Origin of the sequence: Sphingobium fuliginis (assembly GCF_015074805.1) — a bacterium.
Taxonomy (GTDB): domain Bacteria; phylum Pseudomonadota; class Alphaproteobacteria; order Sphingomonadales; family Sphingomonadaceae; genus Sphingobium; species Sphingobium fuliginis.
Map to the genome: position 1 here is coordinate 57672 of NZ_CP060037.1, position 56886 is coordinate 114557.

The following is a 56886-nucleotide window of genomic DNA, read 5'->3' on the forward strand; positions in this document are numbered from 1 at the left end:
ACAATCAATTATACAGAAAAAGAAATCAAGTGAGAATGCGCATGGGCAGTGGCCGCCGTCGCAGGCGCAGCGTCCCATCGGTCATGTGTTTGACACCTGACTAAATTAGGACCGGCTCCGATATGCATAAGCCAAGCTGGATCCCATGGATATTCGACCTTGTATTTATCCAACAGACGAATTAATGTTGCCACAGCAGCAAAGGAGAGGGCAATTGAGGGCCTACCGTATAGGGCAGATCGTGCCGAGTTCGAATGTTACGATGGAGACTGAAATACCGGCGCTCCTCCGTGCCCGCGAGACGATCTCGCCCGAGCGCTTTACCTTCCATTCGGCCCGCATGCGCATGAAGCACGTGACCAAGGAAGAGCTGTCCAAAATGGACGGCGCCAGCGACACGTGCGCCATCGAGTTATCTGACGCGGCCGTCGACGTGATGGGTTATGCATGTCTGGTGGCTATCATGTCGATGGGCAAGGGTTACCATCGTGAGTCCCAGGCCCGCCTGCATCAGGCAACAATCGATAATGGCCATCCGGCCCCCGTCGTATCGTCAGCTGGCGCGCTCGTGGATGGGATCAAGGCGATTGGCGCGAAGCGAGTGGCGATTGTGGCGCCATATATGAAGCCGCTAACCGAGCTTGTTGTCGACTATATTCGTGCCGAAGGCATCGATGTCGTCGAATGGCGCGCTCTTGAGATTTCGGATAATTTGGCAGTCGCCGCTCACGACCCCGCCCGGCTTCCGGGCATCGTCGCGTCGATGGAGCATTTGGCCGAGGTCGATGCTGTAATTTTGTCTGCATGCGTGCAGATGCCGTCGCTGCCCGCCGTCTCGATCGTTGAGGCGCAGGTCGGCAAGCCGGTGTTGACGGCGGCCATCTCCACAACCTGGGCGATGTTGCGAGCCCTTGACCTCGACACGCGCGTGCCCGGTGGCGGGACGCTTTTATCAGGGGCATTCTAACAATGGACGGCAGTCCTTTCGGATACAACGTTCATGCGAACGGCATCCGGCACCATCTTGTGCGCCATGGCGCGCCTGGGCGGCGTCAGATGCTTCTCGTGCCTGGCATCACGTCGCCAGCGGTCACGTGGGATTTCGTTGCCGCTCGCCTGGCCGAGACGTACGAGGTTCATGTGCTCGACGTTCGGGGCCGCGGATTAAGTCAAGCTGGCGACCTTGATTATTCCCTGGATGCAATGGCGGATGATGTCGTCGCGCTGACGGGTGTTCTTGATCTCGATCGTCCGGTGATTCTTGGTCATTCCATGGGCGCCCGCACCGCGATCCGCGCCGCCAGGAAAGCGCACGGGATTTTTGCCGGGCTGATCTTGGCCGATCCGCCCGTAAGCGGGCCGGGCCGTCGCCCCTATCCCTCGGCATGGCCATGGTATGAGGATTCGATCTTGCTGGCGCAGCGCGGCTGCTCGGCGGAAGAAATGAAGGCATTCTGCCCGACCTGGACTCAGGATCAGCGCGCGCTGCGTGCTGAATGGCTCCACACGTGCGAACTGCGTGCGATCGACGCGGCCTATAAAGGCTTTCATACGGATGACGTTCATGCCGACCTGCTGCACCTTGACCTGCCGATACGGCTCGTCGTGGCCGGTGGCTCGCCGGTCATCGAAACGGCAGATATTGAAGAAATTCGGACACTGGCGCCCGGCATCGAGGTCGTGACCGTCGAAGGCGCAGGGCACATGATACCGTGGGATGATCTGGACGGTTTCCTCGGCGCGGTCGCAGGTTTTCAAGCCGACATCAAGGAGGCCACCGCAAATGGATCGCGCTAGTTTCGCGGAGATATGCCTCCACCAGCTGAAAATGTCCGGTGTTCGCGCCGACGAGCGGCTGGTCGTGCTGACTCAGGGTGACGAGCGACTAGATTATGCCGACGCGTTTCTCGCTGCGGGCCGGGCGCTCAAGGCGAATATCTACCACATGCGGCTGCCGGCGCCTGCACCGATGGGCAATTGGGCGGTAGGGCAGACGCCGCTTTCGCGGATGCCTGAAGCCGTGGAGGCATTGAAGAATGCCGATATGGTGATCGACTGCATCTTCCTGCTGTTCTCGCCAGAGCAGATGGCGATCCAGGCGGCGGGTGCTCGCGTCCTTACGGTTGTGGAGCCGCCGGAGCTGCTCGCGCGGATGCTGCCGTCCAGGGAGCTGCGTGAGAAAGTGGAGGTCGCAGGCGAGTTGCTGGGTCGCGCGAAATCGATGCACATCACGTCGCCTTATGGGACGGACGTCACGTATAAGCTTGGCACCTATCCCACTGTCACCGAATATGCCTGCACCGACACGCCGGGCCGATGGGATCACTGGCCATCCGGCTTCGTCTTTACAGGCGGCGACGACGACGGCGTGGACGGGCAGATCGTCATCGCGCCGGGCGACATATTGCTGCCGCAGAATATCTATGTGCGCGAGCCTATAACATACACGATCGAGAAGGGCGTCGTCACCTCGATCCGGGGCGGCTTGGAAGCTGATCTGGTCAAGTCGTACATGGCGGACTTTAATGATCCGCGCGGCTTTGCGCTGAGCCACATCGGCTGGGGAATGAATCCTGACGCCAAGTGGCACCGGATGACGCCCGGCGAATTCCCCGGCGGAATGGGCATGGAGGTGCGTAGCTTTCTTGGCAACGTGCTGTTCTCAACCGGTCCAAATAATGAGCTTGGCGGCATGAACGACACGGACTGCCATCTCGATATACCGCTGCGCGGTTGCTCGCTGTTTCTGGATGGAGAACCGGTGTTGCTGGACGGAGCAGTCGTAGCGAAGGACCTGACGGCTTGCGAAGGGGGTAAGGTGTTCGATGTCGCAGGATGAAGTCTATGAAAAGGCGGGGTTCGGAGGCAGCGTGCCCCGCGGCACTCGGCCGGCGGTCGTGGTGGTCGATTTTACCTATGGCTTCACCGATACTGTTTACCCGACGGCGGCGGATATGCATGCGCAAATCGCGCGAACCCGTGCCATCACCGATCTGGCCCGAAGCCGTGGTTTTCCCGTTATCTACACGACTATCGCCTACCAGCCCTGGGAGGTCGAGACGTTGGCCTGGCTGCGTAAGGCCACCGGAATGAGAGCGCTTCTCGCGGGGAGTAGGCTCGTTGAGATCGATGCGGCGACCGGGATCTCCGATGGCGATCCGATCGTGGTGAAGCATGGCGCATCAGCATTCCATGGCACGAACCTGGCGGCCATGCTCACCGGGGCGGGTGTCGATACCGTAGTGGTAACGGGCGCGACTACGTCCGGTTGTGTCCGGGCGACCGTCGTGGATGCAGTGCAGTCCGGCTTCAACGTTCTGGTGCCGCGCGACTGCTGTGCTGATCGCGCGAACGCGCCACATGAAGCCAGCCTTTATGACATCGATCAGAAATATGGCGACGTCACCGACGCCGCGGACGTGACCGATTGGATCGCGAAGCTTTGAATAACGCAGGTGCATGCGCACCAGAAAACAACTGGAGGGAACCGCAATGGCTCAACATGTAATCGTCGTTGGAGCCGGGCCCATTGGCCTGCTAACCGCTTTCGGACTTGCGAAGGAAGGCACGCGTGTCACGATTATCGAGGCGGAGGAGCAGTTCAACGATAAGCCGCGTGCGCTGGTCTATCACTATCCCGTTCTGCCCCATCTCGACCGGCTTGGACTGTTGCAGGACTGTGAAGCGGAGGGTTTCCTGCGCCAGACCTTCGGCTGGCGTATCCACAGCACGGGCGAACTTATCGAGTGGAAATGGACGCCTGAGGGGATGGGGGGGAATGCGCTTCATCTGCACCAAGGGTTGTTGTCCAAGATCATTGCACGGCATGTCTCGGCGCAGCCGAATGTGGAGATATTGCTGCGAACGAAGCTGACCGGGTGTTGCCAGACTGCGGGCGGCGTGATCGCGGAGGTCGAGGGACCCAATGGATCGGCAGTGCTGGAAGGCGACTATCTCATAGGGGCGGATGGCGCGAACAGCACGGTACGCCAGAATGTACTGGGGCTCCAGTTTCTGGGGACAACCTGGCCCGAGCGCTATGTGGCGACGAACACGAGAATCAACCTGTCGGCGCTGAACTATCCTGAGTCCGTCATGCAGCTCGATCAGAAGCACGGCTCCATTATCTGCAAGATCGAGCAGCCCGACGTCTGGCGGGTAACCTTTGTCGAAGACCCCGAGCTACCTTTCGAGGGGCTGGAAGAGCGCATCCACACGATGTTCGCTGATCACCTGCCCGACCTGCCCTATGAGGTGCTCGCCTACTCGCCCTACCGCATGCACCAGCGCATAGCCGATCGGATGCGTGTGGGGCGGATCCTGCTTGTCGGTGATGCTGGCCATATCACCAACCCCACAGGCGGGCTTGGCCTGACTGGCGGCATGTTCGATGCTTTCGCCCTGATCGGCGCTTTGAACCGGGTCATCCATGACGGGGCAGGGGAGGAAATACTCGAATTTTACGAGCGCGATCGTCGTCGGGTGTTTGCCGAGGTTACGTCGCCCCGCGCGTCGTTCAATCTGCGCAACCTCTATCACCTGAAGGAAGGACAGGAGAAGGAGGACCGCATCGCTTTCCTCCGCGCCGTGGCCGCAGATCCGCGGCTAGTTGAGCGGGAAATGAGCTTCACGACGCAGATGGAAACGCATTTCTGAGCAACATGCGCACCTTTGAAATGGCAGACTTTGGCGGTGTCTTCCTGACATCGCCACCTGTTGATGCCGGGGACGCGGTGTGGCCCGGCATCAACGCCTATGTGCAGTGGTTCATTCCTGTAAATCCCCGTCCGGTTTCTATCCTTTTCGTCCATGGTGGCGGCGGACAGGGCGCTGACTTCGTCAGGACACCGGACGGTCGGCGCGGATGGGTGCATCGGTTCCTGCAGGCGGGCTATGCAACATATGTCCTAGATCGGCCGGGGCATGGAAGGTCAGCCTGGAACGAAAACGTGCTTGGCCCGGCAACGCCCACGGCAGACTACGGAACGCTATACCCCCGGTTCGTGGAGCCGGGGAAGCACGACTTATGGCAAGGTGCCTCCAAGCATAACCGCTGGCCCTCCGATCCGTTGGCCGGTGACCGGTTCATGGCAAGCCAAGGACCGATGGCCACTTCGCTAGGTGCGAGCCAGCGTCACGTTGAGGCTATCGCCGAACAACTGCTCGATCTGACCGGCCCGACCGTGGTAGTGAGCCACTCGATGGGGGGACCATGCGGATGGGCTCTGAGTGCCGTTGGCGGGCTGCGGGTCGCGGCCGTACTGGCGGCGGAACCTCTGGGGTACTCGGGCATGGTGCATCCGCTTGGAACCTTCAATAACGGTCTCGCGCCGGAGGCATATCAAGGACTTCACGACCCGTTCGCGAAGCCGGTCGCCATTGTTACAGGCGAAGCCACGTGGATGAGAGAAGCCAATAGGCGCGCAGCGGAGTACGTACGAGCACGGGCTCCAGTGTTTGAACACATCGCCTTGGAAGAACATGGCATAACTGGAAATGGTCATATGCTAATGGCCGAGTCCAATAGCGACGAAATCGCCGATCTGATGATTCGATGGTTGGATGCGAATGTTTCGTGTGGGCTGGCTCAAGCTAGAGCCTGATCCGATCAGACTGGATCGGATCAAGCTGTATTTGTTTTTTGTTTTCCGCATTTTCCCAGCCAACAGATGATGCTATCTACTTCGAAAATGCTCCGTAAGCGCCGACGGAAGGTGACGTTGACGCGGCCTGTCAGGCTTTGCGGCGTGTCCGCGGCACCCATTTTTTCGCGAGCGCTTCCAGCCTTGCCTCGATCAGGGGGATATCGGGCTGGGCGTTGGGATCATGGTCGTTGCCGAGGGTTTCGAGCGCTTCTTCATGATATTCATGCTGGGGGTCGCCGAGCGCTTCGAGCTTTTCGGCGTAGCCCCATGGCCCGCCACTGTCCTCCGGCGGCCGCATGCCTACTGCATCGAGGATGAGCGGATATGTCAGGTGCGGGCTGGCCGCGCTGACGCGCTCGATCTTGACGCTATGCTCCCAGGCGTCGCCGAAGTCGTAGAGATATCGGAAGGTCTTGCGCTTCGTATCCGCCAGGACCTGGGCGAGAGTGGCCTTACGGGCGTCGAGCGGCCCGTCGAAGCCATATTCAGGATCAGGGATGCCGAAGCCGGTCTGCCCGAAGCTCATTTCCCACAGGTGAGAGTCCGTCCACGAGAAGGCGGTCTGGATGACGGTGTGCAAGCGGTCGAGCCGGATATTGAGGGGGACCTCCAGCGTCCGACTGACGGCTGGCGTGACATCGTCCAGCGTAATCTTCATCCGCACGACAGTGCCGTTGCTCACGCAGCCTTCTCCAGATCGTTGGTCAGCCTTGCTGCCTGCCATCTCCAGGGCAAAAAGTCATCGATCCGATTGATTGGGTGGCTGCCGATGCGCTCGATGACGTCAGTGAACCACGCCTCGGGTTCGACGCCGTTGAGGCGGCATGTGCCGGCCAGGGCGTAGAAGAGCGCCGCCGCTTCTCCACCTTTCATAGAGCCGACGAACATCCAGTTCCGACGTCCAAGAGCCACGCCACGCAGGGCATTTTCCACCAGATTGTTGCTGATCTCGAGCCGACCATCATCGCAGTAGCGGATCATGGCCTGCCAGCGGTTGAGCGGATAACGACACGCACGCGCCAGATTGCTGTCGGAAGACAGGCCACGGTTCTGTGTTTCGAGCCAGACGCGCAGAGCCTCCAGCTTCGGCACCGCCTTGATCTGGCGGATGCGTCTCCGTTCATCGGGTGGCGTGCCCTTGATATCGCGCTCGATGGCGAAGATTTCGGCGATCCGCACGACCGCCTCCGCCGCGATCGGCGACGGGCTCTTTTCCAGTATGTCGGTAAATTTCCTGCGACTGTGAGCCCAACATCCCACTTCGACGATATCCCTGGGCGCCTTGGTTTTAGGGTCGCGGTAAAGCGCGTTATAGCCCGCAAAACCGTCCGCCTGGAGATACCCCTGATAGCCGGCGAGATGTTCTGCCGGATGCGCTCCGCCACGATCGGCGCTGAAGCGGAAGGCCACCGCAGGCGGACTCATGTCACCGCTTGAACGGTCATCGCGCAGATATACCCAGAAGTGCCCGGTCCGACTGCCGTCGCCATTGCCCAGCAGCGCGACCGGCGTGTCGTCACCGTGGATCTTGGCGGCTTCCCGGATATAGGCGAACAGCCGCTCGCCCAGTGGCGCCAACAACCATGCCAGTTTCCGTGCCCAGCGGCTCATCACATCCCGATCGATATGCAGCCCCACGCGGCGGAAGATCACCGACTGCCGGTGCCAGGGCTGATGATCGACAAAGCGGCTGACGACGAGGTGGGCCAGCAAAGCGCTGCTTGCCATCACCTTGGGCAGCGGCAGATCGACAGCGGGCGCCTGACGGATTTGTTCGCAGGATCGGCACGCCAGCCTGGGCCGGAAATGGCGGATAACCCGGAAGCGTGCCGGGACATAGTCGAGAACCTCAGTTACGGCCTCGTCGATCTGCACGGTCTGGCCGTTACAGCCAGCGCCGCACGGACCGGGCTGATGATCGACCGTCTGACGCGGGAAGTGCGCAGGAAGCGGAACGCGGCTGCCGGGTTTGCGAGCCGATTTCGTTACAGGCGCCGCCGGCACCTCATCGTTGGCGGGTTCCGGTGCCTCGACCTCCTCGAACATCAGCCGCAACTGGACGATATCCATTTTCTCGGAACTGCGGCCGAACTGGACGCGCAGCAGCCGCGCAACGCGATGCTCGAGTTTTTCGATCCGCAAGGTCTGAGCTTTTACGGTGGCTTCCGCAGCCCTCAGTTCGGCCCGTTCCTGCTCCATGACATCGGCCATCTCCAGCAGCATTTTCTGCAGGAGGACCGGGTCTGTGGGAAGGCGATCAAGGGCGAACCGCATGCCGCTGATGATAGCGCAAGCCCACGGTAAAACCTACATAAAATGGCGGTTTTCCTAATCTTTTTGACTATGCGAGGCTGGGCGTGACGACCTCGTCATGGATAATCGCCTGCTTCCAGTTCAGCCCTTCGACGAGCATCGCAAGCTGGGCTGCGGACAGCCGGAGCGCGCCCTCATGGGCACGGGGCCACACGAACTTTCCACGCTCGAGACGCTTCGCGTACATGCATAGCCCGGAGCCGTCCCAGACCAGGGCCTTCAGCCTGTCGCCCCTTTTTCCGCGGAACAGGAAGACCGCCCCAGAAAATGGATCAAGCTGAAGGATATTGCGCACCTGCGCCGACAACCCGTCAAATCCCTTGCGCATGTCGCACGGCGCCAGCGACAGATAGATTTTCGTCGAAGGCGGGAAAGCCAGGCTCAATGATCCAGCTCCCGCAAGACATCAAGCACCTGTTTCAGGGCGGCCCGGTCCACCTCGCCATCCACCGACACCGTCAGGCCGCACCGCCCGCGGACCTCGATCCGCCCTGGTTCCCCAGTTTTAGCCGACGGCGAAGACGATGCCAGTTCGACCGGCACGAAGCCTGCCATCGCTCCGCGGAGCAGCTGCTTGCGCCAGGTATAGAGCTGGCCTGTTCCAATGCTGTGCCGTCGAGCTACGGCCGATATGATCGCGCCAGGCGCCGTCGTCTCCTTCAGGATCGCCAGCTTCTCCTCGTCGCTCCAGTTCCGACGCCGCTCCACCCGTACAAGTGCTCCGCCATCACCGCGACCGCTCATACGAGGCTCGTTTGACTGCTCGATGTTCATGCTCACGCCTCCTCAAAAGCCGCGAGCTTTCCTATTCCGGTGCCGGCAGCAAGGCCGCCTTCCGTCGGCGCTTACAATGCTCCAGATGTTGATCAGTATCTCTGCGCTGACATAAATCGGGGCGTAGTCGCTGCGAGGGCGTGATCTGCATCCGTGCGACGTTCGCGATGCGCCCCCGCGGCGGTTTGATCGGAAGAAGCATCGTAACCGACTATTCGCTGCCATTGACGGTTGAATAGGGATAATGCCATCACTGCATGTCGCGCTTTTGGATAAGCAAAAGCGGGGGTTGTCTGGCAGTGAGGAGGCTGCCCCGAACCGGCGCTATTGATGGCCGATCCTATCTAAGGGTTGCCTGATGGTTTGCCAGGCAACGCGTCTGAGCCGTCCTGTTTTCTAAATGACAACACATGATCGCTGAGCGGAAGCGAGCGAATCCTCGGCCCACCAGCATCATAAATTGCGTTCAGCATCGCAGTCATCACAATAGGGACGGCATCCTCTCCAACGCCGGCAGGATGATCGTCGCTCTCGACAAGTTCGACCACGATGTTTCTACAGGCAGTGGCAAGCCGAGCGACGTTGTGATCCTGGAAATTGCGCTGGACGACACGGCCGTCCTTGAGTGTGATTTTACCGTAAAGGGCCGTGGTGATTGCCCAGAAGATGCTTCCTTCCACTTGGCCGCGGACTACCTCCGGATTGAGGATGCGTCCGCAGTTCAGCACCGCAAATACGCGATCGACCCTAAGGCCGCCTTTGCCGTCGAGTGTCACCTCCACAACCGACGAGGCGGTGCCGGTCCGGTAGCTGTCCCAATAGCTGAAGTCGCTGACCGAAATGCCTCTGCCGCGCCCCTTCGGAAGAGGCGTTCCCCATTTTGCCATCTGGCAGACCCGCTTTAGCACGGCACGCATGTGCCGGATGCGTCGAACGGCGACGTCGCGGCCCTTCAGGTCGGATGGCACCGATCCCTCGTCCAACAGGTCCATGTAAAGGTCGACCGGATCACGTCCAGCGGCGACCGCCAGTTCGTCCTGAAATCCCTGGTTCATCCAGACATGCTGTGTGAACGCCACGCCGCGCATCCAGCCGAACGGCTGAGGCGTCTTGACGCGAGCATACTCGATCCTAAGGTTCGGCACATAGTGCGGTAGGCGAGCCGGTCCATAGCTTTGATCGGGCGCCGTGCCACTAATCACGCGATTGAACCACGCGATCACATTCCCCTTCTCATCAAGCCCCGCCTTGAAGCGTGAGATGGTAATCGGTGGCGGATAACCGCGCGCCATCATCTCTTCGCGGGTCCATATCATCTTGATGGGCTTGCCAGGAATGGCCTTCGCGATCTGGACCGCCTGCGATACATATTCGTTCTGGCAACGCCGTCCGAAGCCCCCCCCGACATATGGCAGATTGAACTGTACCCGTTCAGGCGGCAGCCCGGCGGTAACTGCGGCGAGTCGATGCGCTTCCTGGGCGAACTGCGTGGACGCCCAAACCTGGAGTCCGTCCGAATTCAGCCATGCGGTGCAGTTGATCGGCTCAAGCGGCATCGCGTCCATGAAGGGGTAGGAATAATCCGCCTCGATAACGCGGTGAGCACGGCCGATCGACCCTGCGAAATCTCCGGCTTCCCGGACTACCGGCTGCGGCCGCCCAGCCCGGCTGACCAGGTCCGCCATGATGGACTCACTGCTGGTGTAAGCAAATTCCCCATCATCCCACTCGATCGGAAGCGCCAGAAGCGCCTTCCTTGCCCTCCAGAAGCTGTCCGCGACGACGGCAACGGCATCGTCCATCCCGTAATCTTCTCCGCCGTCGGCAAGCGGACCGTTGAGGCCGCAAGGTCCTGCCGCGATCCGGACGACCCCGACAACGCCCGGCATCTTGGCAATCGCTTGTTCGTCGAACGAGACAAGCTTGCCGCCATAGACAGGGGATTGTTGCACGACCGCATACAACATGCCCGGCAAATCGACATCGATGCCATATTCCAGCTTCCCGGTCGTCTTGGGAACCAGATCGAGGCGCTTGATCGGCTTTCCGATCAGCCGGTAGTCAGCAGGGTCCTTAAGTTTGACCCGCGAAGGGTGCGGCGGCGCAATATGGGAGGCGGCGGACGCGACCTCCGCGTAGCTTTGCCGTCCCCCGCCGGGCAATATGATGCTGCTCTCCTCGGTTCTCAAATCCGCTACGTCGAAGCCCGAGCGCCTGGCGGCAGCGGTCAAAAGCATTTGTCTGATCTGAGCGCCTGCCATTCTCATGGGATTGAAGAGACGGTCAGCTGACCAACTGCTCTCCGTGCATGTATATACATACACATTGTTGCGCTTGAGGTTCGTCAATGGATCGAAGAATTCGGGCCGGATCGATGACCATTTCAGATCGAGCTCTTCCGCAAGAACCTGCGAGAGGGTTGTGACCACACCCTGTCCAATGTCGCTCTGTGGAATGCGGATGCGAACCGTGTTGTCGGGCATCATTACAACCCAAGAGAATAGCTCGACCGAATCGGAAGGCTTAGGATCGGCGACCCGGCAACCCGTCATGGTGACGGGAAAAACCACACCTGCCGAAACGGCGGCGATCGACTTCAGCAAGGAACGGCGGTCAGTATTCATGGCTTCTTCACGTGCGCCCGTTCGCGGCCGCGTGGATCGCGGCGCGTATGCGATCATAGGTCCCGCACCGGCAGATGTTCGTGATCTCGCGATCGATGTCTTCATCCGTAGGGAAAAGTTTCTTCCCCAGAAGCGCGGTGGCTGCCATTATCATACCGGACTGGCAATATCCGCACTGTGGAACACGAATATCCTGCCAAGCTTTCTGTACAAACTGGTCGCCATTGGCCGAAAGCCCCTCAATCGTGGTTACTTCGAGCCCGACCGCGGCCGTCGCAGCCAAGGAGCAAGATCGGGCGGTCTGGCCGTCCACTATGACCGTGCAGGCGCCGCACTGGCCGATGCCACAGCCATATTTCGTACCTTTGAGCTTCAACGTGTCACGGAGCACCCAGAGTAGTGGCGTATCATCGTCGACCTCGGCGGGCATGGTCGACCCATTAATCTTCAGCTCAATCCTCATCATTATACTGCCCATCTGGCATACACTGCCGACCGCGGTAAATTGGCAATCCTTTTGAGCACGCGGAAGCCGGGGCGTCAATATAATTATCCACACGCTGAATTGGTGCAGCCCGCCTGACGCAAGCAGCGCCTGCACCATTCAGGAGATCCGCACCGCAACGCCGTAGGAGTGCTATGGGTCGGTTGTCCGCGCGCCTCGCCCGCCGGAATTTTCTTGTGAAATGGAGGGCTCCATCTGCCTTGTCGCACGTTGATGATATGTCTAGCGACAGGAGGTCAGGCGCATGATGATTCGAGCTTTAAAGCGCTGTTCATTCCTCGTCGGCGCGCTTCTCCTTCCGATTTCGGCCCCAACTGCGTTTGCCAACGGTCCCCCATCTTCGTCCCCTATCGAGGCCCGGAAGCTTTTAGCCAAGGTGGACGCAGATCAGGACAGGCGAATATCGTTGGCGGAATGGCGAATGCAGAGCCTGCCGAAAGCCAATTTCGAAAAGCTGGACCGTAACCGGAACGGCTTCATCACTTTCCGGGAACTGGCTGATTTCCCGCCGTCGACCCTTGATGCAACGCGCGACGGAAAGCTTTCCGCCCTTGAGTTGAAGTTTGGCAAAGCCGAGGCCCGAATAGGAGCTGCACCAGCTTCCAAGTAATAGTATGGTCGCGTTCGAAAATGGATTCTTCTGACCGGCTTTGGTGAAGGATGAAAATATCCATTGAGAAGCGATCATTGGAAGAGTGATCATCCATCTTTGTAGCATTGCCGCTTTTTTTGGCGGGCGCTTCGACAAAGTCGAAAATTGATCGTTCAGCGTCGTAGAACACAAAATTGCTACCGACCGCGATGCTCGGCAAACACGCGAAAAAATGGGGCGATGCTTGCCCCCTGCATGGCGAGGAGTTGCAGATATCGTGAATTTGGTTTAATAATATCGCCTACAATACCGATCCACTCGCAACTGTCGGCAATGGGGGCGGCAATGATTGTGTTGTGCGCGACGAGTCTTATCTCGTATTGTTCGCGGTCTTGTCCGGAAAGTCGGCCTGGGAAACGTCTGTTTCGCAATCTTCGGCCGTTATTGCTTGTCCCCTTGTGAAGCTGATGGCGCCTGCGCAGCGCAGACCCGAGCCCGATTTAGTCGAATTTTTCATCGTCGAGGATAAGATGAGCGGCTGCGCTTCGTCGCCGCAGAAATTTTGCTCCCATGGCCGCTAATTTATTCGGCTGTTGATTTTCGAAAGGACTATGAAATCGGTGTTGTGAGTGTTTCATTATAACCTTGGATCATATGCTATCTATTTGAATATATAAAGATAATCGTCGGGAAAGGGTCGGCTGATCCATTTGCTGCGAGGCGCGTGCCCTGCCCAGCTCTAATGGGCGTTGACAATGCCATTAATTATGCGACAACGTAATTACTGCATGTTGCTCGGTCGACCCCGCTTAGGCGGAATTCCGTTCGGCGCGAGGAGAAGCAGTGGCGGTTCGCAGGTGCTGAGGGGGCACCTTGGCCGACGCGAACGGGAAGTGCCTTCGGCGAAATGCACTCTCGCTCTGCAGAGGACGTATAATGAAAGGGAGAAGTATATGATTGCTCGCATCACCCGCGGTTCTGCTCATACCGCACTGGCGATTTCGCTTGCTTCGCTGCCGCTGGCAGTCTCTGCTACTGCTTATGCCCAGGATCAGGTCCAGCCTGAACCGAGCGCCGCTTCTGCAAGGGGCAATGGCGATATCGTTGTTACGGCGATGCGGCGCGAACAGCGCCTTCAAGACGTTCCAGTCGCCATTTCTGCCTTTGGCGGGGAGGCGCTTGAGAAGCGTCAGGCGGTGCAGATCTCCGATCTTATTCAGCTGTCTCCCAATTCGCAGGTCAACTATCCATTCGGTGAAGGTGGCCCGCCCAACTTCGTCATCCGCGGCATTTCCTCGACCGACTATTCCGCTAACCAGAGCAAGCCGATCGCGATCTACATCGACGAAGGCATCCGCGGCCTGTCGACATTCGAAACCATGCCTCTTTTCGATGTCGAGCGCGTCGAGGTGTTGCGCGGCCCGCAGGGCACGCTCTACGGCAAGAATGCGACCGGCGGTGCTGTCAATATCGTCACGAAAAAACCGGGCTTTTCCACCGAAGGATATGTGACGGGCAGCTACGGCAACTTCAATCGTGTTCGACTGCAAGGGGCTTTGCAGGTCCCCTTGATTGACAATGTGCTGGCGATGCGCATTGCAGCGCTTTATGTCCACGATACGGGCGTTCTCAAGAATGTCACGCCGGGCCTTGGCGACCTCGATCAGACCGACGTCTTTGCCTTCCGCGGCGCGCTACAATTCGAACCTGCGGATAACTTTGAGGCCACATTGCGCTTCAACCACGTCAAAAGCGGCGGTCGCAATTACACGGCATATGCGGGAAACATCGATTTCAACGATCCCCAAATTATCTTCCCTGGCAATAATTTGTCCAACCTGCCGGGATCTAACCGCGATGGTCTGAGCTTCTTTGAAAGTGCCGTTAATCGCGCGCCGAAGCGGCTTATCCGCAGCGACGGCTTCAACCTGATCATGAACTGGGAAGCAACCGATACCCTCAAGCTAACCTCCGTGACGACCTATGACTGGGGCAAATGGGTTGACACCGGGGATGATGACGGTCTCGCTATCCAAGTGGATGATCCGATTGTCACCTTCGGCAAAAATATGAAGCAGTTCGTCCAAGACTTTCGGTTGGCGACATCGTTTGATGGGCCGCTCAACGTCCAGGCGGGCCTCCTGTACACGTATGATGCGGTAAATGCGGGCTTCAACTATTCGCTCCTGACGGATCCGGGTTGCGGTGCCGTATGTAGCTTCGGCTTCACGCCCACTGGAACCGGCTTTATCCAGTCGAACAGCTTCAACCAGAAGCGCAACAGCTATGCCGCTTATTTTCGTGCTGACTATGAGGTAACCGACACGCTTTCCGCATATGGGGGTGTCCGCTTCAGCCGGGACAAGGTTGCTGTCTCTAATTTCAACGCATTCCTCGGTGACAATGTAGATCCCGTAGCCATTCAATCGATCAGCAATTATTCTGATCGCCGCACCTTCAACAATACGAGTTTCGAGGTTGGCGTAAATTGGAAGCCTACGCAAAATATCCTGCTCTACGCTTCAATGCGCGAAGGGTATCGCAGCGGCGCCGTGAACGCGCAGGCCTTCAGCGATCCCTCCGAAATCACGTTCGCGCCGCCTGAAACTGCGCGGACTTATGAAGCAGGGTTCAAGTCCACGCTTCTCGACCGTGCGCTGACCATCAACGGTACTGTGTTCCAGACCGATTATGCAAATCAGCAAGTTGTCGTGACCGAGGCGGGCGGGCTATTTCCGCTCCGTTCGATCAGCGCCGCGCGCGTTCGCGGGTTCGAAGCTGATATCACCGCGCGGCCGATCGATCGGGTGACGCTTGGCGTCGGCGTCGGCGTGTTGGATCCAAAATACCGGAACAATGCGACAGTTACGGGTACGAGCGGCATCGACGTCTCAGGAAATCAGATATCCAATGCCGCAAAGTTCAGCCTCAACCTCAGCGGCGATTTCGTGCTCGCCGAAATCAACGACGCTACCGTCGACCTCAGTCTCGACGGTGCATATACTTCGCGTGTCTATTATGACATCGCTCAGACCCGAACGCTGTCTCAACCAGGCTACTGGGTAGCCAACGGTCGCATTGCATATAACGCCAAGCGTTTTGCGGTGGGTGCAGGCGTAAAGAACATCTTCAACGAGAAGTATTTTACCTACGGTTTGGGCCTGCGGTTTGTAGGATTGGATTACCTGATCCGTGGTACACCGCGTACCTACAGTGCAGATGTCACTTTCCGCTTCTGATCTTCAAAAGATGCGAGTTTAAATTTTTTGTACTTCTTTCTCGCTGACGAACAATCAGCGAGAAAGAAGTCTTTTATTTAGTATAATCAAACTCCATTTCGCTGACGTTGGTACGAATTTCTCAAGGTTTAGATATAACTTTGGGATTATCATAAAAGATTTATACGGCCGCTTTGCAAAATAACCTAAAACAGGAGTTGGGAATGCGCGATGTTTTGGTTACCAAAGCGACAGGAACGACCGGGCGTTATGTGGTCGAACGCCTCGCGGAGCGCGGGGCGTCGGTCAAGGCCGCATCAAGAAACCCTTCATCGGTCACGCAGGGCAACGTCGTGCCAATATTGTTCGATTGGGAGAACCGATCGACTTGGGATGCTGCACTGGACGGCACTGATGCCGTCTATCTCGTCAAACCAGAGTCGCCCGAGGTAACGCAAATCATCTTCGATTTCATCGAGTTGGCTAAGAGTTTCGGCGTCATCAAAATCGTACTTCTCTCGGAAATAGCGGCGGAAACACGCACGGCCGATGCCGATGAATTAAAAGTTGAGAGAGTGGTCGAACAGAGCGGTTTAACCTACACCATATTGCGTCCAAATTGGTTCATGCAAGACCTCGTCGACGAGCGCTTTTTCGGAGATCTGATCCGTCGAGACGGGGTCATCGTGATGACGACCGGGGGCGCGGCAACGGCTTGGATCGACGCGAGGGATATAGCTGCCGTGGCCGTCGAGATTCTACTTGGTGCGGATTATGACAAGCAAGCGCTCACGCTTACCGGCCCTGATGCATTCACCCTTGTGCAACTCACGGATCGCATAGCGGCTGTGACCGGGACGGTCGTCCAGCCTGTCGAGGAGACGACCCAGGCGGCAGAAGAGCGGCTTCGGAAATCAGGTGCATCCGAGGGTTTCATTGAATATTTCTCAAATATCGGACGCAGCATAATGAAGGGAGATACCGCCTCGGTCGCCGATCAAGTTGCGCTTATAACAGGACGCGAGCCCCGCACTCTTGACGCTTTCCTCACTGAGTACGCGCCTTTGCTGCAGCGCGGTGCCGGACAATGACGATGCAGGATCCGGTCGAAACTCAGCTTTCGCGTGACAATGAGGCCTTGCTCAAGAAGCAGGTTGATGCTTGGGCGCGAAATGATCTGGATGCGCTCTTGGCGCTCTACAATGATGAGATGGAATATATAGACATTCCGTGATGTCGGTCCCGGCCGCGATGACGTCTTCCAGGCGGATGGTCGAAGTGATCCGTCCCAGCCGCTCGCGATCCAGATCGGTCGCAAGACGCGCCCAGGCTTCGAGACGGCGCGGCTTCGGGCACATGACGGAATCGATGCCGAGTAGAGAGACGCCGCGCAGGATGAAGGGCGCCACCGTGCCCGGAAGGTCCATCCCTTGCGCCAAACCGCAGGCCGTGACCGCGCCGCCATATCGGGTCATCGACAGGACGTTGGCCAAAGTATGCGATCCCACGCTATCGACACCGGCGATCCAGCGTTCCTTACCGAGCGGCCGCCCGGGACTGGACAGTTCGTTGCGGTCGATGATTTCGGCGGCGCCAAGGCCCTCGAGATAGTCCGCTTCCTCGGCCCGACCGGTCGACGCGATGACGTGCCAGCCTGCCTTCGCCAACAGCGTGATCGCGATCGAACCGACGCCGCCGGCCGCACCGGTGACGATGACCGGCCCATCGGCTGGCTGCAGTCCATGCTTCTCCAACGCGAGAATGCTGAGCATCGCGGTATAGCCTGCGGTACCGATCGCCATCGCTTCGGACGGCGTCAGGTCAGCAGGTAACGGCACCAGCCAGTCGCCCTTGACCCGGCTCTTTTCAGCGAAGGCGCCGAGATGGGTTTCGCCCGTGCCCCATCCGTTGAGGATGACTCGATCGCCGGGTTGGAAATCGGGATGGCTGGACGTCTCGACCACGCCGGCGCAATCGACGCCGGGGATCATCGGGAAGCGCCGGACGACCGGGGCTTTGCCAGTGATCGCCAGACCGTCCTTGTAGTTGACCGTGGTGTGCGTCACCCGAAGCTCGACATCGCCTTCCATCAGATCGGCTTCGCTGAAATCCGTCAGCGCGACGGTTCGGCCTGTGTGGTTCTTTTCGATCACGACTGCTCGGAATGTGCTCATGATAATGCTCCTTTCTCAAAATTAGACCGATCGGCTAGAATTGTTCAAAAAAGGGGGTCAGGTGCGGATCATTGCGAAAAACCCTTCCGCGAATGTCCGGAGCGGAGCGCCGCTGCGTTCGAGCTTGGCGCGCAGCACGGCGCCTTTCCCACCCGATCCAGAAGAAGGCGGCGAGGCGATCAGCATCATGGTGGGCTCCGATCTCACCGGCAGCTTGCGCGGCTCGCAGGCATTGGGCCGTGCGATGCGGGGCGGCACATATGGCGAGCTGACCGCACCATCGCGGTCGCCGACCACAATGTTCCGACCGATGGGCGCGGGCAGCCCGATGTATTTCGCTGCCTCCGTCATGACTTGTCTCCGTTGCTGACTAATCCATAGTCAGCATCCCAGATTCGAGCGGCCGAGGCTCCCGCAGTCATTGGGTCTAAGAAGCTCGGTTTCCTCAACGCTTCGCTCGATATTCGGCCAGCCAATTTCCCGTTCGATCGCGTCCCTGGGATCCTCGTGCTTCCAGCGCCCTTCGATCAGCAGCCGCCCGAACGCCGCGTAAATTTTGCCGATTTCCTTCAGGCGACGCGGGCGTGGATTGACTTCCTAGCCGAAGCACTCCCCACTCCTGGCACCGATTGGTGAGATGCCGAGCTAGAAGACGCCCCGAGTTTTTAGTAAGCGTGGGCTGGAGGCCGCAGATCAGGCGGCTTCGGCGATCGGTTGCTGATCTGGTCGCCAGTTCCACGGCATGAGCTCATCCCAGCGGGCGGCGGGCCAGTTGCCAGCGATCTTGGCGATGACGTCGGCGATATAGGCTTGTGGTTCGAGGCCATTGAGTTTGGCGCTCTCAATGACGGAATAGACGGCAGCAGCGCGATCGCCGCCCGCCTTTGATCCGGCAAACAACCAGTTTTTACGGCCGAGGGCCACACACCGCATGGCGCGCTCCGCAACGTTGTTATCGATCTCCAGACGGCCATCATCAAGGAAGCGCGTGAGCGCGACCCAGCGCTTGCGGCCATAGCGACAAGCCTTGGCCATCTCGGACTTGGGCGAGAGACGGCGCAGCGCATCATCGAGCGTCTGACGCAAATCATCGATCAATGGCTGGGTGCGGTCCTGCCGGCTTCGTCGTCGGATATCGGGCTGCTGGCCGCAGACGTCGGCCTCGATTTCATAGAGCTGGCCGATGCGTTCCATCAGATCGGTGGTGAGCGGCGTCGGCTTGGTGGCGTGGATGTCGAATATCTTCCGCCGGAAATGCGCCCAGCAAGCAACCTCGGTGACGCGGTTCGTGTCGTAGAGCTTATCATAACCAGCATAGCCGTCGGCCTGGAGATAGCCGGTGAAGTTGGCCAGCTGCCGCTGGGGATGTGCGCCGGTGCGATCGGTGGTGAACTCATACCAGACCAGCGCCGGGGTCGTGGCGCCGGAGCCGCGATCATCGACAGCGTAAGCCCAGAGCCTGCCAGTCGCCGCCTTGCCCCGCCCCGGATCAAGCATGGGAACCGGCGTATCGTCGGTATGGATCTTCGTGGCGGTAAGGCCGACTTCGCGAATGCGACTGACGATCGGATCGAGCAGCACGGATGCCTGCCCCACCCAGCCTGCCAGCGTCGAGCGGTCGATCTCGATCCCCTGCGCAGCCATTATCTCGGCTTGGCGGTAAAGCGGCAGATGATGATCGAACTTGGAGACGACGACATGGGCCAGCGTGCCGAAGGTCGCCTTGCCTCGGGCAATGGCTTTTACCGGCGCGGGCGCCTGCACGATCTTCTCGCAGGACCGGCAGCTATACTTGGGCCGGATGGTCCGAACGACACGCCATTGCACCGGCACGGCATCAAGCATCTCGTCGCTATCCTGCCCCAGAGGCCGTAGCGCGCCGCCGCAGTCCGGACAGGTGCAACTGCCCTGCTCGGGCTCGATCCGCTGTTCTTCCCGCGGCAGATGGGCGGGCAGTGCGCGAACAGGCGCTGACCGAACGCCATCTGCCGGATCGGCTCGACGCGCGGCAGCGACGATGGCCTCGCCTTCAAGTTCTTCGAGGGCCAGCTCAAGCTGTGCGATCTGGGTGTCGAGCTTCTCGGACGACCTGCCGAACTGCATCCGCTTGAGGCGCGCGATCTGCACGCGCAGCGTATCAATCAGGATGTCGCGGGCAGAAATATCGGCGTGGGCGGCCGCCAAAGCAGCTTCGAGCTCGGCGATCCGAGCGTCTTTGTCAGCGGTGGAAAGGCCTGCATCCGACACCGCGATCCTATAGCGGAACAGCCGCCGATGTACCAGTAAAAGTGCCGGAAATGGGTGTTTTTAGCCCGCGAGTGACGGGGTGAAAGTGCGTTCCGGCCGCCGCCAGTCGATGCCTTCCAATAGCATGGAAAGCTGGGCCGCGGTCATCACCACCAACCCGGTCTTGGTCGATGGCCACACGAACCGGCCCCGGTCCATCCGCTTGGAAAACAGGCACATGCCCTGGCCATCATACCAGAGCAGCTTCACCAGATCGCCGCGCTTCCCCCGAAAGGCGAACAGCGCCCCGGAATGCGGACTTTGCTCCAGAACCTGCTGCGTCATCACGGCAAGGCCGTCGAAACCCTTGCGCATGTCTGTCGCGCCGCAGGCCAGGAATATCCGCGTTGAGGGCGGCAGCGGGATCATCGCGTCAGGATACCGATCACCCGCGATAGGGCATCGGCATCGACCGTGGCGTCCACGCTCACTCTGATGCCCGACGGCAGCTCGATGCCGATCACGCCGTCGCTGCGTGCCGCGACCGTCGGCGCGGGCAAGGCTAACTGCTCGCTGATCTGCACCTCCGCAAAAACGGGCTCTGCCAGCTTGCGAACCCCGGCAAGCTCACCGGACATTGCTTGGCGCCGCCAGGTGTAGATCGAGCCGCTGCCGACGTCATGGCGTTCACAGGCCGCGCGCACGCAACCCTCCGGGCCGAATGCATCACGCAGGACGGCCAGCTTCTGCTCCACGGTCCAGCGCCGCCGGCCCGACACCCGGCTAACGATCTCTATCCGACTACTCATACGACCGCTCGTATGAGTAGTCGCTGCACCGCTAGCTGAATCTTCAATCCCGTCCGACACCGGCCACTCCGCTCAAAGAGCGGCAATCATCCCGCCAGATGCGTGGCGCGCAAGGCGGCCGTCAGACCCTTCCAATTACCCACAACTTCTTCGGCTGACGTCGGCGCCGATTTTGATGTCCATCAGACGGGACCACCCTCTCCAGATGACGATGTTGCCGGGAGGTGGATCGTGGGCTCGCGCAAGATAGCCTCCGAGCCTGGCGATTCGGGTCAGATAATCGGCAAGGGTTCTGCCTGCGGACACGTTCTTTCGTGAAGCTGCAAGGCGGTCGATCAGCGCGATTTCGACATCGGTCAAGACAAGCCGAGGCGAGGCATCAGGAGCGGCGCGGTTGATCATGGTCATCCAGAACAGGCGCCAGGACAGAATGCAGAATATGGCGATCAGATTGGCAAGGCGCTCAGCAGTTCGCAGCCGCGCATCTTCGGCTCGGCAGCCGGATTTGAGTATCTTGTGGAAGAGTTCGATCTTCCAACGCTGGGCATACCAGTCGAGTTTTTCGATGGCTTCATCGGGCGTTGTTACCGGCAGATCGGTGATGAGCCGCCAGTCGATCGGGGGGCGTCCTTCTGGCGTTCCACTCTCACGAGCGTGTAAGATCGTCAGGGTGAGAGGGGGATAGCGTTTTTGCTTTCCGATCGGCGGCAAAACCTGGATGCGCCGATAGCGTAGCTCGATGTCGGCATGATCGTCTTTGCCAACGGCGACCCGATGCATGCCCTGCACGGTGGTTTCGCTCATTTCGTCGGCGATCGTATGGCCACCGTCACCGGCCAGACGGTCGACACAGGTGCGCACCAGGAAATGCGTGCCGAGCGCCTGTGTTTCGCAGAAGAACTCGTAAATGTCGTTCTCCCGGTCGCCAATGTGGACGAGCCGCTCCGGCTCGCCCAGTAAGGACGTCGATTGGCGCATATTCTCGAGCCAGCGGTAGCTCTCCTTCTCCTCGATCGGCACGCGTGTGGGATTGATCCGCCGCTTCAAAGCGTTGGTGCCCTTGAACCTGGTGCGGGTCCAGAATTTCGTCGCCGTCAGGCCCAGCGGCAATCCCTCGGTCGTGACCGCGAGGCTGGAGTGCATGAGCAGGCCGCAGACCGTATGAAGCCGGAGTCGACCATTCTCATCGCGCCGGCTCGGCGCAAGACCGATGGCGCCAATCCTTTCGGGATCGCGCCGTTGATAGGAGAATTCGGTGGTGTCCTGCAAAACGAGGATGAGCCCGTCAAGGGCAGCCACACGCGCCTGTGTTGCCTGAAAATGCCCGGCGAGAATCTCGCCCTCGTTGACCGATCCATTCGACAAAAAGCGGTACGCCGCCTTGGTATTGGCCCAGTCCTGACAGGCCATCGGAATCGGCGCGCCGATTGCCCCTGCCATCTGCACAAGCATCATGCGAAGCCGCTCGCCCAGCCGCTTATCACGAAAGGCGCCGGGATCGACTTCCCTATCAGCCCATCCAGCCGCATCAAAAACGGAATTTTCCACCTTGCACCCCCGCTCCAGCGAAATGGTGCTCGTGGATGAATCATGGGCAGTTCCCTTCAGGCAATCACCATGAGTCAAACGGAATCAGGCGTGCGGCGAGATGTGGGTAATTGGAAGCGTCAGACCCCGCTTACAGTTTTTATCGGAGGACCACGTTTGCTATCTCGAAATATTACAGTCCTTTATGATTGTAGATATTAGTGACCCAGCGAAAGCGACGCCCACAACCGCACATGGTCGGCATCGATAACGCCGAGGCTTGGTCCCTTTCAGTTGGTCCAGCGGAGGCCGCGGGCGCGGCGGACGTTGCGGGTGAGCGTGAACCGCATCACTGCCAACCCTCGATGACGATCTTGCCGCGTGCGGTAGTGCTCTCAAGCGCCTGGTGCGCGCGCTTGAGGTTCGCGGCGTTGATGGGGGAGAACTGAAGCGCCCCGGCTTTTCAGGAGGCAGTTTCCATTGGGCTATGCAGCCATATCGAGGTTCTCGAGGGCTGCATAGTAATTGTCTTCAGCCTCAGCGGGCGGGATGTGCCCGATAGGGCCGAAGAGCCGGTGATTGTTGTACCAATCGACCCAGCGCAGCGTTGCCATTTCCACGGCCGAAACGCTTGGCCATGACCGCTGCCGCCAGATGACCTCGGCCTTGTAAAGGCCGTTGATCGTCTCGGCCAAGGCGTTGTCGTAGCTGTCGCCGACGCTACCAACCGAGGGAACGAGCTTGGCCTCGGCCAAGCGCTGAGTATAGTTCATCGCGAGGTATTGAACTCCCCTGTCGCTATGGTGGATCAGCCCGTCATCGGGGCCTGGCCTGCGGGCATGAATTGCCTGCTCCAGGGCATCCAGAACGAAGCCTGCAGTGGCTGATGTGCTGACCTTCCACCCCACAATCCGCCGAGCAAAAGCGTCAATCACGAAGGCGACGTAGACGAAGCCCGCCCAGGTATGCACGTAGGTGAAATCGACAACCCACAGAGCGTTGGGCCGGCTGACGCGAAACTCCCGATTGACCTTGTCCAGCGGACACTGCGCCTTCGGGTTGCTGATGGTGGTGATCGTCTTCTTTCCACGCCGGACGCCCGCCAGCCCCATGGCGCGCATCAGCCGTTCCACCGTGCATTTCGCCACCATGATGCCTTCACGCCGCATCTGGTGCCAGACCTTGCGTGCGCCATAAAGGCCGAAGCTGGCCTCATGGACCCGCTTGATCTGTTCCCTGATCTCCTCATCGCGCCGGGCACGTGCCGGACGCCTTCCGGGATCGGCACGGCGCGCGGCATGTTCACGATAAGAGGAAGGGGCGATTGCCAGCTCGCGGCAGATCGGCTCGATCCCCAAATCCTCGCGATGGGCGTCGATAAACGCCATCATCATCTCCCGGGGCGGTCGAGCTCCGCCATCGCAAAATATGCTGATGCCTTGCGCAAAATCTCGTTGGCCCTGCGCAGTTCCTTCACTTCGCGCTCAAGCAATCTCAGGCGTTCCCGGTCATCAGCGGCAAGCGCCGCTGGCCCCGCTCGTCGGCTCGCCTCCTCGCGGCACCAGCGGCGCAGCGTCTCCAGCGAGCAGCCGATCTTCGCCGCGATCGACTTCATCACTTCCCACTCCGAGCCATACTCAGCTCGCTGCTCCGCCACCATACGAACCGCCCGCTCGCGAACTTCAGGTGAAAATTTGTTGGTCGTCTTGCTCATATCGGATGCTCCTTCTCACAAGTTGGAGCCTCCGGAAAAGCCGGGGCGCTTCAGGGTGTGACAAGATGAAGCTCGAGGCCGTCTCGCGCAGTCGCGAACAGGCTCGCAAGCATCCGTCAGGAAGTCAGGGGAGGTGAAAGGGCCATCTGATCCGCTTCCCCCGACCGATCGATAAGAGCCAGTGCGACAAAAGTGCTCTTCCAAGGATGAACTGCATGAAAAGGAACGAGGCTTCCCATGTTGAGTGAAGAGAGCAGACTGAATTTTTATGCAGAACCGGTTGAGCAGGTCCTCCAGCAGCTTCGGACAGTCCCGCAGGGACTGAGCGGCGACGAGGCGGCCCGGCGTCTGGCTGCACATGGCGCCAACAAACTGCCAGTTCCTGAGCAACGTAGCACCGCCGCCCGGTTCGTATCGCACTTTCACAATATCCTCATCTACGTCCTGCTGCTCTCCGCTCTGGTGACAGCGATCCTTGTACTCCTTCGGAGAGAGCTTGATGGTCTCGCCCATCAGCTGGACGTCGCGCTTGGCGAAATCGACGCGCAGCGGCCCGCTCTCGAAGACAACGGCATTCGCGCTCCCCGCCTGGGAGCGGCGGACTGCTGCCCGGATGCGGGCCATCAGTTCCCCGATCTCGAACGGTTTGTTGACATAGTCGTCGGCGCCTTCGTCAAGCGTACAGGCGCTCATCTCGGTCGCACAGATGATCAAGCTGGGCGAATGCGAGTTCGCGGTTGCCGGCGGCGTCGAGAGCATGAGCCAGTCGCCCCATGTCGTCAAAGCCGTGCGCTGGGGGCGACGCATGGGCGACGAGGCCATGATCGACGCGATGAACGCCATCCTGCACGACCCTTTTGGCGCGGGCCACATGGGTGTGACCGCCGAGAACATTGCCGAGCGTTTTTCGATTACGCGCCAGATGCAGGACGCACTCGCCGCACAGAGCCATCGCCGCGCGTCCGCCGCACAGGCTGACGGACGCTTCGAGGAGCAGATCGTAGCGGTCGAGGTCCGGAGCAAGGGCGGCACGAGCCTGTTCCGGATGGACGAGCATGTAAGAACCGAGCTTTCGGAGGTGCCCCTTGCGGGCCTGAAACCTGTCTTCCGGGAGAAGGGCGGCACCGTCACCGCCGGCAACGCGAGCGGCATCAATGACGGTGCCGCCGCGCTGGTTCTCGCCTCAGGTGACGCGGCCGCACGCCACGGGCTCCGCCCGCGAGCCAGGGTCCTCGCCTGGGGCCATGCCGGCGTGGCACCCGAGGTCATGGGGCTGGGGCCCGTCGAGGCGGTCCCCATTGCGCTCGATCGCTGCGGGTTGACGCTCGCGGACATGGACGTGATCGAGGCCAATGAGGCCTTCGCCGCGCAGGCCTGTGCTGTCGCCAAGCTGCTCGGTTTCGACCCCGAGAAGGTCAACCCCAATGGCAGCGGCATCGGACTGGGGCATCCCGTCGGCGCGACCGGCGCCATCATCACCCTCAAGGCCCTTTACGAGCTTGAGCGTAGCGGCGGGCGCTATGGCCTCGTTACGATGTGCATCGGCGGCGGGCAGGGCATTGCCCTCGTGATCGAACGACTGGCGCAAGATGGAGCCGGGCCTGCCAGGCACTGATGCCGCCCGGCACTCGCGCCGGCGCAGCTCAGCCTGGTGGGTCGAGCGCACCCGTCAGACAAATTGAAGCGGTCGCGTGCTGGAGAATATAATGGACGACGAAAGCTATGTGTTTGACGAGGAAACCGGTGACTGGATGCCCACCTCCGAGCTCGTAGAACGCCGCGCGCAAGCGAGCCGGGTCGAGGTTCGCGATGCTGTGGGCAATATCCTCGCCGACGGGGACCAGGTTACCCTGATCAAGGATCTCGAGGTAAAAGGCGCGGGCCAGACCTTGAGGCGCGGCACGCTCATCAAGTCGATACGGCTGACCGGCGATGCGCAGGAGATCGATTGCCCTACGATGGGATCAAGGGGCTGGTTTTGCGCGCCGAGTTCGTCAAGAAGCGGACCTGATCTCAAAAGGCCGGACGCTCGATCCCGAGATCGCCGCCAGTAAATTTCCCGTTCGGGAGATTTCCGTAACAAACTATCCGCGCCTATGTTGGATTTTCCCGATCGGGAAATATTGATCTTGAAATGCGCATCAATATCGCATAATTTCCCGTTCGGGAAAGCGAGGGGCTATGCTCGACATGATAACCATCGGCCGGATCGTTCGCGACGAACGCAAGGAACTGGGACTGCGTCAGGATGAACTGGCGGCAGCAAGCGGCGTGGGACTGCGCTTTATCGTCGAGGTCGAGCGGGGTAAGCCGACGGCGCAGATCGGCAAGGTCATCGCGGTCCTGGCCGCGCTCGGCTGCGAGCTTGAGATCCGCCGGCCGGACGGCATCGTGATCGCCGGCCGGCCTGCGTGAGCACCGACATTCTCGATCGTCTTATCGTCTGGTCCGACCAGCATATCGCGGGCGAACTCTCCATCGACCGTGCAGGCGCGATGCGTTTCAGCTACGCGCCGGACTGGCTCGCCGATCCCGATAGAACAGCGCTCTCGCAGGCCATGCCCAAGAGGGTTGAGTCATTTGGCGATGCGCTGTGCAAGGCCGTCTTCGGCGGGCTGCTGCCCGAGGAAGGGCAACGGACCGCCATCGCCCGCGCCCTCGGTGTATCGCCCGACAATCCCTTTCGCCTGTTGGCGGCGCTTGGCGGCGACGTTGCCGGCGCCCTGGCCTTTTTGCCGGAAGGGGAAATGCCGCCAGCGGCACCCGCCGGCCGGCCGGCTCGCCCGCTTGATGACACAGAACTGGCGGCGCTGATCGCGCGTTTGCCGCGCGTACCGATGCTGGCCGGGGAGGGGGGCGCACGGCTCAGTCTGGCCGGCGCGCAAAGCAAGTTGCCCGTCGTTCTGGTCAAGGGCGCCATCGCCTTGCCGCGTGTCGGCGAGCCATCGACCCATCTCATCAAGTCCGAGCCCGATCGCTTTCCGGGACTGGCGGCCAATGAGGCATTCTGTCTCGCCCTGGCGCGATCGGTTGGGCTCGATGCGGTCATGGCCGAGTGGCGCGCCGTCGCTGGGAAGGGCTATCTCCTGGTGACCCGCTACGATCGCACCGTACAGCCCGGCGCGACCTCGCGCCTGCATCAGGAGGACTTCGCACAGGCGCTGGGCGTACCGTCCAACCGGAAATATGCGAGCGAGGGCGGGCCGACGTTCCGAGACGGCTTCGCGCTCGTCCGCGCGGCCACTTCACGGCCGGCCCGCGAGGTGCTGAAACTCGCCGATGCCGCGATCTTCAATGTGATCATCGGCAATGCCGACGCGCATGCCAAAAACTACAGTCTGCTTCGCCGCGCCAACGGCGAGGTGGTCCTTGCCCCCCTCTACGATCTGGTTGCGACCCATGTCTGGCCGGAGCTGTCGCCAAAGCTCGCCATGCGATTTGGGCGTGCCGCGACGCTCGAGGATCTGGACGCTGCAAGCTTTGTACGCTTTGCGCAGGATGCCGGTCTCGCGCTTCCCTTCCTGCGCCGGCGGGCCGCGGCGATCGCGGCGCGCGTGCAGGCTGCGATTACCGATCGCGTCGAGATCCCCGGGCTGGAGGATACCGCTTGTCTGGAGGACCTGCCGGCAACCGTGCTCGACCGGGCGATGCGGTTGTCACTGAAAGCGGAAGCGAGAGGCCGCTAGTCGTCCAGGCGGCCGAACGAATATGCGTGCGTTGCTCCAGCAAGTCCTTGAGCTTCTGGGCGTAGGACAGGCTCATGGCATGTCCGATGGCGCCGGCCCTGACATTGGCGAAGACATATTCGCTGCCCGATTCAAAGGCCGGCAGATATTCGTCGCTGGTCAGATAATCGACGTACATGTTGAGCACATAGTCGTGTACCGGCACACCGCGTGTCCGACCGGATTTCGCGCGGGCGCCATTGCTGTTGTCCTCGCGTGGAATGACCCAGATGACCTTTCCCAGCAGATCGATATCAATATGGTGCAGGCCCAATGCTTCGCCGATCCGCAGACCCGTATTGTAAAGCAGCACGATCAGGAACGCGTCACGCGCCAGGTTGCAGCCCTCGATCAGCCTCAACACCTCGGTCGGTGTCAGCCGTTTCTTGAGGACCTTCTGCTGGATGCGCCCGGTATCGCCCGACAGGTAGCGGTCCTTACGTCGCGTCGTGCGGCGCTGGCTGATGTGCTCCAGGAAAGGCTTGTAGATGCGATGACCGTCGTAAGCCTTGGCAACCTCGGCCGTATCGATCGTAAAGTCGTCGGTACCATTGAAGAAGCGGTAGAATGATTTTATCGCAAGCTGGATCTGGTTCCGCGTCGCAGGAGCCAGGACCCTCGTTGCCTGCTTTCCCAGCAAGACCAACCGGGGACTCGGCAAAGCGTCTTTCCGCGTGGCAAGCCGCCAAGCCAGAAAGCTATCATAAAGCGGCACCGTAGCCTGGTGGAGCCCGGCGTCGTTCGCGCTCAGGAAATTCGCGAACTCGACGACATGGCGGACGTAGGCCCGAACGGTGTTGGGCGACGCGTGCGTCTGCTCAAGATGAACGATCCAGCGACGACAGCACTCTACGATATCGCCGCGGTCATCCAGCACCGTCCACGATCGACGACCATCGGGCAACTCGATGCGCGCGGCCTGCCAAGGCGACGGTGAAGACGCAGTGGACATGGTGGCAGATATTGGTGAAACATGCCCCGAACCGCAAGCTTTCCGCCCTCACAGTGGACACACTTGTCGATTCCCTAGTTCGGTGAACAGCACCGCACGGATTTCCGCGATTTTACGGGCACGAGATTCCCTAAGATCGGTGGATTTTTACCCGAGATCTGGAGTGGGCCCCTGGGGTCGGACAGGTGGGACCATAATGATTGACCGTGGGTTTGGCTTTTGGAGAAAAGCCAATGCGACACCGTTCCCACAGCATGGAGTTCAAACGTCAGGTCGTTCAGGAATATCTGGGCGGCGAAACATTGCATGGGCTGGCCAAGCGTCATGACGTTTCTCGCCAATTGATCCGGGTCTGGATTGAGAAGTATGAGGCGGGCGAGTTCGACGATGACGCGCAAGCGGCTGATCTCATCCAGCAATATGAGGCCCGCATCGCCGCGCTGGAACGCCTGGTAGGCAAGCAGGCTCTCGAACTGGAGTTTCTAAAGGGGGCTCTGCAAAGCGCACCGCGGCCGAGAAACGGGACTACATCCGTCATCACCGGCCCCTTGGCATCTCCGTCTCCCAGGGGTGCAGACTGATGGGTATCGCACGTTCAACCTATTATCATGGGCGGGTGAAGCGGGTTGACGAAGCCGATCTGCTGGCCGCAATCATGGCGATCTGCGATGAGTTTGAGGCTTATGGCTGGCGACGCGTACGGGCGGCCCTTCAGCACCAGGGCATCTGCGCAAATCATAAGCGCATCAAGCGTTTGATGCGGGAACACAGCCTTCAGCCGCGGAGACGGCGGAGATATGTCGCAACGACTGACAGTGATCACGATCTGCCGATCTTCCCGGACCTGGCAAAGGACGTCGCTCTGACAGGTGCGGATCAGCTCTGGGTCGCAGATCTGACCTATGTCGCGATTGCGAGTGGCTTTGCTTATGTGGCGATCATCCTAGACGCATGGTCAAGGCGGGTGGTTGGCTATGCCATCGGTCGGTCGATCGATGCCCGCCTCGCCATTGCCGCGCTTGAAACTGCTATCGCAAGTCGGCAGCCCTCACCGGGCCTCATTCATCATTCGGACCGTGGATCCCAGTACGCAGCCGCTTCCTACCGTGCGCTGCTGGCAGCCAATGGCATTACCGGATCGATGAGCCGGCGCGGAAATCCTTACGATAACGCCAAGGCGGAAAGCTTCATGAAAACGCTCAAGGTCGAGGCGGTCTACCCGATGGCGTTCGAGACTTTCGAGGATGTCGCCACCCATCTTCCACCGTTCATCGACCGCGTCTACAATGAACGCCGACTGCATTCCGCTCTGGGCTATTTGAGCCCGGTGCAGTTTGAGGAGTTACACACCAAAACTATGGTCAAATCCGCGGCCTGATACCTGTCCGACCCCAGGGGCCCACTCCAATCGGTGGACAATGTTCATCGCGATTCGTCCAGCTGGGGAAGTCGTGATGGTGCGTCAGAGGGCAGACCTTCACGGTGTTGCAGAACCGGCATGGAGCCGGGCAGCTGAGCGCGAACCTGTTATCAGGAATCTGGCCGCAATGGCCCGCATTCCCGACGCCGATCTGCGACTGGCAATGGATGAACTTTCGCTGGGTCGAACTCGCCTCTATGCTCTCGTGAAGCAATATCGCACCCGCTCAGTGGCTAGCAGTCTCGTCGATAGCCGGCCCGGACCAACCTGCGGATTTTCCCGGCTTGGCCCTGAAGTCGACGCTCTGATCAATGGGATGATCGAGAGTTTTTTCCTAACCGACCAGCAGCCCAACATCAGCGATCTGTGGCGAAAAATTGCCCATGAATGTGCGGCCCGCGGCGTAAGCAAGCCGTCACGTCATGCGGTCGAGGTGCGCGTCATGCGCCTTCGCCGCGCGCATGTTATTCGGAGACGGAAGGGACGCAAGGCAGCGGACGATGGATTTCGCCCGGTGCGAGCCCACTATGGTGCTGAACATGCTCTGCAGATTGTCCAGATTGATCACACGCTGGTTGATCAGATTGTCGTCGATGAACGGAACAGGCTTCCACTGGGAAGGCCATGGCTGACGATCGCGGTTGATGTCGCGAGCCGTGTCGTAACCGGCTTTTATCTGACGATGGATTCGCCGTCGGCCACCTCGGTTGCCATGGCATTGCGTCACGCCGTGCTTCCCAAGAAAGCCTGGCTTGAGGAGCGCAGCATAGACGTTTCTTGGGAGGTTTCAGGCATTCCCGATTGCCTCCACATGGACAATGCGCGCGAATTTCACTCGCGCGCTTTGGCTCGTGGCTGTACCGAGCACGGCATCGAGCAGATCTTTCGACCGCCGGCCACGCCCCATTATGGCGGGCATATCGAACGACTGATCGGCACGATGATGGGCGCCGTGCATTTGCTTCCAGGGACAACCTTTTCAAACATAGCGGAAAAAGGCGATTATGACCCAGAGCGTCACGCTGCCATGACGCTTGCCGAACTGGAGAGCTGGATCGCCCTACAGATTGCGGGCGTCTATCATTGCAGCCTGCATTCCGCGCTTCAACTCACGCCCGCGAGCGCGTGGGAGAGGGCGGTGCAGCGCCAACCGGACCCAATCCGCCATCCCGCGGACTTCGATCAGTTTCTCCTCGACTTTCTGCCATTCGAAATGCGGAAAGTCAGGCGCGATGGCGTTCGGCTGTTCCACATCCGCTATTGGGACAATGTCCTTTCATCCTGGGTGGGGGAGGGACTCCAAATGCTCATCAAATATGACCCGCGGAACCTCTCCTGCGTCTTCCTGCAGGCGCCGGATGGCCAACATCTGCCGATTCCCTATGCCGATCTTTCGCGACCCGCGATCAGTCATTGGGAACAAAAGCGCGCTTTGGCCGAGTTGCACGAAGAAGGGCGGCGATCGGTTGATGAGGGGCAGATTTTCGCGTCTATCGAAGCGCAGCGTGCCATCGTAGCGATGGCAACTGCACGCACCAAGACGGCGCGGAAAGCGGCGAGACGTATGCCGCGGGACGATGCGCCCATTATCACGACAACCAAAGCGCCTGCTGACCTGGTCGACCGGCAGGCGCCTTTGACCAGCGATCCTTACCTGCCTTACCCCATGGAGAACTGGTCGTGACAGACGAGCTTACCCATCTCCACCCGGATTTCCGCGCCAATGCTCTGGTATCAGATGAGAAACGGATCGCATGGATTCGGACGGAACGCTGGGTGGGCTTCCCGAAGGCGGCGGCAATCGTGCAGCGCCTCGAAGCGCTCCTTGCCTATCCCAAGCGACCGCGTATGCCGTGCCTGCTGGTCTATGGACGCAGCGGCATGGGCAAATCGATGGCGATCGCCCGATTTTGCAACGCCCATCCTCCGACCTTCAACGAGACCGAAGGCAGCACGACCATGCCCGTTGTAGCCTTCCAGATGCCCAGAGAGCCGCTGGAACAGGATTTCTACGAGCAGATGCTGCGCGCCATGGGCGTCCCGGTTCGGGGCGGCATGACCAAACGGGACGCCGAGCGCCTGTGCCTCCGGCTTTTGGGCGAATTGGATACCCGGGTTCTCATTATCGATGAGATGAACAATCTCCTGGCTGGGACGTCGCGCCAGCAACGGCTGTTTCTCAACCTCATCCGCTTCATGACCAATGAGCTTGCCTTGCCGATCGTCTGTGCCGGCACGCCCGAAGCGCACCGCGCGCTGCTGTTCGATCAGCATCTCGCGGACCGGTTCGATGCGCTCGAGCTGTCTCCGTGGCGGGACGACGAGAGTTTCGTTTTCCTGTTGCGTTGCCTCGGTTCGACGCGCCCGCTGCGCCATGCCTCTGATCTGGAGAGCCGTGGGGTGAGACGGCGACTCATGGATCTAAGCGGAGGGATTACCGGACGAATATTCCGATTGGTCGAGGAGGCGGCGGTCGCGGCCGTCTTGAGCGGCCGCGAATTCATGGACGAGGAAACCTTTGCCGACGAACTGCTCGTACCTCCGCTGGCGTCGATGCAGCGCCACGGTCGAGCGAGGCATATACCGGTGGCCGGATAGCGCGAGATCGTGGCCGGCCTACAGGCGAAACAAAGTCTGGCGTTGCCGTTCGCGCCACGACCATGCCCGGATGAAATCATGTCATCCTGGCTTTCGCGCGTGGCTTGCCGATATGACTGTGAACCGGAACCACTGTTCACATTGTTGCTGTCGTCCAAGCAGGAAGCGGAGTGGAGTGATGGCGCAGCCATCGATTGGGGAATGTCGCTTCCCCATCAACTCTGTATTGCTGAAGCAACCCATCTTCATTCTACCGTCGTTGCATCCTGTGACGCGGCGCAGCGTTTTCCTCTTGTACCAGTATTCTGGTTTAGCTGGCCCAACTGTCTCGCCGTTGCCGGTGACGGCGAACCACGGGCATCGCAGTTCGCATGGGCGTGGTGTCCCGACTGCCTGACGGAGAGCCATAAGCAGACCGGTCAGGACTTCCTCCGGATGGAATGGTGCTTTGCCCCTGTAACCCTATGTGCGCGTCACCAACGGCCGCTTCTCAATCATTGCCTATGCGGTTCCCGTGAGCGACCTGTTCATGTCGCGAGTGGTAAGGAAAGCCGGCTTTGCTGCAGCCAATGCGGACTCCTCCTGGCTGGACAGGGGAGGCGGCGGTCGAGGCAAGAGCCGCTGCGGACATTCGCTGCCGCGAGTGTCCAGCTTTCCTTCGAACAGGATTTAATGGCGGCGCTATCCGGGCAGCCGGTGGGCGTCAGGTGGTGCGGCGCGGCCAAGCCGGCTGAATTGCTGGCTGCGGTCAGCGACATTGCCGATGTTCTTTGCGCGGCGTCCGGTCATAGGGGCGACGTTCCGCTCGATGCCTTTGATACATGCTCCCATTATCGACCCCGGCTCCATCTTCCGAACGTGCACCACAAACTGTGCGGCCTCTCAGCCGATTGGCGCAGACAGGTCATCGCGGCGGTTCTGGCGGTGATTGGGGACGCAAATGTCTGCGCCGTTATGGCGAGTGATCAACGCCTGGAAGAAAGACCGATCCTCGAAGAATTTCGGCAATGGAGCGGGTCACTGGAATGGCTGATCCATTTCATCCGCCCAGCCTATCGGCATGGATTGTATCGGCGAGCAACGCATTGGCCACCGCGGCTGCGCGCCCGATATCGCGCTGGGGTCACAGGCCTGTACTGAAGCAAAAACCGGTTTTCAGTCAGGCGGCACTTTCATCTATCTGCTGGACAGTTGAATTTCAGTGATCAGGCGCTGTGTCGAATTCACCGGTCACGCTCTTACGCTATGGCCGGAAACCGGGAGTTCGTGGTAATGTAGCAGTGCGAGTCCTCTCATGAATAAAGGAACAGCAGGCCAGACGAGTCCACCGATCTCAGGGAAATATCCACCGATCTTGGGTAATTTTTGTCCAGTGATCTCGGGTAAATCAATCTCGAAACAGTCGGAGTCCACCGATCTTCGGGAATCGACATCTAGGGCTCCATCAAAAACTACAAATTTAACATAATTCTTATTATCAGACTTTTTTATTATCACCTATTTTCAATATCTTATATCCTTATTGCTGATACCATTTCTCATGCTTGAAGCTCCAATCGAGCCAAAGGTGGAATGCCATCCGCCGGGTCTCGTTGAGGGTTTGGCTCCGCCATTTCAACCGAAGGCATCAGAGCAATCGCCGAATTGCGATAACGAGGGTCATGGGTGACTTCTTCGCCGATCCACGGCGGCAATTCCAAGCGCTCGTCGACCGTCTGCAATTCCACTTCGGCGACGATCAATCCCTCGGCTGGCCCGTGGAAAACATCGATCTCCCAAATCTTGCCGGCAAATGTCACGCGATAACGCGTCTTTTGGATCAGGATGCCGGAGCAAAATCCAGCGAGCATCTCCTCCGCGTCGTTGATCGGGATCTCATACTCGAACTCATGCCGGACGAGACCAGATCGCGCACTTTTCACCGTGAGCCACGCCCGATCCTCGGCGATCCGAACGCGAACGCTCCCGTGACTGTCGTGGGCAATATATCCCTGCCGCAGCTGCCGACCCCGATCAGCTGATGCTCGCCAATCCTTGCGAATGACCAGAAATTTGCGTTCGATCTCGACTGACATAGACACCCCGGATGGGATCGCCGTCAGGCGGCGAACAGATCCAAGGTAGCGCTTATCAATGACGAACGGGAGTCAGATGATCGCGGATTTACAACGACACGAACCGATGGAGCCGCACCGTTGCTCGTCAACCATCAGGCTTCCGTTCGGCGCGGTCGCCGCCTCGGTTTGACCGGCTTGGCTGGGGTCGATGCGGCTGTGCCTGCCGGTCCACCGCGCAGCGTCGGTCCGATTTCATCCAGCGTCATTGACTTCGCCCAGTCCGGATCTTCGTAAAGCGCGATCAGCGCATCCGTGTCGATCGGGCCCAAAGCGGTGATCCGACTGTTGCCTTGCTTCCAGGCGCTTTCCCAGATCATCGCCAGGCTCCGCGCGCCTTCGGCCAGCAGCGACACGGTGGCCGCGCCGAACTGGCCCCACATCGTCTTCTTGTCACGCACATAGGTGTCAATGATGTCGTCGACCGAAATCGTGCTGAACGCCAGGCGCATGACATCGACTGTGGCGACCGCGGCGTCATGGCCCGATTGGCAGAAGCGGGTGAAGCCGTGAGTGCCGCGCAGGCCCGGGCCGATGCCAAGCTCTGTGTTGAGCCGCGCCAACATTTCCGGCGCATGAGCGCGCAGCATGTCCGATTCATAGGCAGAATGGACTTCGTGTCCGTAAATCTCGTCGCTGTTCGGGTCCTTGCGGTCGGGATCGCCATTGAATTTGTAGGAGATATGCAGCGGCTGGCAGCTGTCGCCAACATAATGGGCCATGACGCCGGCAGCTGCGACAAAACCGGCCGCGTCACCCTGCGCGGCAGCCTCGACCATCATGTCGTAAAACTGCCAGACCCGGAACGGCAGCAGGCCGCGCGAACGGTCATGGATATCGTCATAATAGGTCTGGAAGGTTTCGATCGTGACCTTGGCGGGGTCGGTCCTGCCCAGCGGGTCCGCTGTCAGCTGAAGCAAGGTGCGGCCGTTCGAGTCCGGCTTGTCCATATCGGCGAAATGGTTGGGATTCTCATGATTGCCCCGCGCGGCCGGACTTCCGGGCCGCTTCCAGACCTTGTCAGGCACATCGGCGAGCGGTGAGAAGCGCTGTTGGCTGGCGGTCTTGAACGATTTGGCAGCGAGATTGTCGTCGCCATAGGCGACACGGTCCAGATTGGCCATCATGAGCGTCGCGAGGTCGTCGTCGACAAGGAGCTGACAGGCCTTCGCGCCGATCGTGTAATGGCCGACATCTCCCCAATATTCCGGGAGTCCCGAATGAACCCCGCGCAGGATGTCCACGTCCAGTTCGCGACAGATGGTGCTGACGAAGGTCGCGAGCGCCAGACCTTGGGCCACATTGCTGTGGCCGCCGTCGACGAAGACATGGCCGCCCCATTGCATCGCCATGGGTCGCAGCGGATCCGTTTGCTCGGCACCTGGATCCGCCATGCACCAGAGCGTGCCGGAATCGCCGGGTCGGGTGGTGCTGCCATGGTCCGGCGCGATCAGCAGATCGGAGACATAGTCCGTGCCACCGATGGACTTGTACCGATAGAAAAGCGCGGCCACTCGGCCGGAGAGTGGGCCGGAGGCACCGCCAAAGGCATGGACCGGGCAGTCAATGAGATCGACGGTGATATTGTCGGCGTGCAGGTCCAGCGGCGTACCGATCGGTCCCAGCCCGGCAATCTGCGAGGTCCAAAAGGACGTATCGGCAATATCGACCAGCCCGACATCCAGGTTCCCCATAACCTGCGTACCCGGCCATCCGGGATATGCCTTGGAAAAGGGTAGTTTGCGGATCGACCGATCGGCGGTCACGCCAATCGCGACGCGGCTGCCCCGTAAGATGGTCGCCACCTCTTCACCGGGGCGTCCAGCGACATGCTGGTTGGTGAGCGCATAGGTTGAACGCCCGTCACTGACCAGGCAGCCAACCGAGCCAAAATGGTCGACGCCCTGGACGCGTGTGGTCAGCAGGAAGCCACCGCCGATCAGGCTGTTGGGAAAGGACGGCGCGTCATCGTTGGCCGCAGGCGCGTCACGCCGTTCGACCAGGATCGTGCAGGTCGGGATCACCCGGCCATCGGGCAGGAAAAGCGCACGCGGCACCATCTGATCAGGGCTGTGGGCAAATTCCGCCCGGTCGACCCATTGCTCGACGAAGACCAGCACGCACGGCCAGGACCAGGGCGTCACAACTGTATTGTAGAGCGTCTTCGGCTCGGCGACGGGCGCGAAGTTGGCAGGTCGCTTTTCGGCCGGCGAGTGCGTCGCATACCAATCATCCTTGTGGATGCGATAGCGTCCGATCGCGGTCGCAGTGACATTGGACAGATGCGACAGATGGAGGTGATAGGCGTCACGCGCCTCGATCAGGTCGCGAACCGATAAGGAGCTATAGTCACGCTGCGGTGGAAATTGTTTCATGATCCATCCCCCAGTTGCGTGCTTCGCCTCTCGGAAGCCCGCAGCCATGGAATAAATCTTGCTCGTGACAGGAATTTTACCGGCGCCAGGGGGAATGTCGAACGGTCATGCTATGGGCTCATGCCCAAGTTGATCCAGGCGCTCTTTATCAACTGTTGATAACGTGCTAAAGGATGGATCAGGAGGCACCCACATGATTAGCGCGGATCTTGGACAGCAGCTTGAAACGTTTGTCGCCAGTCTGGTCGCGACCGGCCGTTACAACTCGAAAAGTGAAGTGCTGCGTGAGGGCGTGCGCCTGATTCAGGACCGAGAAACCCGCCTGGCCGCCCTCGATGCGTCGATCGCGCGTGGACTCGCCGACGCCGATGCAGGAAGAATGGCGCCCGCGGAAGCAGTGTTTGATCGTCTTGAGGCCAAATATCGCGCCATGGATGCCGACTCTCAATGATCGTTCACCTTTCGGCCGAGGCCGAGCATGATCTTGAGACGATCGGTGATTATATTGCGCAGGACAACCCCGCCCGGGCGATAAGCTTCTTGCGCGAGCTGCGTGTGAAATGCCTAGGCCTGTCGGGTCATCCTGAACGTTTCCCGCTGGTGCCACGCCTCGAAGGACTGGGCGTTCGGCGTCGCAGGCATGGCAATTATCTGATCTTCTATCGCGTGGAAGCAGACAAAGTCGTTATCATTCATATCCTGCACGGCGCTCAAGATTACGGAGCGATGCTTTTTCCAGACTGACGGTTTGCTGCTTCGATTTCCCTCGATTTTATCCCCTGTCCCAGGACCCGGATCACATCATGACCTCACAGATAACGACCATCATCGGCGCCACCGCAGGCATGACCTGCTACTACTCATGAGCTGGTCAGCGCGCCGCGAGGGGTGGAACCCACAGAGCGAAGATGCCCGCGATGATGGGGATGTCGATTATTCCCGCGTCATCCACTCGGCTGCGTTCCGCCGACTGCAGGGCAAGACGCAGATTTTGAATCTGGGCGACAGCGACTTCTACCGGACGCGCCTGACCCATTCGCTCGAAGTCGCGCAGATTGCAGGCGGGATCGCGCGCCAGCTCGGCAAGAGCTTTCCCGATCATCCCGCCGCCTCGCTCCTACCCGACCGTGGCACCATCCATTCAATCGGCTGCACCCATGATTTTGGTCATCCCCCCTTCGGCCATGGCGGTGAGATCGCGCTGAACTATTGCATGCGTGATGCAGGGGGCTTTGAGGGGAATGGCCAGACGCTCAGAATATTGGGGCGACTGGAGCATTTCTCCTCCCATGCCGGGGCGAACCTGACGCGCCGAACCATGCTCGGCATCCTGAAATATCCCGTCGCATTCAGCCGGGTGAGCAATCCGGCGATCGTCCCTGCCCTCGTCACCGGCCCGACCACCATCAAGATTCTTGACGGCAAGACGTGCAAGCCCCCCAAATGCTATCATGATAGCGAGCAGGACATTGTCGACTGGATCCTTGCGCCGCTGGACAGTGCGGACCTCGAAACATTCCAGACGTTCGCGACCCAGCCCGGCAAGCATGGCCGGTCTATCCATAAATCGCTGGATTGCTCCATCATGGATACGGCCGATGACATCGCCTATGGCGTCCATGATCTGGAAGATGCGATCGCCCTCGACCTCGTCACGCGGGAGCGTTTTGCCGCCGCGCTGCAGGATCGCTGCCCGACCTTTCTCGACGCCCTTAAGGAAAAATATCCGGGCGAGAGCGCCAATGACGTCTTCTCGCAGATGATAGACGGTCTGTTCGGCGGCGCTGCCTCGCGCAAGCGCTTCATCGGACGGCTGGTCCACCACTTTCTCACCGCCGTGGAATATGTCGAACTGAGCGCCTTTGCCGAGCCATTGCTGCGTTACCGCGTGCGCGTGCGGGAAGGCGAGCGTCAGTTCCTCGACGTCCTGCAGGATTTCGTCGTGCGGGAAGTCATCACCAGTCCTGCGGTCCAGCATCTGGAATTCAAGGGGCAGGGAATGGTCATCGCCGTTTTCGAAGCCATGCAAGCCGATCCGGTCCGGCTGCTCCCCCGCGAAGAGCTTTTGAAGCTTGACGCAGCCGGCGGCGACCTGCGCATCATCTGCGACTATGTGGCAGCGATGACCGACACGCATCTGCTCAAGACATATGAGCGTTTGTTCTCCCCGCGCATGGGCTCGGTGTTCGACCGCCTCTAACGTGGGCGAGGCGCCTCGCTCCGTCCGCTTATTTGCACGCGCCAGGGATGTGTCATGGCGATGTCATCAGGCGCAGGCTATCTGCGCCACATGAATATCGGTTCATATTTTCGTCTGGAGGGCGTGCTAGTCGCGGGCGCGGTCAATCTTTATGTCCAAGCGCGCAATGGCGCGCTTTGGGACGTCGGCCTGCTCAAAAATGTGGCTCATCTGCTTCAGTCGAACGTGGTGGTCGAAGGCATCAGGACAGGCGCGGAAGCGATCGCGGTCAACTGGATTGAGGCGAGCGAGCCATTTCAAAGGGCCCTTTCCTCAGCCGCATGAGCGGTGGCGAGTACACCGATTACCGTTGATCAACGGCTCAGTCACGCCCAGACCAAGCGCAGGTCGGTCAGTGGCGCCGAAGGGTCTGCTTGACCTCGGCCGTGATCGTATAGACCGCCTCGCGCTGCGCACCGCGATTGGGATGGTCGATACGATAACCCTGATAGTGCCGCCGCAAGAGACCCGCCTTCACCAGATCCGAAACCGCCCGGCTGACGCTGGTACGGCCCGATCGGATGATGCGCTCCTGAATTTGCGCTTCGCATGCGCGCTCCAACTCGGCAGGATCGCTTGCCTCGACCGCCGTCGCCATCACCTCGCTCCGAACCGCTTCCATCATGGCGATGCGGCGGCAGTCTCGCTTGGCCAAGGGCGCCAAAGCCTGGCAGAGCCAGTCACGTACCGGCACCCTCCCCTCCTCGGTATCCACATAAGGGCCGAGGCTGCCGTTCGGCCCAGCCTCTCGCGCAATCTGCTCCAGGACCAGAAGCGCGTAGCGCGGCCGACGGGTCACGGCCGCAATCCGATCGACCAGTTCCGGCAACTTTGTCCTGGCTGGTGCGGCCTTTGTTGCCTGCGGCGCAGACGGGCGCTGTTGCTCAAAAAGATCGGCCTGATAGAACATATCAGGAATCTAGCAGAAGCTGTCTCGCTGTGAATCCCCTTTTCTGCCTCCACCACACATAAAACCCATGTGTCACTTTACCGGGCCAGAGCCAGTGTTTTCGGGCAAATCCCCCCTTCCGGCCGGTCCATTTCCATCCTATGCACGGCACTCCAACAGAGGAACATACCCAATGAACAACACCGACCTCGCTGAAGCTCTGGCCGCCGATCATGGCCTCACCAAGGCCGATGCCCGCAAATATGTCGACGCTGTCTTTTCGTCGGTCGCCGGCGCCGCCGCCAAGGGCGACGAAGTGTCGTTGAACGGCTTCGGCAAGTTCAAGGTCAAGGACAGCCCGGCCCGCGAAGGCCGTAATCCCTCGACCGGCGCGACCATCCAGATCGCAGCATCCAAGAAGCTGACCTTCACGCCGGCGAAGGCCGTCAAGGACCAGCTGAACGGCTAAGGTCAACCGGCGCCGCTGATATCCGTCCGCGGCGCCCTTGATCGGTAAAATATCCCACATGTCACTTTAGCGCGGAGCAACGTGGACCGGTTAAGTGACACCTGTGTCAGTCACGTTTCTCACAGATCCAGCCCCAGGCTACGCTCGGGCAATGGCGGCAGAATTTCCGCGCCATCAAGCTTATCAGGCATTCGCCCCAAATCTTTCGCCGGCGCAGCGCCCATCGCATGGCCATCCGGCAGCGGCGGGAGATCGGGTAGCAGTCCAGAAGAATCAGCTCCCTCCGGTAAAGTGACACCATCGACGGGACCCGGATTGAACGGTTCGCGAGGCGCCACCGGGGCCTTCCCTTCAATATCGAGCCGCCCCATCGTCTCGAGCGACGAGGTCTTGTTGCCGGGATTGTGATCGAGCAGACGGGCAAGCTTCACCTTGTTATCCACGATCATCGTCAGTTCGTCGCGCACGCGCGTCACGCCGACATTGAACATCCGCTGATTGGAGAGATAGCGCTCGCGGCTGGACATGACCGTGATCGCCTTGTCGGTAGTGATCCCCTGCGCCATATGCATGTTCAGACTGTAGGCGAGGTCGAACCGGGAAAGCATCGCGTCGCCGACCGGCAACGTGAGCCGCTGGCCACCGCCCAAGTCGACCGTCACCTCTCGGGCATCCACACCGGCGACGCGCGCGATGGCGGCATTCAGCATGTCGCGTGGCTTGTCGTTCGCGGTCCAACGGATCATGTCGCCTTCGCGCAGGGTGAGGATCTTCGTTTCGGAAAGCTGGAGCCGATCCCGCGTTTCAGTGGGTGATAGCCGGTGGGGATAGAAGCGGATTTTCTCCCGGCCGCGCAGCAGATCGACCCGGCCATTGGCGTGGACCTGGACGACCTTGTAGCGCCCGCCCTCGAGGCCGACATCGCGGGCGCCGCCGCGCCCGACTTCGAGAGTCTGGCCGTGCCGGTAATTTGCGGAATAGCGTAGTTCCTCTCGCGTCATGTTCACGCGCTCGTAGACGGTGAGGCGGATTCCCTCACCCTTGAGCGTGCCCTCGTCCGCCAGCCCCGCCTGGATGCGCTCATTGATGACGGCGCGAGCCTCGCGCCCCGAAGCGAATACCGCGGTCACCGCTCGTTCTTCCGGTGATAAGTCAAGCCAGCGCTCGGCCGCTTCTCCTGCCGGGTCAGCGGACACGATGACCCTGTCGCCCAGCACTTTCATCGCCTGGCTGGCCTTGCCGACATTGGCCAGGGCCGCGATGGTGCGCAGCTGATCGGTGCGTTGGCGGATATTCTGGTCCATCCGCGCCATGGTGCCGCCGCCCGCCTGGATCATGGCAAAGGCCTTGCCCGCATCGATCGACGAGAGCTGCTTCCGATCACCGATCAGCGCCAGCTTGTCGATTCCGAGCGCATCGACGATCTGGTGCAGCTTCAGCATATCGCCCGAGGACACCATCGATGTTTCGTCGACCACAAGGGTAGCGCCAGCGAGCCGCTCCCGCGCTGCCTCATAGGCGGAGCCTTCGCGCTGGGTTACAAACCGATGGTTGGAAAGGACGAAGGAGGCGATGGTCTGCGCCTCGATTCCGGCACCCGCCTTCATGTCCGCCACCATCTTATTCTGGAATGCGAGGCCCAAAACCTTGCGCCCCTCGGCTTGCGCGACACGAACCACCGGCCATAGCATGGTTGACTTGCCTGCGCCGGCAATGCCCTGCACCAAAACCGTGCGATCGCTCGATGTGACGATGAGCGTGGCTGCGGCAAGCTGGCCGGGATTGAGCGGGTGCCGGCTCGCTTCCTGGAGCCGGGCAGGCGCGGAGGCGGGATCGAGCATCGGACTCGACTTGCCGTTGCCCGCTTCCATGTGGCCAAGGATCTTTTGCTCGGTCTGGAGCGCTTCGCGAGTCGTCACCATGCCAGAGGCGCGGCCCACGCCTTTAAGCAACAGGCCCTTGTCCCTCAACTGTTCGATCCGCCGCTCGACATGGTCGATGGTGACGCCCTTGAGGCCGAGATCGATCGCGGTCTTGGCAAGCTTATGCTGCTCGAACGCCGCCTCGCGCTCGGCATGGATGCGGATCGCCGAGGCCACCGCCAGCTGCGCCCGGCCGGCGGCCGGGGTTTGCACGATCCGGGCAAGGCGCCGATCGACCAACGGGTCGTCATGGCCCAGGATCGCACCCAATTTCGCCATAGCCATTTCCACGGCATTCTTGACCGCATGATAGCCGCGCTCCAGCGGACTCTCCGCCTGGATGACGCCGGCCCGCGCAAGCGCGGCCTCGACCAGTTCCTTGCCGGTAAAACCAAGCCCCTCCGCCTTGTCCTTCCAGCCCTGCACAAGTGCAGGGCGGTCACCGACATCGAGTTTGGGATCGCGGCTGTTGAGGGTTATCTGGTCCCGCGCCTTGTGCGAGGTGACGCCCAATTCCGCCACTTTCTCCTTGATCGTGGCGCTGCGCTGGCTGAACGCCTCCAGCACTGCCTTGGGAACGCCCGAAATCTCGAAGGTGCCATGCTTGCCCTTCAGGTCAACAACATAGCCGAGCTTCTCGATCTCGACGCGTAGAAAGGCGTGATAGATGGCGCCAATCACGCTGTTGTTGCTCCAGATCTTGTCGGCATGCAGCGCCTGCCATTTGCCATCCAACATCTTCGTCAGGTTGGCGATGACGGCATGGATATGGCCCTGCGGATCAAGCGCGCGGCTGGTGTCATGTTCAAACAGCGCATAGACCAGATTGCCGGTCGCGATCGGCACCTTGCGGCCCTCAATATCCTTGCGCCCCTGGGCGAGATTCTTCTCCACCCAGGCCATCGTGGCCTGCACCGCGGACATGTTGGCGGCGAGGATGCGGCGGTCGCCCGCGACATAGGCCATGACCGAGGCGGACTTGGGCATGGAGAAGGTAAGGTCGACGCCGGCGCGATGGTTCTCATGCCTGCCGACCTTCTCGCCGCTGGGCAATTCGCCGTTGAGAATGGCTTCGAAACTCTCCTTCCCGACCTCACCCGACAGGCTCAGATCGCGAGCCCCCTCCCCGGCCCACAGGCTGAGTTCAGACGAGCCTTCGACCGTATAATAATTGTCCTGGGCGAAATAGCTGGCGGCGCCTGACGCCGAGCGGACGGAAGCAACCGAGAGCATCGATCAGATCCCCATATCGAGATTGTCATCGAGGCCGGCGGAGAAGTCCTGGCGCAACTCGACCAGCGACTGATCCTCGATCGGGGCCGCGCGCGGCGCAGCGGGTCGGGAGCCTTCCTCGCTGTCTTCGCGATGCTGGGCCAAGACCTGGTCAGGACCACTGCGAGACGGTTCAGTCCCCTCCCCGTTTCCACCGGCGGTTGCATCGCCGGGCACGGTTTCGCCGGCGCGATCCTCACGCCCCTCCCCTGCACGGTGATTGGCATAATCCCGCTCCTCCTCCACCCCGTCGGTGAGGATGCGCGCGGCCAATTCCCTGGCGAGATTATAGGCCGGATCGCGGGCCTCCTCCGCGACCTGCGACGCCCCATCCCGGCCGCCTGCCTCTTCCTCCTCATCCGCGAAATAATCCTCGGGATTTTTGGATCGCACCGGCTCGACATGGGCGCGACGCAGGAAGCCTTCAGCGACTTTGGGATGGACTTTCCACTGGAGCAGGATGCGGGCCGCCGGGAATCCTTCGGGGAATTTCACAAAGCCGTGCATGGACGGCAGGTTGGTGATGTCGTCGGGCAGGACGAGGGGTTCGACCTGCTTGCGCGCGGTCAGGGTCGAAGCATCGCGGGTCTGGTTGTAACCGTAGCTGTAGGCCTCATCCATCTGCCGCACTTCACGGCTGCCGATATAGTGCGAACATTCCTCCGCGGTCTTGATATCGCCGGTCGCGAGGATCAGCTTGGTGCGGGCGAGCGAGGAGAGGTTTCTGGCGCCTTCCTCGCCATAGACCTCGACCAGCTTCTGGAAGCTGTGCAGCCCCAGGATCATCGCGCCGCCGAAATTGCGCGCGGTTTGCAACCCCTTTTCGATGGCGGGCACGCGGTGCAGCGCGCCCACCTCATCGAACATGAACCAGGTGCGGAGCGAGCGCGTGCGCGGCAGGGTCATCAGGCTGTTGATGGCGATGTTCATCCAGAGCGTCAGCAGGGGCTTGTTCATCTCCAGATCGTCATAGTCGGAGGTGACGAACAGGATGGAGCCCGGCGCCTTGTCCGCCGTCATCCACTGCCGGATCGAAAAGGGTTCGCCCTCGTCCGGCAGGAAGCGCAGCACCTGCGCATTGGTGTTGAAAACAGCGCGAATTGATTCCGCCATCCGGGCCGCTTCAGGCGCGGTCAGCGGATCGGCGATGGTGTTCGCCAAGGTGCGGTGGACGCGCTTGAGGTCAGCGGTCATCAGGTTCTCGGCCAGCGCCAGATTGCTGGTCTGGCCGCGTTCGATCAGGCGCATGCACATTTCGATGAACAGGGTGCGGGCAGCGAGCGCCCAGAAGGGTTCGGACGACCCTCCATCGGACGGAATAAGGGCAACCGCGGCCGACGTGAAATGGCTGTACGTCGAGCAGTCGTTGAAGATCGACCAGGCCGGACAGCGGACATCCATGGGATTGAGGATCGTGTCACGATCCGGGTCGTAAAAGGCCTCGACATAGGCGCCGGTCAGATCGAAGACGACCGCCGTATCCTGGCGTTGACGCATCTGGGTAATCAGGCTGCGCAACTGCGTGGTCTTGCCCGCACCGGTGGTGCCGAGCAACATGGTGTGGGACTGCTCCAGTCTGTGCGGATAGGAAACGCCGGCCAGGACATAAGGATGGTGGATTCCCCTTGCCTTGCGTTCGACAAAGGGGAGCCTCAGCACCTGTGACGGCGTCATGCCCGGGCACATCTCCGCGACATCTTCCTCGAATGCCGCATGATTATGCTGATCCACCTCCGAGCGCAGCAGGTCGAAATCGACCAGCATCGCGCCGCGCTCATGCCGTTCCTCCAATATGGTCTTGCCCCGGCGGCGCGACATGTCGACGAACCAGATGGCGATCGGCACGGCGAGGAAGATGGAGATCAGGACCGCGCCGAACAACCCGCGCATAGCCACCGCCCAGGCCTGCTTCACCTCCGGGATGGCCGGCACGAGCGGCATGATGGTGCGCAGTATCTCGCCGCTCGGCAGGGTCACATTGACCCGCTTGATCGGACTGAGGCCAACCCAGCTCCAAAGCTCGGCATAGAGCTTCATGCAGATCATCTGGAACCCATGCTCGTCGAGCTGGATCGACATGATCAGGAACCATGCCGCGACGAAGGTCAGGAACCACAGGATGATGGGCAGTTTGACACCGGAAAACCACATCAGCATCTCATGGGTGAGAAGCTGGCTGCCGCGGGTGAAATTGCCCGAGTTGCGCTGCACTTTCCCACGCGCCGAATGGTGGGTCAGGGGAACGGCCTTCCCGTTCGAGCGGATGTCCTTACGCGCCATGATATTGCACCAGGCGCTTGTCGGTTTCCGCGATGATGCGGTCACGCAATTGCGGATATTGTTCGCGGACAATGACGTCCAGCGCGAGGTGCTGATATTCGGCAATCCGGGCGAGCCGACGCTGCGACAGGCTGCCCTGTTTGTGGTTCGCCAGATAGGCTTCAACGGCCCTGCGCAGGACCTCGGCCGGGGTCATATTGTTGGTGCCGGCAAGGGCGCGAACCGCAGCCCATTGCTCATGGTTCAGCCGGATCGTCGCCGGGTGATAATCGGTACTCAAAGCCCAAGCCTCCTTGATGGAGGCTGGTGGGAAAAGCGGAAAGCGGGATCGCTATAGCATGGGCGCGGGACAGCAACAAGGAAAGCCAGTACCCTGAAAATCGCGGTGCTGCACGCACCGCTGGAAAGGACGGAAATGCTGGGTTTTGCAAGCGCTGAAATGGCAGGTGCCGTGAGCACCGCACCGTTTCGAGAGTAAAAATACGCTATTTCAATAGTTTAATTGCACCTTTAGGTGCGTGGGGTGTGCAAATCCTGAGATTTGGTCCAGGCGCCCTGGATCGGCCTGATCGCGTCATCGATGGGGAGGAAATGCCGTTCCGGCGGGGCGTGGTTCCGCCAGTCTGGCGGAACGAAAATCGCTGCCTTTGGCAGGCGACAAGAAGGACTGTCGTGGTCATCTCGCGCGGATGCGCAGCATCCAGCGCGCGGTCGCGAACGGCAGCATCGGTGCCGCTGTATCGGCAGGGGATCGTCACCTGACCGGGCGGAGACAAGGCGTGGCCTTGGCTCCGTGAGCATGGGGGTGCGGTAGTCCTGAAAGGGCGGCGGAACCCCAAGCGAATAGAGCCCCGATCGGCGGTGAGGAACGATCCGACGAGCCGCCAGTTCGACCCGTATCGCAGCTCTGAAGACGGGCTTTCCTGTTGCCCGCCAACGGGTTATAGCTGGGGGCGTCCGGAGCCCTATCTCATGGACAAGGAATGCCTCATGGCAAAGACATTGGAACAGGAACGCGCGGCGATAGCCGCCGAGCAGAACAGGCTCGACGCACGGCTGAAGCTGCTGGAAGATCGCGAGCGGCAAAACGCGATTATTGTCGTGGAAAAAGCGGGCTTGCTGAAGCTCGAACCCAAGAAGCTGGCGCGCATCGTTGACCGGATCAAGACGCTGGGACCGGACGAAGCGCAGAAGCGCTTGGGTGCCTGAAACAGACCCGGCGCGGCGGCACGCTGCGCCTGGACATGGCGGGCTCGATGCCCGCCATGTCCACATATCCGACAGCAAAAAAAGGGAGAGCCGCAGCCCTCCCGTGTCGGTCAATAGTTGTCCAGCATTTGGCCGGTAACGGTGTAGACGATCCGGTCGATGACCGTCATCGGCAACGGATCATGGTCGCCTTCGTCCAGCACGATATAGCCTGCTTCCTCGTCAACGATGACATGCTGGTCGAAGAAGCTGTGCAGCGCGCGGTTTTCGGCATTGGCGCAGGCTGCAAGATAGGCGGCGTGATCGGCGCGAAGTTGGTTCGTGATCATGTGCATGCATTCCTCCTGTCCTGAACTGACGGGGTCAGGGCGCGCGGGCGGAGCGGGGTCGGGTCAAGGACGCGGGCCACCGGCCCGCGCCGCGAAGCGGGGAGTGGGGGAACCGATTTTCTCAGGGATGGAACGGAGCGCAGCGCAGTGGAGGCCCTGTGAAAATTGGGGGGACCGCTCATCCTTGCACGCGGCCCCGCTCCGCCTGGCACAATGGGAATATAGTGAGATTTTCCCTCTCGTCGGGAGACCTCCGGCAAGGCGTAGCAGCGTGCGGACCGAAGGGTCCGCGCGGCATGCGAGCGAGCCGTTCCAGGTGACACGGCCAATGCCGACCGTACCGAGGCCCGATCCGTTCGCGCTCTCATGGATGACGTCCGCAGTGGCAGTAATCAATATCGATGCCAGTGAGGGCGCAAGCATTTGGATCATAGTCCGCATCCCGCTCAGCCTGGCTGTGGTAGTCATATCGTTCGGCGATACGGATTGCCTCGTCGCGATTGACCGGGTCCAATCCTTCCAGCAGGCCATCTATGGCCGCGCTGACGCGGCTCGCATAGACTTCATAGGCTTCACTTGTATTGCCGCGACACTCTTCGCTGGCAATCCGCTTGACCGCGGTTTCGAAGGCGATGAGAACGTCGCTCGGCTTGGTATCGAAGTGCGTTGAAGCGTTCAGGTTTTCGGGATTGATCTCCAGTCCCAGATCGGACGTCAGCGCGAGCCGTATGCGGATGCTGCGATCCGCCTCGGCGCGGTGAACCCTGACGCGCCGTCCCTGGAATTGCGCTTCTTCAAGAACCTGGATCACATCAGCATCATGATCGAAGGCCCGCACCACGCTCGCGAGCGCGAGCGGGCAAATGCGCGCTTCGAAGTGATAACCAAGATAGTCGTCATCGGGGCGATCAGGATAGAGCAAGATCGTTCCCATTCGGCTACCTTCCTCCCGCAAATAGTGCCGAAACGCAGCAAGGTGCCGGGCGGTAATCGCAGCGACCGGACCAGCCCGGTCATCAGCGTTGGTGGCGACGCGGAATGTAATGGACATGGACTTTCCCTTCCCTCGTTGGACCGCATCACCAGCCCCCTCTCTCCCTTTGGTCGCGCAGATGTTGAAGGAGATCGGAGCGGCGCTGACATGGACGCGCGGGCTTCGCGGCGCGACGGGGCTCGATGCCCCCGAGCGCCGCATTTCCGACAGAAGGAAAGAGGAGAAACCCCGGCCGGAGCCGGGGCTTCTCCGGTGGGCTCACGCCCGCCGTTCAGTGCGCTTGGCGAGGCTGGCGCCGACATTCTTCACGACATGAAGCGGCACCCCGGCGGCGCGCAGTTTCTGGGCGAGATTGGCCTGGATACCCGTGCCCTCGCAGATCACCGCCTCGACGGGCTTCAACGCCAGCATCCGGTCGTTGCGGACGAAGGCGGCGCGATTGCCGAGGCTCCGGTCGAGACGGAACTGGATGACCTTGACGCCCCGCGACGCCGCCCATGCCTGCGCGATGGCGTCGCAACCCTTGGTCTGCGCGGTCGTGGCGAGGATCATCTCGGGGATGCGCGTCTTGATTGCGTCGAGACCGTTCCACAGCCGATCGCTGTCCTCCCAGTTTGCGCCGCCCGAAAAGACGACGACCGGCCCCTCCGGCGCGAATTGCTCACGCCGTTCGCGGGCGCGCGCGGCGAGATAGTCACGCGAATCAATCATCGACGCGGTGGTCCCGCCCGATACCTTGCTGCCGCGAACCGGCGAGAAGGGCCGACCGGTTTCCACTCGGTGCACGTCGGCCGCGTGGTCCCGCATGCATTCCATCGCCTGTCGGCATCCCTGGAGCGTCTGGCAAAGCAGCTGGGTTTCTTCCAGTTCGGTGGCGTAGATTTCGGATGGATCATATTCGCGTGCCAGTTCGCCCAGCTTCTTGGCGGCATCATCTTCCCGACCTTCGATGCGCTTGGCGACGACATGGAAGCTGTTCGTAAAGCCCCACGAAAGATCGGCGGTGTAGGCCTCCATCCGGGTGTCGCGCAGCACGTCGAACAGCGTCTGCATCACCATCTCGACGGCAGCCCGAACCTGCTCTGGATCGGGCATGTCGAGTTGCTGCGCATCCTCAACGAAGCTGAGCTTCGCCATCTCCGAATGCTCGATGAAAGCGTGTTCGTATGTCGATGAGAGATCGCGATTTTCGGTCTGCGAGGCGATGAAGCTGGCGAGATCGGCGAAGTTATTGAACTTGGACATGAAAACCTCCAAAGAATATCTCTCTCACCTGGGATCAGATGAAAGATGATCGTCATCGGTGGCGCGGGAGCGCTTTAGTCAGGGACGCAGGGCATCGCCCTGCGCCGCGAAGCGGGGAGTGGGGGAACCGATTTTGTCGTGGGTGTAACGGAGCGCAGCACAGTGGAGGCCGCGTCAAAATTGGGGGTACCGCTCATCCTTGACGAAAGTGCTTGGAGCGCCGCATAATGTGGCGATGAAGCTTGTCTGATACCGAAATGTGAGAGAGAACTCGATTTGCCCGCGTGGTACGCGCGGTTAACAGCAAATCGACCGCACGGGGGCGCAACGCATCCGACATTCCAGATGATCGACGTAGGCGCTGAGCGAGAACAGGTTCTTGGCCAGCTCTTCGTCATTACAGGATGCCTGACATCTGAATTCGATGGTCATGGCGGACCAGTCCAGACCTTCGAGCAATTGCGCGCGACGGAACGCGAAGCGCTCCAGCGCGGCGAGTTCTCGATAGGCGGTGACGAGCAGCGGGCTGATGGGGAATGGCATGATCCTGGCTCCCGTAGATAGGCATGAAAAAAGACAGGGTCCGTTTCGAGGGGGACGAAACGGACCCTGTAGGAACCGCGCATGCAGAGCAGGTCATGCGCGGTGGGGAGAGGATGGATCAGGCCGCGATGGTTTCGTCGGAGCCCGTCTGCTGCTGACGCTTGCCGCGGCCGGACCGGGGTTGTTCTTCGCCGAAGCCGCCCTGCGCGGTGCTTTCGCCCAGGCCATCACCGCCCGCAGGCGCGGCTTCTCCACCCGGCAGCGGCGGCAGACCCGAATCGGCTTGGCGAGGCGCCATTGCAGCGTCGACGTCGCGCTTGCGGTTGGGGCGCGACCAGACGATGTTGTACGAGCCGTCGTCCTGCCGGAAGGCGGAGATGTAGAGCGGCTTGTCGAAGCTTGGATCCTCGATCTTACCATTGAGGAACATCTCGCCGGTGCCATTGGCCGGCAGTTCAAAGAACGCACCAACCTGGACCCATTGCTTGGCTGCCGAGAGCGCGAAGATTTCATATTTTGGCGCCCGGGGATTGGTCGAGTGCACTTCGCGCAACGCAATCGTCAGACTGACGGTCAGAGTCGAGATCTTGCCGAGGAAGGTGCCGCTCTCATTCTGGCTGATCGAACCGATGTTCATGGGACTTCTCCTAGAGGTGCTTCTCCCGAACCCTTTGTCCGGGACACAATCCTCTCTCCCCCTCCTCTCCTCGGCCCTTCGGCCGAGCGGGCGCGCGAGCGCCCCTCCGTCAGCGCCTTCGCGCTGACGGGATGCCTTGGGGCAAGCAAGATGGACCAGGCGTGGAGATCCCGCCGGTTTCGATCAGCGTAACATTGCGGTTTTGAGCGCTGCGTTATGACGCCCGCGGCACAACCGGCGGGCCGACGATCTGATCAGACCACCTTGTCGTCGAAATTGCGCCAGCGCTCCACCAACTCGATCATTTGATGTTTCTTGCCGAAGGCATCGGGGTAGATCGCACCCTCATGTTGACCAAGAAAACCGATGATTGTGGTAATATGGGTGGCGATGGTGCAGTCGACGCCGAAAAGATCGGCAATCGGAAAATGACCGCAATCATCGCCATTCCACCAGGCAAGCAGGAAGTTGGCAACCCGGCGCGACTGTCCCGTGTCAGACTGGGCAATAGCGATCAACCGATCGAGCGCCTTGTCTGCCGCCGCGCGACTGAATGGGGTTACATCCATATTCTGCCTCCTGCCGAGGCCAGGATAGCTCAGCTAACCAGCTATGCAAGATTGCCGGGCTGCGCGCAGGATCGTTCGGCGGGAGGTTCAGGATATCGGTTGATATGAGCGGACAGTCGGGAGGCCAGATGACGGTGCGCGGAACCGAGCCGATCGAGGATGAGACGGGCCTCCTCTCGATAGCGCTCGATCCGAACCGGCTTCCAATGCTCAGGTGCGCCCCTCAGATTGCAGATCCGGTCGGCGAGCTTCACGCACCAGATGGCCTGGGGCTGACGCTCTATGCGAACCAAGCTATCTGCCATAGCGTCCGCCTTGGAAAGATTTTCGAGCTTGGAGAGCGCCTGCACACCGTCGGCGACAGCCGGTCCGAAACGCTTGCGCAATGTGCTATGCTCGACGCCCTGGTCCTCGATACAGTCATGGAGGATCGCACAGGTCACGGCCAGCGCGATATCAGGCATTGGCTCGACCTGATGGGCGGCCAGAACCTCCATCGCGACGGCGCCGAGATGCTTGAGATAGGGTAGCTCGGAACCGGGAACGAACTGGCCAAGATGGGCGGACGCCGCGAAATCCCACGCGGCAAGCATGGCGTCCGCAAGATCGGGAGTCTGTTCTTGGTCGGTCAAAATGTCGCGTGCCCTCTCCGTGCGAAATTCAGTTGGTGCTGAGCCAGGGATTGATGACGCCAAGGCCTGCGGCCTCGAATGGTGCCGTATCACGTGTTGAGACGATAAATCCGTTAGCTGCCGCGATCGCCGCAATATAGGCGTCCGGTGCGGGGAACCCCTTGCCTTTCGCGCGGGCAAGAGTGGCAAGGTCCGCGTAGTGCCGCGCTGCATCCTGATCGAACGACAGGATTCGACCTGCGTACAGCTGTTCCGTGCGCTCCAACGCTGCTTCGAGAAAACTCCGCCGCTTGCTTGCAGGTAGAACCATGATGCCGAAACGCATCTCCGCCATCGTGATAGTCGTCAGATAAAGGGCATCAAAGGGTTGGGCATCAAGCCAGCGCCGGACGGAAATCGAAGGTTGCGGTTTTGCCATTTCGGAAATGACATTGGTATCTACAACGATCATCAGTCGAAGCTCATTGGCGTCGCGGGGCGGCGATCCCTCGCGCCTTCGATTGCCGCCGCCTCTTCCTCGGTCAACCCAGCGGTGCCCCAGATTTCGGAAAGTGCCGAACCCATGAGCCTTCTTCCCTCCGGCATCGCGGCCTGCTCCAGGATGATGCGAATTTCGGCTTCGGTGCTGCGGCCATGCTGGGCTGCGCGCACGCGCAAAGCCCGATGAACTTCATCCGGGATGTTGCGAACGGTGACGGATGCCATTTGCTTCCAATCTCATAAAATGACAGGATTGCAATCAATATAACAAAATGCAATCAGACTGCAAGAGCCGGTCTCGGAGCACGCCTCAATCCAACCCGATCTTTTCAGCCGAAGCGGCCTGAAGCATCCAGCGTTGCCCCTTCAGACGGCGCAGCACATCAGGCGCCGCAGGCAATCGCCCCAGGATCGACCGGACATGCTGTTCGGCGACGACGCGGGTAGCGATTCCTCCAGAGCCATTGTCGATCGCGGGACCGAAACGGTGCTCGGCCTCGTAGATTCCGAAAGCATGGTGCCGGAAGAAGAAATGCGCTGGCCCATCGACCCAGTCGCGGGTTGCGAGAAACCATTGGTGGAGTGGAAGGTAGCTGTCCAGTTCGCCACCAAAGCGCAGCGCGCTGGTGCGCGCGAGGTTGAAGGGATCGGGAGATGGCCTCGTGAACCAGTCCGGCATATCGAAATCGGCGAGCCAGTCCGCCGCTGCCGGTAGATACCGACAATCTTCCTCGATATGCTGCCTCGCCACGGCCTCGAGCGATACCAGTGCACCATCCGCGTTCCGGATCGCCAGCCCGAACAGCATCTCGGCCTCGGCTATCCCTTCATGATGGTGCCGCAGCGCCCGATGCGAGAAATGGCAATGGGTCGCCTTGCTCGCGTCGAACCAGGCGTGCAGCGCATGATAGTCCTGCCATCTGCCGCCGTGAATGCGCGCAGACGAACGTGCGTGATCGAACGGGTTCATCCCTCTCTCCTACCCTATCGCCTACACCAAAAGCTGGCCGTTCGGATCGGTCGTGCATTTGGCGATATGACGGATCATCTGGTCGAACGCCGCTTCCAGTCCGGTACGGACTGCCCATTCGTCAAATGTCGCCGGTACCGGCCTCGGCAATAATGGCTGATAGAGGGGCCAAACCTGACGCGCATGATCGAGCGAGAGCGCGTCACGGGACCATATATGGTCGCCGCTGCGCTGCATTTCTTTCCGATACGCGCTAAGATCGGCATGCGCGATGGGATGCCGGCGGTCGCGGAGCGCTTCGAGGAAGTCACGGACGACATAATGGAGCTGCGGCGATGGCTTCCCGTTATGATGAGCCTTGAACTGGCCAACGGTGATGTTGAACCCCGATGCCGCTGCTCCAGTGATCAGCAACTCCAGGGTCGCAACCCGTCTGCCCTCCTCGCGAACCGAAAGGATCTGGGTCCCGCCACTGCGGCACAAGGCATAATAGCCGCCGACGCAATGGTTCAGCGCATTGCCTTCGACGACCAATTCGTCTGCGCTGGTGAGGGGTACAATGCTGTGGCGCCCGTCGGCGGCCATCCAGTCAGGACAAAGCGCAGGCCATCCTGGCCTTTCCGTCCGTCGCTCATGACGAACAGCCGCAAGCGTCGCCGCCCGCCGATGCCATCTCTCGACAGCCTCGTGAAACGACTTGACCTTCCTCGGTCCGATCACGGCGTTGCGAAGCGCCCGAAGAAAATCGCGACCGTATGCGTCACGAGACACTGAGAGTGGCACGGTGACAGACTGAGCGAAATTGCAGACGCTGCGGAGATCGAAAAGGTTTGCCACCTGCGCTCGGCTAACGGCGATGGGAACCAGCAGATCTTCACGCAGCGCGGCCATGGCATCCCGGTTCTCGGCCTTGTCGCCAATATAATCGGGCCGGAAGAGGCTGCCCGCCGGTGCCGACCGCCATCTATCTAAATTCCATTCTTCGCCCTCCGGCCACTCATGAAGAGGAACTTCATGCAAGATCAGGAGGTCGACCACGGATCGCAGATCGGTGCCCGCTTCAATCACCCCCGCCCCTGTTCGAGCGTTCAGCAACTTGCGCAATTGAGGCCCGCTCAGGGAAAGATGCTCCGCCAACCTGCTGCTCAGCGGAAGTCCCTCATCGATGATCGTGGTAATTTCAGGATCGAGAAGCGCCAGAGAAATCCCGCCATACAGTTCGATGGCCTGCCGGCGGCGACCGATGACGGTCGATCGGACCGGGTTACCCACCAGATCAGGCGCCAATGCCCAATATGCGACAGAATTGAGACCAGCGGAGCCGTATCGAAATTGGAAACCGAGATCCCGGAGGGTAACCGCATTGAAATGGCGGATAGCCAGTGTCCTCAGCTGCTCTTCAAGGTCATTTATGGCCACGGCGAGGCGCTGCGCCATGTCGTTGATCGATTGATGACTGGCGCCGCGCTCAATCAGGCGGGTGATGATGATCAAAAAGCCGTTACTATTGACCCAGCGGTCAAGGAACAGCGTCAACCTGGCGTTCGCGGCTTGCAGCGGTCGGCTAATGACCTCTGAATAGTGATCGATCAACTGGATTGCCATCGGAAATTCAGTGGCGGCAGGTTCACAGACAAGACGGCCTGCGACATCATTGTCGTGGCAGATGATTTCGAAGCGGCAATCGCTCAAAGCCATGATGGTTGCCCATAGATCGGTTATGGAACGATCTTCGTCAGCGATCATGGGGAAGCTGGTTTTGATATCGCGATGGGCCTTTGTCATAAGTTCGGAGAAGGGGGTCGCGGCGGCGGTCATGACAGCACCTCTCCGAAGTTGATCACTGCCCCGAGGGTCGGCAGCTTTTCTCCCTCGTCATCAGTAGTCGTGCAGACATCGATGTCGTCGGACCAGTCATTGTCATCTTCATCGCCGTAATCGCCGTCTGCACGATACGTCATGTCATCGTAGAAGCTGCCGCCATCCTCGAATGGAAGGAAGGTCACCGTCCCATAGCCGCCTTCATTATTCACCCAGTCACCATCTGGGACATTGGACGCGAATTCTTCCAGAAAGACGTTGAGCGTGATTGCCGTACATGCCCGGCCAATTGCAACGGGTATTTTCGGTAGTTGTAGATCGTTGCGCTGGTCCTGCCATATTATCGAAGCGATTGAGGCTTCGCCTGAATCTCCCCCGCCGCTCAGCGAATAGTCCAATTGCTGGACACCCATTGCACGTAATAGTGCCAAGACATCGTCGATACGAGCGGGTCCGCTCGCAACATCCATGAGTTGCAGCATATTTCCCTCCGACAGGACTGGAGCCGCCGAGAAGGCGGCGATATTACCTTGGTTCTTGGCCTCGGAACTTGCGCGGACGGCGCGTTGCTCGTTTCTTCGACAACCCTGGAACCATCCTATCATCCCCCCTCCCCTCTTCGGCCTCGGGCCGGACGGATGGACGGAACGTTCAGTCGTCGTGGACAAACATTCGGTGCACGATGCGGATCATGTGCACGGGTTCGACGAAATCGCCAGAACAACTCTTATAGCGCGATCGGTCACCGTGCGGTTCGAGTGCGTCGTATCGGCGGTCGATTGAATCAGTTTTCGTAAAGTATCTCGATGTAAAATAGTCCATTCCAGTTCTGCACCCATTGGGGTGCATTGGGATGGTCACGGAACTCGTCCGTTTCATATGTGTCCGAGATAAAATTGGGCGCCACTTCACCAATGTCCCATTCCGTCTCGCCTTCTGGAGCAACAGAGATCGCATAATCGTTCACCCACGCCTGCGGGTGAAATCTCGCCAAAGTCATGACGATCTTCCTTGCGTGGTTGCTATCTGGACTGCAGCCTGATTGGGCTAAAGCTGCGAGTCGGAGCATCGTCGATTATCG

The 56886-nt window shown here is 60.3% G+C and carries 54 protein-coding genes, 4 pseudogenes and 1 other annotated feature; of the genes and pseudogenes, 25 read left to right on the forward strand and 33 right to left on the reverse strand.

The window, feature by feature from the left end; translation table 11 throughout:
* The first annotated feature begins 214 nt into the window (after nt 1-214).
* From ndpH to H5V43_RS21665, 6 genes are read left to right on the forward strand one after another with little or no spacing between them, the layout of a single operon-like run.
* Nucleotides 215-967 (forward strand): maleate isomerase, encoded by a 753-nt coding sequence (ndpH, locus tag H5V43_RS21640; RefSeq protein ID WP_037514121.1) that lies wholly within the window; start codon nt 215-217, stop codon nt 965-967.
* Between the two features lie 2 nt (nt 968-969).
* Complete coding sequence (gene ndpF / locus H5V43_RS21645) at nt 970-1797, forward strand: N-formylmaleamate deformylase (protein WP_025547120.1); 828 nt, start codon at nt 970-972, stop codon at nt 1795-1797.
* The gene (gene ndpE, locus H5V43_RS21650; protein ID WP_046765897.1) at nt 1784-2839 is read left to right on the forward strand and encodes a 2,5-dihydroxypyridine 5,6-dioxygenase; all 1056 of its coding nucleotides are present in this window, start codon (nt 1784-1786) and stop codon (nt 2837-2839) included. Before ndpF ends, ndpE begins: the two co-directional genes overlap by 14 nt.
* Nucleotides 2826-3446, forward strand: a complete 621-nt coding sequence (gene ndpG, locus H5V43_RS21655; RefSeq protein WP_025547121.1) for a maleamate amidohydrolase — start codon at nt 2826-2828, stop codon at nt 3444-3446. The genes ndpE and ndpG overlap by 14 nt, the downstream gene beginning before the upstream one ends.
* Before the next feature lie 46 nt (nt 3447-3492).
* Complete coding sequence (ndpD, locus tag H5V43_RS21660) at nt 3493-4656, forward strand: 6-hydroxy-3-succinoylpyridine 3-monooxygenase NdpD (RefSeq protein ID WP_025547122.1); 1164 nt, start codon at nt 3493-3495, stop codon at nt 4654-4656.
* 5 nt (nt 4657-4661) lie between these two features.
* Nucleotides 4662-5603 (forward strand): alpha/beta fold hydrolase, encoded by a 942-nt coding sequence (locus H5V43_RS21665; RefSeq protein WP_025547124.1) that lies wholly within the window; start codon nt 4662-4664, stop codon nt 5601-5603.
* A 130-nt stretch (nt 5604-5733) separates the two neighbouring features.
* On the opposite strand, the gene H5V43_RS21670 is transcribed toward H5V43_RS21665, so the two are convergent.
* The 6 genes from H5V43_RS21670 to H5V43_RS21695 form a co-directional block, all read right to left on the reverse strand.
* Nucleotides 5734-6327, reverse strand: a complete 594-nt coding sequence (locus H5V43_RS21670) for a plasmid pRiA4b ORF-3 family protein (protein ID WP_025547125.1) — start codon at nt 6325-6327, stop codon at nt 5734-5736.
* Entirely contained in the window at nt 6324-7919 is a 1596-nt protein-coding gene (gene tnpC / locus H5V43_RS21675) for an IS66 family transposase (protein WP_150295624.1), read from the reverse strand. Before tnpC (H5V43_RS21675) ends, H5V43_RS21670 begins: the two co-directional genes overlap by 4 nt.
* A gap of 67 nt (nt 7920-7986) precedes the next feature.
* Entirely contained in the window at nt 7987-8337 is a 351-nt protein-coding gene (gene tnpB, locus H5V43_RS21680) for an IS66 family insertion sequence element accessory protein TnpB (RefSeq protein ID WP_274054343.1), read from the reverse strand.
* 2 nt (nt 8338-8339) lie between these two features.
* Nucleotides 8340-8732: an IS66-like element accessory protein TnpA gene (gene tnpA, locus H5V43_RS21685; protein WP_025547129.1), complete on the reverse strand. Its 393-nt coding sequence runs from the start codon at nt 8730-8732 to the stop codon at nt 8340-8342.
* A gap of 344 nt (nt 8733-9076) precedes the next feature.
* Nucleotides 9077-11323 (reverse strand): nicotine dehydrogenase subunit L, encoded by a 2247-nt coding sequence (locus tag H5V43_RS21690; protein WP_150295596.1) that lies wholly within the window; start codon nt 11321-11323, stop codon nt 9077-9079.
* 40 nt (nt 11324-11363) lie between these two features.
* On the reverse strand, nt 11364-11822 hold the full coding sequence (locus H5V43_RS21695) for a nicotine dehydrogenase subunit S (RefSeq protein WP_017183765.1): 459 nt from the start codon (nt 11820-11822) through the stop codon (nt 11364-11366).
* Nucleotides 11823-12105: 283 nt separating this feature from the next.
* On the opposite strand from H5V43_RS21695, the gene H5V43_RS21700 reads away from it, so the two are divergent.
* From H5V43_RS21700 to H5V43_RS21710, 3 genes are all read left to right on the forward strand, one after another.
* Entirely contained in the window at nt 12106-12471 is a 366-nt protein-coding gene (locus H5V43_RS21700; protein ID WP_128830675.1) for an EF-hand domain-containing protein, read from the forward strand.
* Nucleotides 12472-13406: 935 nt separating this feature from the next.
* Nucleotides 13407-15692 carry a TonB-dependent receptor gene (locus H5V43_RS21705; protein WP_162854745.1) on the forward strand — a complete coding sequence of 762 codons (2286 nt, stop codon included), beginning with the start codon at nt 13407-13409 and terminating at the stop codon, nt 15690-15692.
* Nucleotides 15693-15895: 203 nt separating this feature from the next.
* Nucleotides 15896-16762 (forward strand): NAD(P)H-binding protein, encoded by an 867-nt coding sequence (locus tag H5V43_RS21710; protein ID WP_025547139.1) that lies wholly within the window; start codon nt 15896-15898, stop codon nt 16760-16762.
* Nucleotides 16763-16813: 51 nt separating this feature from the next.
* On the opposite strand, the gene acuI is transcribed toward H5V43_RS21710, so the two are convergent.
* The 7 genes and pseudogenes from acuI to H5V43_RS21745 form a co-directional block, all read right to left on the reverse strand.
* A complete protein-coding gene (gene acuI, locus H5V43_RS21715; protein ID WP_025547141.1) occupies nt 16814-17845 on the reverse strand; it encodes an acrylyl-CoA reductase (NADPH) in 1032 nt (343 codons plus the stop codon).
* 57 nt (nt 17846-17902) lie between these two features.
* Nucleotides 17903-18089: pseudogene (locus H5V43_RS21720) on the reverse strand (TetR family transcriptional regulator C-terminal domain-containing protein); the annotation flags it as partial.
* 449 nt (nt 18090-18538) lie between these two features.
* A complete protein-coding gene (gene tnpC / locus H5V43_RS21725; RefSeq protein WP_025547143.1) occupies nt 18539-20092 on the reverse strand; it encodes an IS66 family transposase in 1554 nt (517 codons plus the stop codon).
* A gap of 60 nt (nt 20093-20152) precedes the next feature.
* The gene (gene tnpB / locus H5V43_RS21730) at nt 20153-20500 is read right to left on the reverse strand and encodes an IS66 family insertion sequence element accessory protein TnpB (protein WP_025547144.1); all 348 of its coding nucleotides are present in this window, start codon (nt 20498-20500) and stop codon (nt 20153-20155) included.
* A complete protein-coding gene (tnpA, locus tag H5V43_RS21735; protein ID WP_025547145.1) occupies nt 20497-20880 on the reverse strand; it encodes an IS66-like element accessory protein TnpA in 384 nt (127 codons plus the stop codon). Before tnpA (H5V43_RS21735) ends, tnpB (H5V43_RS21730) begins: the two co-directional genes overlap by 4 nt.
* A 135-nt stretch (nt 20881-21015) precedes the next feature.
* Nucleotides 21016-22428, reverse strand: coding sequence for an IS4 family transposase (locus tag H5V43_RS21740; protein ID WP_150295636.1), 1413 nt, complete (start codon nt 22426-22428; stop codon nt 21016-21018).
* 464 nt (nt 22429-22892) lie between these two features.
* A protein-coding gene (locus tag H5V43_RS21745; protein WP_128830678.1) for an IS3 family transposase occupies nt 22893-24121 on the reverse strand; the annotation gives its coding sequence in 2 pieces (ribosomal slippage) (nt 22893-23833 and nt 23833-24121; 1230 coding nt in all).
* Nucleotides 23724-23840: a sequence feature (AL1L pseudoknot), on the reverse strand. It overlaps the preceding gene by 117 nt.
* A 237-nt stretch (nt 24122-24358) precedes the next feature.
* Here H5V43_RS21745 and H5V43_RS21750 point away from each other — a divergent pair.
* The 5 genes and pseudogenes from H5V43_RS21750 to H5V43_RS21770 form a co-directional block, all read left to right on the forward strand.
* Nucleotides 24359-24526, forward strand: a pseudogene (locus tag H5V43_RS21750) (cation-transporting P-type ATPase); the annotation flags it as partial.
* A gap of 268 nt (nt 24527-24794) precedes the next feature.
* A pseudogene (locus H5V43_RS21755) lies at nt 24795-25736 on the forward strand (acetyl-CoA C-acyltransferase); the annotation flags it as partial.
* A gap of 91 nt (nt 25737-25827) precedes the next feature.
* Nucleotides 25828-26132, forward strand: a pseudogene (locus H5V43_RS21760) (alkylphosphonate utilization protein).
* A 170-nt stretch (nt 26133-26302) separates the two neighbouring features.
* Nucleotides 26303-26536, forward strand: coding sequence for a helix-turn-helix transcriptional regulator (locus tag H5V43_RS21765; RefSeq protein WP_025547149.1), 234 nt, complete (start codon nt 26303-26305; stop codon nt 26534-26536).
* Complete coding sequence (locus H5V43_RS21770) at nt 26533-27807, forward strand: type II toxin-antitoxin system HipA family toxin (RefSeq protein WP_025547151.1); 1275 nt, start codon at nt 26533-26535, stop codon at nt 27805-27807. The genes H5V43_RS21765 and H5V43_RS21770 overlap by 4 nt, the downstream gene beginning before the upstream one ends.
* Here the strand turns inward: H5V43_RS21770 and H5V43_RS21775 are convergent.
* Nucleotides 27689-28798, reverse strand: coding sequence for a tyrosine-type recombinase/integrase (locus H5V43_RS21775; protein ID WP_150295611.1), 1110 nt, complete (start codon nt 28796-28798; stop codon nt 27689-27691). The genes H5V43_RS21770 and H5V43_RS21775 overlap by 119 nt on opposite strands.
* Nucleotides 28799-29031: 233 nt before the next feature.
* Here H5V43_RS21775 and H5V43_RS21780 point away from each other — a divergent pair, with 233 nt between their 5' ends.
* From H5V43_RS21780 to H5V43_RS21800, 5 genes are read left to right on the forward strand one after another with little or no spacing between them, the layout of a single operon-like run.
* On the forward strand, nt 29032-29379 hold the full coding sequence (locus tag H5V43_RS21780) for a transposase (RefSeq protein WP_037484504.1): 348 nt from the start codon (nt 29032-29034) through the stop codon (nt 29377-29379).
* A complete protein-coding gene (locus H5V43_RS21785; RefSeq protein ID WP_242495903.1) occupies nt 29352-30176 on the forward strand; it encodes an IS3 family transposase in 825 nt (274 codons plus the stop codon). The genes H5V43_RS21780 and H5V43_RS21785 overlap by 28 nt, the downstream gene beginning before the upstream one ends.
* A 40-nt stretch (nt 30177-30216) precedes the next feature.
* Nucleotides 30217-31902 (forward strand): Mu transposase C-terminal domain-containing protein, encoded by a 1686-nt coding sequence (locus H5V43_RS21790; protein WP_128830731.1) that lies wholly within the window; start codon nt 30217-30219, stop codon nt 31900-31902.
* Nucleotides 31899-32816 carry a TniB family NTP-binding protein gene (locus tag H5V43_RS21795; protein WP_025548959.1) on the forward strand — a complete coding sequence of 306 codons (918 nt, stop codon included), beginning with the start codon at nt 31899-31901 and terminating at the stop codon, nt 32814-32816. The genes H5V43_RS21790 and H5V43_RS21795 overlap by 4 nt, the downstream gene beginning before the upstream one ends.
* Nucleotides 32817-32825: 9 nt before the next feature.
* Nucleotides 32826-33956, forward strand: a complete 1131-nt coding sequence (locus H5V43_RS21800; RefSeq protein ID WP_128830732.1) for a TniQ family protein — start codon at nt 32826-32828, stop codon at nt 33954-33956.
* A gap of 398 nt (nt 33957-34354) precedes the next feature.
* Here H5V43_RS21800 and H5V43_RS21805 read toward each other — a convergent pair whose 3' ends face one another.
* A complete protein-coding gene (locus H5V43_RS21805; RefSeq protein WP_025548961.1) occupies nt 34355-34891 on the reverse strand; it encodes a CYTH domain-containing protein in 537 nt (178 codons plus the stop codon).
* Between the two features lie 134 nt (nt 34892-35025).
* Nucleotides 35026-37305 carry a Nal1-like putative serine protease gene (locus tag H5V43_RS21810; RefSeq protein WP_025548962.1) on the reverse strand — a complete coding sequence of 760 codons (2280 nt, stop codon included), beginning with the start codon at nt 37303-37305 and terminating at the stop codon, nt 35026-35028.
* A gap of 193 nt (nt 37306-37498) precedes the next feature.
* Between H5V43_RS21810 and H5V43_RS21815 the strand changes: the two genes are divergently transcribed.
* The 4 genes from H5V43_RS21815 (at nt 37499) to H5V43_RS21830 (ending at nt 39829) form a co-directional block, all read left to right on the forward strand.
* The gene (locus tag H5V43_RS21815) at nt 37499-37756 is read left to right on the forward strand and encodes a type II toxin-antitoxin system ParD family antitoxin (RefSeq protein ID WP_128830733.1); all 258 of its coding nucleotides are present in this window, start codon (nt 37499-37501) and stop codon (nt 37754-37756) included.
* The gene (locus tag H5V43_RS21820; RefSeq protein ID WP_025548965.1) at nt 37753-38049 is read left to right on the forward strand and encodes a type II toxin-antitoxin system RelE/ParE family toxin; all 297 of its coding nucleotides are present in this window, start codon (nt 37753-37755) and stop codon (nt 38047-38049) included. The genes H5V43_RS21815 and H5V43_RS21820 overlap by 4 nt, the downstream gene beginning before the upstream one ends.
* Before the next feature lie 118 nt (nt 38050-38167).
* Nucleotides 38168-39505, forward strand: coding sequence for an anti-phage deoxyguanosine triphosphatase (locus tag H5V43_RS21825; RefSeq protein WP_025548967.1), 1338 nt, complete (start codon nt 38168-38170; stop codon nt 39503-39505).
* A gap of 54 nt (nt 39506-39559) precedes the next feature.
* Nucleotides 39560-39829 (forward strand): DUF5818 domain-containing protein, encoded by a 270-nt coding sequence (locus H5V43_RS21830; protein ID WP_025548968.1) that lies wholly within the window; start codon nt 39560-39562, stop codon nt 39827-39829.
* 67 nt (nt 39830-39896) lie between these two features.
* Here the strand turns inward: H5V43_RS21830 and H5V43_RS21835 are convergent, their stop codons facing one another.
* Nucleotides 39897-40454 carry a hypothetical protein gene (locus tag H5V43_RS21835; RefSeq protein WP_025548970.1) on the reverse strand — a complete coding sequence of 186 codons (558 nt, stop codon included), beginning with the start codon at nt 40452-40454 and terminating at the stop codon, nt 39897-39899.
* A 67-nt stretch (nt 40455-40521) separates the two neighbouring features.
* Here H5V43_RS21835 and H5V43_RS21840 point away from each other — a divergent pair, with 67 nt between their 5' ends.
* A complete protein-coding gene (locus tag H5V43_RS21840; RefSeq protein ID WP_274599463.1) occupies nt 40522-40902 on the forward strand; it encodes an HU family DNA-binding protein in 381 nt (126 codons plus the stop codon).
* Between the two features lie 119 nt (nt 40903-41021).
* Here the strand turns inward: H5V43_RS21840 and mobF are convergent, their stop codons facing one another.
* The 3 genes from mobF to H5V43_RS21855 are packed head-to-tail and all read right to left on the reverse strand — an operon-like array spanning nt 41022 to nt 46656.
* Nucleotides 41022-44057 carry a MobF family relaxase gene (mobF, locus tag H5V43_RS21845; protein WP_025548972.1) on the reverse strand — a complete coding sequence of 1012 codons (3036 nt, stop codon included), beginning with the start codon at nt 44055-44057 and terminating at the stop codon, nt 41022-41024.
* Nucleotides 44058-44060: 3 nt separating this feature from the next.
* Complete coding sequence (locus H5V43_RS21850) at nt 44061-46376, reverse strand: type IV secretion system DNA-binding domain-containing protein (protein ID WP_025548974.1); 2316 nt, start codon at nt 46374-46376, stop codon at nt 44061-44063.
* Nucleotides 46366-46656, reverse strand: coding sequence for a ribbon-helix-helix domain-containing protein (locus H5V43_RS21855; protein WP_025548975.1), 291 nt, complete (start codon nt 46654-46656; stop codon nt 46366-46368). Before H5V43_RS21855 ends, H5V43_RS21850 begins: the two co-directional genes overlap by 11 nt.
* Before the next feature lie 692 nt (nt 46657-47348).
* Here H5V43_RS21855 and H5V43_RS21860 point away from each other — a divergent pair.
* Entirely contained in the window at nt 47349-47585 is a 237-nt protein-coding gene (locus H5V43_RS21860) for a hypothetical protein (protein ID WP_244968723.1), read from the forward strand.
* Between the two features lie 110 nt (nt 47586-47695).
* Here the strand turns inward: H5V43_RS21860 and H5V43_RS21865 are convergent, their stop codons facing one another.
* From H5V43_RS21865 to H5V43_RS21925, 13 genes are all read right to left on the reverse strand, one after another.
* On the reverse strand, nt 47696-47920 hold the full coding sequence (locus H5V43_RS21865) for a hypothetical protein (protein WP_025548977.1): 225 nt from the start codon (nt 47918-47920) through the stop codon (nt 47696-47698).
* 358 nt (nt 47921-48278) lie between these two features.
* Complete coding sequence (locus H5V43_RS21870) at nt 48279-48965, reverse strand: hypothetical protein (RefSeq protein WP_025548979.1); 687 nt, start codon at nt 48963-48965, stop codon at nt 48279-48281.
* A 201-nt stretch (nt 48966-49166) separates the two neighbouring features.
* Nucleotides 49167-50153 carry a DUF2493 domain-containing protein gene (locus tag H5V43_RS21875; protein ID WP_025548980.1) on the reverse strand — a complete coding sequence of 329 codons (987 nt, stop codon included), beginning with the start codon at nt 50151-50153 and terminating at the stop codon, nt 49167-49169.
* 297 nt (nt 50154-50450) lie between these two features.
* On the reverse strand, nt 50451-50696 hold the full coding sequence (locus tag H5V43_RS21880) for a hypothetical protein (RefSeq protein WP_025548982.1): 246 nt from the start codon (nt 50694-50696) through the stop codon (nt 50451-50453).
* Between the two features lie 118 nt (nt 50697-50814).
* Nucleotides 50815-51333 carry a DUF736 domain-containing protein gene (locus H5V43_RS21885; protein WP_025548983.1) on the reverse strand — a complete coding sequence of 173 codons (519 nt, stop codon included), beginning with the start codon at nt 51331-51333 and terminating at the stop codon, nt 50815-50817.
* 254 nt (nt 51334-51587) lie between these two features.
* Nucleotides 51588-51902 (reverse strand): DUF7673 family protein, encoded by a 315-nt coding sequence (locus H5V43_RS21890; protein WP_025548984.1) that lies wholly within the window; start codon nt 51900-51902, stop codon nt 51588-51590.
* A 41-nt stretch (nt 51903-51943) separates the two neighbouring features.
* Nucleotides 51944-52534, reverse strand: a complete 591-nt coding sequence (locus H5V43_RS21895) for an HD domain-containing protein (RefSeq protein WP_025548986.1) — start codon at nt 52532-52534, stop codon at nt 51944-51946.
* Between the two features lie 28 nt (nt 52535-52562).
* Nucleotides 52563-52985: a type II toxin-antitoxin system VapC family toxin gene (locus H5V43_RS21900; protein WP_025548987.1), complete on the reverse strand. Its 423-nt coding sequence runs from the start codon at nt 52983-52985 to the stop codon at nt 52563-52565.
* The gene (locus H5V43_RS21905) at nt 52985-53239 is read right to left on the reverse strand and encodes a FitA-like ribbon-helix-helix domain-containing protein (RefSeq protein WP_025548988.1); all 255 of its coding nucleotides are present in this window, start codon (nt 53237-53239) and stop codon (nt 52985-52987) included. The genes H5V43_RS21900 and H5V43_RS21905 overlap by 1 nt, the downstream gene beginning before the upstream one ends.
* 85 nt (nt 53240-53324) lie before the next feature.
* Nucleotides 53325-53984, reverse strand: coding sequence for a DUF6915 family protein (locus H5V43_RS21910; protein WP_025548989.1), 660 nt, complete (start codon nt 53982-53984; stop codon nt 53325-53327).
* 21 nt (nt 53985-54005) lie between these two features.
* Complete coding sequence (locus H5V43_RS21915; protein ID WP_150293340.1) at nt 54006-55802, reverse strand: PcfJ domain-containing protein; 1797 nt, start codon at nt 55800-55802, stop codon at nt 54006-54008.
* Complete coding sequence (locus H5V43_RS21920) at nt 55799-56410, reverse strand: hypothetical protein (protein ID WP_150293338.1); 612 nt, start codon at nt 56408-56410, stop codon at nt 55799-55801. Before H5V43_RS21920 ends, H5V43_RS21915 begins: the two co-directional genes overlap by 4 nt.
* A gap of 179 nt (nt 56411-56589) precedes the next feature.
* Nucleotides 56590-56805 carry a hypothetical protein gene (locus tag H5V43_RS21925; RefSeq protein WP_025548995.1) on the reverse strand — a complete coding sequence of 72 codons (216 nt, stop codon included), beginning with the start codon at nt 56803-56805 and terminating at the stop codon, nt 56590-56592.
* Nucleotides 56806-56886: the final 81 nt, after the last annotated feature.

Coding starts and splice junctions, on each gene's coding strand:
- H5V43_RS21910 (WP_025548989.1), bottom strand. CDS start 53,984: ATGAACCCGTTCGATCACGCACGTTCGTCTGCGCGCATTCACGGCGGC.
- H5V43_RS21875 (WP_025548980.1), bottom strand. CDS start 50,153: ATGTCCAAGTTCAATAACTTCGCCGATCTCGCCAGCTTCATCGCCTCG.
- H5V43_RS21915 (WP_150293340.1), bottom strand. CDS start 55,802: ATGACCGCCGCCGCGACCCCCTTCTCCGAACTTATGACAAAGGCCCAT.
- H5V43_RS21700 (WP_128830675.1), top strand. CDS start 12,106: ATGATGATTCGAGCTTTAAAGCGCTGTTCATTCCTCGTCGGCGCGCTT.
- H5V43_RS21695 (WP_017183765.1), bottom strand. CDS start 11,822: ATGATGAGGATTGAGCTGAAGATTAATGGGTCGACCATGCCCGCCGAG.
- H5V43_RS21790 (WP_128830731.1), top strand. CDS start 30,217: ATGTTCATCGCGATTCGTCCAGCTGGGGAAGTCGTGATGGTGCGTCAG.
- tnpA (WP_025547129.1), bottom strand. CDS start 8,732: ATGAACATCGAGCAGTCAAACGAGCCTCGTATGAGCGGTCGCGGTGAT.
- H5V43_RS21775 (WP_150295611.1), bottom strand. CDS start 28,798: ATGTCCACTGCGTCTTCACCGTCGCCTTGGCAGGCCGCGCGCATCGAG.
- H5V43_RS21905 (WP_025548988.1), bottom strand. CDS start 53,239: ATGGCATCCGTCACCGTTCGCAACATCCCGGATGAAGTTCATCGGGCT.
- ndpF (WP_025547120.1), top strand. CDS start 970: ATGGACGGCAGTCCTTTCGGATACAACGTTCATGCGAACGGCATCCGG.
- H5V43_RS21885 (WP_025548983.1), bottom strand. CDS start 51,333: ATGAACATCGGTTCGATCAGCCAGAATGAGAGCGGCACCTTCCTCGGC.
- tnpC (WP_150295624.1), bottom strand. CDS start 7,919: ATGCGGTTCGCCCTTGATCGCCTTCCCACAGACCCGGTCCTCCTGCAG.
- H5V43_RS21840 (WP_274599463.1), top strand. CDS start 40,522: ATGTGTCACTTTACCGGGCCAGAGCCAGTGTTTTCGGGCAAATCCCCC.
- H5V43_RS21665 (WP_025547124.1), top strand. CDS start 4,662: ATGCGCACCTTTGAAATGGCAGACTTTGGCGGTGTCTTCCTGACATCG.
- H5V43_RS21830 (WP_025548968.1), top strand. CDS start 39,560: ATGGCGATGTCATCAGGCGCAGGCTATCTGCGCCACATGAATATCGGT.
- H5V43_RS21860 (WP_244968723.1), top strand. CDS start 47,349: ATGGACAAGGAATGCCTCATGGCAAAGACATTGGAACAGGAACGCGCG.
- H5V43_RS21705 (WP_162854745.1), top strand. CDS start 13,407: ATGATTGCTCGCATCACCCGCGGTTCTGCTCATACCGCACTGGCGATT.
- H5V43_RS21870 (WP_025548979.1), bottom strand. CDS start 48,965: ATGTCCATTACATTCCGCGTCGCCACCAACGCTGATGACCGGGCTGGT.
- H5V43_RS21825 (WP_025548967.1), top strand. CDS start 38,168: ATGAGCTGGTCAGCGCGCCGCGAGGGGTGGAACCCACAGAGCGAAGAT.
- H5V43_RS21835 (WP_025548970.1), bottom strand. CDS start 40,454: ATGTTCTATCAGGCCGATCTTTTTGAGCAACAGCGCCCGTCTGCGCCG.
- H5V43_RS21900 (WP_025548987.1), bottom strand. CDS start 52,985: ATGATCGTTGTAGATACCAATGTCATTTCCGAAATGGCAAAACCGCAA.
- H5V43_RS21925 (WP_025548995.1), bottom strand. CDS start 56,805: ATGACTTTGGCGAGATTTCACCCGCAGGCGTGGGTGAACGATTATGCG.
- H5V43_RS21865 (WP_025548977.1), bottom strand. CDS start 47,920: ATGCACATGATCACGAACCAACTTCGCGCCGATCACGCCGCCTATCTT.
- H5V43_RS21765 (WP_025547149.1), top strand. CDS start 26,303: ATGCTCGACATGATAACCATCGGCCGGATCGTTCGCGACGAACGCAAG.
- H5V43_RS21780 (WP_037484504.1), top strand. CDS start 29,032: ATGCGACACCGTTCCCACAGCATGGAGTTCAAACGTCAGGTCGTTCAG.
- H5V43_RS21710 (WP_025547139.1), top strand. CDS start 15,896: ATGCGCGATGTTTTGGTTACCAAAGCGACAGGAACGACCGGGCGTTAT.
- ndpE (WP_046765897.1), top strand. CDS start 1,784: ATGGATCGCGCTAGTTTCGCGGAGATATGCCTCCACCAGCTGAAAATG.
- H5V43_RS21810 (WP_025548962.1), bottom strand. CDS start 37,305: ATGAAACAATTTCCACCGCAGCGTGACTATAGCTCCTTATCGGTTCGC.
- tnpA (WP_025547145.1), bottom strand. CDS start 20,880: ATGAGTAGTCGGATAGAGATCGTTAGCCGGGTGTCGGGCCGGCGGCGC.
- H5V43_RS21805 (WP_025548961.1), bottom strand. CDS start 34,891: ATGTCAGTCGAGATCGAACGCAAATTTCTGGTCATTCGCAAGGATTGG.
- H5V43_RS21890 (WP_025548984.1), bottom strand. CDS start 51,902: ATGGATGTAACCCCATTCAGTCGCGCGGCGGCAGACAAGGCGCTCGAT.
- acuI (WP_025547141.1), bottom strand. CDS start 17,845: ATGAGCACATTCCGAGCAGTCGTGATCGAAAAGAACCACACAGGCCGA.
- H5V43_RS21820 (WP_025548965.1), top strand. CDS start 37,753: ATGATCGTTCACCTTTCGGCCGAGGCCGAGCATGATCTTGAGACGATC.
- H5V43_RS21920 (WP_150293338.1), bottom strand. CDS start 56,410: ATGATAGGATGGTTCCAGGGTTGTCGAAGAAACGAGCAACGCGCCGTC.
- H5V43_RS21880 (WP_025548982.1), bottom strand. CDS start 50,696: ATGCCATTCCCCATCAGCCCGCTGCTCGTCACCGCCTATCGAGAACTC.
- ndpD (WP_025547122.1), top strand. CDS start 3,493: ATGGCTCAACATGTAATCGTCGTTGGAGCCGGGCCCATTGGCCTGCTA.
- H5V43_RS21815 (WP_128830733.1), top strand. CDS start 37,499: ATGATTAGCGCGGATCTTGGACAGCAGCTTGAAACGTTTGTCGCCAGT.
- tnpB (WP_025547144.1), bottom strand. CDS start 20,500: ATGATCCCGCTGCCGCCCTCAACGCGGATATTCCTGGCCTGCGGCGCG.
- mobF (WP_025548972.1), bottom strand. CDS start 44,057: ATGCTCTCGGTTGCTTCCGTCCGCTCGGCGTCAGGCGCCGCCAGCTAT.
- H5V43_RS21850 (WP_025548974.1), bottom strand. CDS start 46,376: ATGGCGCGTAAGGACATCCGCTCGAACGGGAAGGCCGTTCCCCTGACC.
- ndpG (WP_025547121.1), top strand. CDS start 2,826: ATGTCGCAGGATGAAGTCTATGAAAAGGCGGGGTTCGGAGGCAGCGTG.